A 40,720-nucleotide genomic window follows, 5' to 3' on the forward strand; every position below is an offset into this window, starting at 1 on the left:
CCCAGCGGCCCCAATGACCCGGCCCCCGCCCGGGACGGGCAGGGGCCGGAAACGGCTGTGTCGTGTCCGGGAAGGCCGGGTGTGCTGTCCGGGCGGCGTCCGCGTACTCTTCCGACAACTGTTGTTGTCCAGGGGGATGCGTCTACATTGTGGGCATGCGCCGGAACGACCTGTCCTCCCAGTTCAGCGAGGAAGACATCGACCGGATGTCGAGTCTCGCCGTCGACGATCTCGCTCACCGTCTCGCCGACGAGATATTCGACAGGCCCGTTCCGGACCCCGGGGACGGCTCACCGGCATCCGACGGCGAAGACCTGTCGGAGGCGACAGCCGCCGGCTCTCTCGCCCGTCTGCGCATACTCATGCATCTCAACCGCGCGGTGGAGCGCCAGGCCCGTACCGAGGCCGAACAGGCCGCACGCGCGGGCGCCGGCTATCCGCAGCTCGGTGACGCCTGGTACATCTCCCGCCAAGGAGCCCGCCGGCGATGGCCGGGGCTCGTCTTCACCGCCACGCCACCCGCCCGCCCCATACCCCCGCAAGAGAGCAGGAACGACCCCGTGAACAGCCTCAGCCACACCTACGACGTCCTGTTGGTGGAGGACGACCCAGCCGATGCCCTGCTGATCGAGGAGGCACTCCTGGAGCACGGGATGGCCCGTTCGATCAACCAGGCCGAGGACGGCGTGGCGGCGCTGGAATACCTGCGGGACACCGCGAACCCCCGGCCCGATCTCATCGTGCTGGATCTGAACATGCCGCGCATGAACGGGCGGGAGCTGCTCACCGTACTGAAGGACGACGCCGACCTGCTGACCATTCCGGTCGTGGTTCTGACCACCTCGGGCGCTCCGGACGATGTGCGCTCGGCCTATCTTCAGCACGCGAACGCGTATGTCATCAAGCCGCTCAATCTGGACGAGTTCATCCAGGCCGTACGGAGCATTGACGCGTTCTTCCTCGAAACGGCCGTCAAGCCGCCGCGGCGCTGACCGCTGGTCCGAGCGGCGGCGGCCGGCGCCGCGGCCGCTCGGACCGCCGCGCGCTTGGGCCGGGTGGCGGTGATTCCTGGCGCTTCGGACGACCGGCGCCGATTCTGCCCGGTAGGAAAGCACCGTCGTGTTTACGATGACCGTATGAGACGGCCGCCGCGCAGCGCGACCCTGCCACCTGAGGCGGGCGGGCATCTCGCCCACGCGGACGGCGCCCGTGCGACCGCCGGGACCACTCCCGTGCCGTCCGTCCCGCCGACCGCGTCGGCCCCGAGCGAACCGCGACTCCCGCGCATATAGGCGCGCCCGCCACCGGCTCCTTCACCGGGCCGATGGCCGCCGCCGGTATGCCGCACCTCTCTCGTACAGGAGTCGCTTCACCATGACCGCACACCGTCTCGCCGCCCGCCGGTCCACCGTCGCCGCGACCGTGGCCGGCGCCGCGCTGCTTCTCGCCGCCTGCGGCGGCAACGGCACGGGACCCGCCACGCACTCCGGCCACGGCGCGAGCACCTCAGCCTCCGCACCGGCTGCGGCTTCGGCCCACAACTCCGCCGACGCCTCCTTCGCGCGAGGCATGATCCCGCATCACCGGCAGGCGCTGCGAATGGCCGGTCTCGCCGCCGGACGCGCCTCCTCGACGGAGGTCAGGTCGCTCGCGACCAAGATCACACAGGCTCAGGACTCCGAGATCAAGGCGATGTCCGGCTGGCTGAGGACATGGGGCGAACCGGTCCCGGCCGACGGCGGGAGCGGCCATTCCGGGCACTCGATGCCCGGAATGATGAGTGACGACGACATGGCCGCGCTGGAGAAGGTGTCCGGCGCGGCCTTCGACACCGCGTTCCTGGATCTGATGGTGAAGCACCACGAAGGCGCCGTGGCGATGGCCAGGACCGAGACCGCGCGGGGCGCCAACGAGGACGCCAAGCGGACGGCCGACGGCATCATCGCCTCCCAGACCACCGAGATCACTCGTATGAACACGCTCCGCCGCGAGTAGGCCGGGGCCGGCCGGCGACCGGTGCGACAGCACGCCTTCCGGAATACCCCCTAGGGGTATAGTGTTCTCATGATTCCCGCCAGGGAACAACAGACCACGCTCCACGGAGGCAGCCATGGACCACCAGGCGGAACACCCGGCTGAGCGGCTCGATCACATACAGCCCGGACACATACAGCCCGGACACGCACACGCGGCCCACGGCCGGCCCGGCGGAGACCGCGGCTGGCGCACCGCCGTCCAGGCCACCCTGCACTGCCTCACCGGCTGCGCCGTCGGCGAGATCCTCGGGATGGTCATCGGCACCGCGGCCGGCCTGACCAACGGCGCCACCATCGCGCTCTCCGTCGTCCTGGCGTTCGTCTTCGGTTACGCCTTCACGATGCGAGGCGTCCTCGGCGCCGGCCTGCCCGTGCGCCGGGCACTGAAGGTCGCGCTGGCCGCCGACACCGTCTCCATCACGGTCATGGAAATCATCGACAACACCGTCATGGTGACCGTCCCCGGCGCCCTGCACGCGGGCCTGGCCAGTGCCCTCTTCTGGGGTTCGCTGGCCTTCTCGCTCGCGGTCGCCTTCGTCCTCACCGTCCCGGTCAACCGGTGGCTGATCTCGCGCGGCAGAGGCCACGCCGTTGTCCACGCGTACCACTGACGCACCGCCGTCGGAGACCCGGCGAAGATCTCAGGAGGGTACGGCGCGGCGGCCGGACCCGTCGCCGGTCAGACGACAACAGGGATGACCAGTTCGGGACGGTCCCACATCACGGCGGGCGGATGCGCCATCTCGGTGCCGGTCCGCCTGGCGCCCACGCTGCGATAGAAACCCTCGGCGGGCGGATGCGAGACGACCCGGACGCTGTCGAGTCCGGCGCCGCGCGCCTGGCTCCTCATGTGCTCGATGAGCCGGCGGCCGATACCGAGACCCTGCGCGTGGTCGGCGACGAACATCAGGTCGAGCTCCGCCGGGACGAGGACGAGAGCGTAGAAGCCGAGCAGCCGTCCTTCGGCGTCGGCCGCCAGGAAGACCTGATGGGTCTCGATGTAGTCGGGACCCACCCGATATCCGGCGATCATGGACGCGTACGGGCCTTCGTAGGCGCTGGAGCGCTGTATCAGCCTGGTGAGCCGCCTGGCGTCACGAGCGGTCGCCCGCCTGATCAATACGGCCTCGCCACGCACCCCGCCACCCGCGTCCGTAACGTGCGAAGTCATACCGGGAGTATTACGCACGCGATGCGGCGTTCACTCCACCGGGCCGCCTTGACCTGGATAGACAACTCTGTCTACTCTGTGGCGGTTCAGTGAACAGACTGGTCTACTCAATATATTGTCGGCGCGCCGTCCCGGCCGCCAGATCCTCAGCCTTTGAAGGAAACCATGACGAATCTCTCGGTCATCGCGGCGCCCGCGCCATCGACGGAACGGGCCGCCGGCACGCGGCGGATTCCGCCGAACATCGCGCTGTATGTGCTGGCCTCGATCGTGGTGTCGTTTCTCGCCGCCTCCAGCGCGCCGACACCGCTGTACGCGGTCTATCAGGCCGAGTGGGGCTTCACCCCGATCACGACCACGGTCGTTTTCGGCGTGTACGCCCTGGCGGTGCTCGCCGGTCTTCTGACGCTCGGCAAGCTGTCCGACTATGTCGGAAGGCGCCCGGTACTGCTCGCCGCGCTCGCCGTGCAGGCCGCCTCGATGGCCGTGTTCGCCACCGCCGACGGCGTTCCCGCGCTCATGGTGGCGCGGATCGCACAGGGGCTGTCGACCGGCGCGGCCCTCGGCGCGATCGGCGCGGGAATGATGGACATCAACCGGCCCAAGGGCACCATCGCCAACGCCGTCGCGCCGGGAGTCGGCACGGCGACCGGCGCGCTGGTGTCCGGGCTGGTGGTCCAGTATCTGCCGGCGCCCACGCATCTGATCTATCTGGCCCTGCTGGTGGTCTTCGCCCTTCAGGCCGTCGCCGTCTCCCGGATGACGGAGACGGTGACCCGTAAGCCGGGCGCGCTCGCCACCTTGAAGCCGGAGATCAAGCTGCCTCGCGCCGCACGCCGCCCGGTGCTCGTGGCCGCGCCGGTGCTTTTCGCCGTCTGGTCGCTGGCCGGTCTGTACGGATCGCTCGGCCCGGCGCTGGTACGCGGGCTGATCGACTCCTCGTCCGTGGTGTTCGGCGGACTGAGCCTGTTCATACTCGCCGGCGTCGCGGCGCTCTCGGTTCTGGCGATGCGGGGTGCGGCGGCGCGGACGGTCATGCTCACCGGCATCGTCGCGCTGATAGCCGGGGTGGCGGTCACGCTCGTCTCGATCAACGCGGGCTCGCCGGTCGGCTTCTTCGTCGGCACGGCGATCGCCGGCGTCGGATTCGGCAGCGGATTCCAGGGCGGCATCCGTACCGTCATGCCTCTTGTCACCGCCCATGAGGGCGCCGGCGTGCTCTCGCTGCTGTACGTCGTGTCGTATCTGGGGATGGGCGCGCCGGCGGTGATAGCGGGCTTCCTGGTCGTCCACGCCGGCGGGCTCTTCACGACCGCGCGAGAGTACGGCGTCGCCGTGATGGTCCTCGCCGGACTGGCTCTCCTCGGGCTGCGCCGCCGGAGCTCCGTCCGGCCCGCGACCGTATAGTAGACAGACCGGTTCAGGAAGGTGAGAGAGATGACCGCCAGCAAGAGCACGGCAAAGCCTTCGGCACGGGAGCGACTGCTCGCCGCCGCGAACGAACTGTTCTACGCGGAGGGCGTGCAGACGGTCGGTATCGACCGCGTCATCGAGCAGGCGGGGGTGGCGAAGGCGTCGCTGTACAACACCTTCGGCGGCAAGGAACAACTGATCGGCGCCTACCTCGAATCCCGTCACAACCGTATGACCGGCCGGATCACGCGCGCGGTCGGACGGCAGGACACGCCGCGTGAGCGACTGCTCGCCGTCTTCGACGCGCAGAGCGAACTGTTCGCCGAGCCCGGCTTCCATGGATGCGCCTTCGTCAGCGCCAGCGCGGAAACCCGGCCGGGCAGCCTGGTCGAACAGGTCACCGACACCTACCGGGGCTGGATCCGCGATCTGCTCACGGATCTGGCCGAGCAGGCCGGCGCCGCCGATCCCGGGACCCTGGCCCGGCAGCTTCATCTGCTCTACGACGGCGCCACGCTGTCCGCCCGTATGGACCGTGACCCCTCGTCGGCGGCCATCGCCCGCGAGGCGGCGTCGGCACTGGTGGACGCGGCCACCCGGCGCCGGGACGGGCACGGCCGTGCGGACGGTCTCGGCGGAGAATCCCCACTCGCCGACCAGCACACGTGACCCGGTGCTGTCGCACCCGCGGTCGAGGTTGACGTCAACGGCCTCCGGCATCGCACCGGCCCGCGTTCCCACCCGTCAGCGGATGCGGTGAGTCACGGAGCGTTCTAGTCTGAGGTTTCCGCGCCCAAAGGGAGATTCCGATGGTGGCGCAGAAGCACGGGCGAGACTACGAGTACATCGTCAGCGGCGGCGGAACAGCCGGATGTGTGCTGGCGGCGCGGCTTTCGGAGGATCCCGGGGCGCGTGTGCTGCTGGTGGAGGCCGGGCCGGCGGAACCGCCGGAAGCGGCGGCCGTTCCACGCACATGGACGAGTCTGCTGGGAGGCCTCGCCGACTGGGCCGACGCGTTCTTCGACGAGACCACCAAGCGGTCCACTCTCCTCTCACGCGGAAAAGGGCTGGGCGGCTCGACCAACATCAACGGCATGGTGTTCGTCCGCGGGCACCGCAGCGGCTATGACGTCTGGCCCGACGAAGGCGCCCCCGGATGGGGATTCGACGCTCTCCTTCCGTTCTTCAAACGGTCCGAGAGCGCGGTCAGCCGGGACCCCGCGGCGAGAGGGACGAACGGACCTCTCACCGTGGGAGCCGCCACCAACCGCAATCCCGTCACCGCCGCGCTGCTCGACGCGGCGTACGAAGTCGGCCTTTCCCGGGCCGCCGATCCCAGCAGCGGTCTCGAAGAGGGTCTCGGTCTGCACGACTTGGCCATCGCGCGGGGGCGGCGGATCACGGCCGCCGACGCGTATCTGACGCCCGGTGTCCGGGCGCGGGAGAACCTCACCATCGTGACGGACACCCTGGTGAACCGGGTGCTCCTCGAAGACGGCCGGTGCGTCGGGATCGAGTACGGAGCCGAAGGCCGGCCTCACGGCGCCCGTACCGCGCTCTGTACAAGGGAAGTCGTCCTCACGGCGGGCACGGTGGGCACCGCCCAACTGCTCCTACGCTCCGGTATCGGCCCCAAGTCCCACCTCCGGGACGTCGGTGTCGAGCCCGTTCTCGACCTCCCGGGCGTCGGCGCCAATCTGCACGACCACGCGTTCACCGGTATCGCCTACGCGGCCGCGCAGCCGGTTCCGCCCGGGGAGAACAATCACGGCGAAGGATGCGGAGTCATCCGCGCTCCCGGCGACCCTCAGCGCCCGACTCTGCAATTCATGCTGGTCAGCAACGCGCGTTACATCCCGCCCTACTTCGGGCCCGAGAACGGCTACACGATCGCCTTCTCCGTGATGAACCCGAAGAGCCGGGGGACGGTCAGGCTCGCGGACCCGGCACCGAACTCCGCCCCGCTTGTCGAGCCGCGCTATTTCAGCGATCCGTACGACCTCGACAGGATGCTCACCGCCTTGCGGATCGCACGGAAGATCGGCGCGGCACGGGCACTGGACCCGTGGCGGCTACGGGAAGTCCACCCCGGCCCCGAGATGACCGACGACGGTGATCTCCGCGACTACATCAGGGACAGTTACTGCCCGTACTGGCACACCGTCGGCACCTGCCGTATCGGCACGGACGCCATGGCCGTCGTCAATCCTCAGCTCCGCGTCCACGGAACGACCGGTCTCCGGGTCGCCGACGCGTCCGTCATGCCGTCGGTCCCGGCAGCCAACACCATGCCGGCCGTCTACGCCATCGCGGAACGGGCCGCTTCCCTCATGGCCGCCGCGTAGGACTGAGTGGCTGTGAGCCGGGCCTATTCGACGAAGTCGGCCGCCGGCACCGGCTCCAAGCGAATCGCATCCGCCTCGGCCAGATGTGACCGAGCGGGCGAACCAGGCCGGCACAACAGTGGGAACAGCCCTGTGATCTCCTGCCGCTCCAGCAAGAGACCCCACCATCGTTCGATGTCCTCGGGTAGATCGTCCGAGATCCATGTCCGCCGATCCGTGGGGCTCGGGCCGCCCAGGAGGCAAACCGTCAGGCAATGTAAAGGTCACGGCCTGACGGCAGCCCCTGCCACTGACACTCCGAGGCGGGAAGCAAGATCCACTTTCGCAACAGACCTTAGTCACTGGACGAATGAGTCCAGGACCCGGCACAGCGCCCGGTCGAAGACGGCATCCAGGTCGATCGGGCCGGAATCCTCCAGGAAGGCTGCGGCAAGCCGCGGATAGCGCCCCGAGGAGATCTCGCGGCCCAGATAGGCGATCCGGACGGCATGTTCCTGCTCTGCGGACCACGGCAGCGAACGCGTGCGCTCCGCGGTCTGGAGTTCATTGGCGACATAGGTGGTGACTACCCCGTTCACCAACGCGACGAGTTCCATCTTCTCGCCGTACCGCAGATCCAGCGGATCCAGGCAGGCAAGGCTGTATTCGAGGAACCGCATGGCATTCGGGCTGAATCCGTAGGCCGACGACATCAGCCGCGACGTCCAGGGATGGTGGCGCATCATCGCCCGCGCCCGGTGTGCCAGAGCGATCATATCGGCACGCCAGTCACCGGACGGGTGCTCCGGCAGTGCGTACTCCCCGGCAACCGCGTCCATCATCAGTTCGTACAGATCCTCCTTGCGCGGCACGTAGTTGTACAGGGACATGGTGCCGCAGCCGAGTTCGCCCGCCACATGCCGCATAGAGACCGACTCCAAGCCGCCCGCGTCGGCCAGGCGGACGGCGGCCGCTGCGATGTCCGCTCGGCTGAATGCCGGTCTGGGCCCTCGGCCCGCCCGCTCGGGGCGGGCCCAGATCACTTCGGGTTCAGCAGGTCGCCCCGCCATTGATCATCACCTCGCCCACCATATTAGTTACGTACACCGTACGTAGTGCGTTACCGTGACTCCATGACAACTACGTACGCTGTACTTAGTAAAGGCCTGGAGAAGCGATTCCGCGACGTCCATGCGCTACGCGGGCTCGACCTCGCCGTCGCCGAAGGAACGATCTGCGGGCTGCTAGGACCGAACGGTGCGGGCAAGACCACCGCCGTTCGGGTGCTGACGACCCTCACCGCACCGGATGCGGGCACCGCCCGCGTCGCAGGGCATGACATCGTCCGGGCACCGGCCGCGGTACGCCGGTCGATCGGAGTCACCGGCCAGTCCGCCTCGGTCGACGAGGAACTGACAGGCCGGCAGAACCTGCGCCTCTTCGCGCGGCTGCTCCGCCTCAGGGGCACCGCCGGCCGGGCCCGCGCCGACGAACTCCTCGCGCGGTTCGAACTCACCGGGGCGGCAGACCGTGCGGCACGGAGCTACTCCGGCGGGATGCGGCGGCGTCTCGACCTGGCCGCAAGCATGCTGATCCGCCCCGCGGTGCTCTTCCTCGACGAGCCGACGGCCGGCCTCGACCCGCTCAGTCGCAGCCAGATCTGGCGCGCTGTTCGCGACTTTGCGGCGCAGGGCACCACCGTCGTGCTGACCACGCAGTATCTGGAGGAGGCGGACCAACTGGCCGACGAAGTCGTGCTGATCGACAACGGCCGTGCCGCCCATCGCGGCAGTCCGGGCGACCTCAAAGCACTCATCGGTTCGTATGCCGAGGCGGTGCTCGCGCAGCCAGCTCCGGGCGAGATGGGCGAACTGGACCTCCTGACCGCGGCGCGCGTGCTCGGCCGGCTGACCGGCAGCTCCCCGGAGATCGACCGGGAGCGACGCACCGTGGGAGCCGCCACCACGGATACCAGCCTCACCCTGCCCGCGGTCGTCCGGGAGCTGGACTCGGCGGGCGTGCCACTGGCCGATGCGAGTCTGCGTCCGCCGACACTCGATGAGGTTTTCCTCCGGCTGACCCAGGGCGGCGGGAGCCCGGCCGGTACGGCCACCTTTCCACACGAAGAGGAGCATGCGGCATGAGCACGTTCGCCTACGACAGCACCGCCGTGCTGGGCCGGCATCTGCAGCGGATCAGACATGCACCAGGGGTCCTGATCATCACGCAGTTGATGCCGGTCAACATGCTGCTGTTCTTCGGCTACGTCTTCGGCACCATGGTCGCGATGCCAGGCCAGCAGTACCGTGCCTTTCTTGTCCCGGGACTCCTCGCCGCGACGGCCGCGGGCGGCATCATGACGGGCATGTTCCAGGCGGCCCAGGACGCGCAGCGGGGTGTGATGGACAGGTTCCGGACCTTACCGATCAGCAGAATCGCTGTGCCACTCGGCCAGACGGCGGCGGACCTGGTCACCACCGCAGCCGGCACCGTGCCGTTCCTGCTGGTGGGCCTCGCGGTGGGCTGGCGCATCGAAAGCGGCGTACTGAACGCACTAGCCGCCCTGGGCCTGCTCCTCCTCTTCCGCTTTGCCTGCACCTGGCTGGGCGTCTATCTGGGACTGCTGATCCGCGACGAGGAGATGGCGGGCCAGTTCGGCGTGGCCAGCTTCGTCCTGCCACTGCTCTCCGCCGCATATATCCCCACGGAAGGCCTGCCCAGATGGCTGCGGGTCCTGGCCGAGTGGAATCCGATCAGTGCGGTCGCCACTGCTGTCCGCACCCTGTTCGGCAATGCGGCTCCGGCCGTGGACGCCGCCTGGCCGGTCGCGCATCCGGTCTCCGGTTCTCTCCTGTGGTCGCTGACACTGCTCGCCGTTTTCGTACCGTTGGCCGTCCAACGGTACGCGGATAATGGAGGGTGATCATTCCCCGTCAGGCCTGGACCGAGTCAGTACGAGATGGGAACGAGGCAAGAGCGGCACAGCGCGGGTTTCGTGCCGCTGGTCGTTTTGGTGCCGCTGTCGTCTCCGGTGCCGATGCCGAGAACGAGGAAGAACAGGAGAGCGCCGACCGGGGGCTCTTCTTCATCCAGCCGGGCCGTCCGGACGGCGGCGTGGCGGGCGGCCGACGGACGCCACCGCCCATCGCGGAGGCGTCGGAGGCCGCTGCGGAGGCGGTGGTTGGGTGTTCGAGGTCACGCGATCCCCCGTACTCCGGCCTCTCTCCGCCCGTCTTCTCCGGCCCCGCCGGAGGCCATACCCACCCTGCCCCCGGTAAACGACGCCGCTTCCTGATGGCGAACGCCGCCGGGATTGCCTGCTGCCAGCCACAAAGCGGCAGGAACCGGCCGATGCCGCACAGCGGGCGACTCGTGCTGCTAGGAAGAGCACGACCCGTCCGGAAATCAGGGGAAGGGTCGTGCGGCGCGCGCGAGCCGCGCTGCGCCGCCGGACGAACGAGTGGGGGGACCATCCATGCATCACCTCGCGGCCGGTGCGTACGCGACCAACCAGCAGTTCGAAGCCAACCAGTGGGTGGCCGACGGGGCCGCCCCGCTCGGCTACTCCTTCCTGGCCGGCGGCGCCGGCGGCGCGCCCAACATCGTCCAACTGGCGAACCCGGGGCTGCGCGTGTCGCACAACGGACTGTTCGCCATCGAGGAGGCCGACCTGACCCGGCGTCAGCCCAAGCACTTCTTCTCCACCGCGGAGGCGATCGCCGGGTGGAACAAGATCCTGGCCTCGCAGGGCTCCTACTACCAGCTCTTCCTCGACCCGCCCGGCACCGTCACCTTCACCCTGCCCGGCGCGGCCGCCCCGACCACACTGACCCGTGTGCGGGCGGCGAACCTGCAGTTGGGCTGCGGCCAGGCCGGCAACCGAATGACGACTACGGAGAACTGCAACGGGACCGTGAGGGAGGTCATCGGGTCAGTGCGGCAGCCCCGGCCGCGGCTCGGCGCCAAGGTCTTTCTGGGCAGCAACGCGACCCAGCAGGATGAGTTCGCGCTGCACATCACCAACCACCTGGTGCACGCCGTGCCGGTGGGCGACCTGCCGACGGCTCCGCCCGCGACCTGGGAGGCCGCCCAGGACCTCATCGCCCGCCTCTTCGGCGGGGACACCCGTCAGCTCGCCGCCGGACTGCCCACGCGCGCCGCGGGCTTCGCGGCCGGCCTGCAGACCCTCGGAGTGAACGAGTTCGCCCAACCCACCGCGGTCGGCCAGGGCTTGTACAGTGCTTCGCTGGGCGCCTCCCATCGCGTCGGGGCCGTATTCGCGGTGCACGACTACCACAACGACCGCGACGTCACCGACCCTGTCAACGTCAACCGCGCACTGTGGGGCTTCCACTGGGGCGGCGTCGTCGCGATGGACGGCACGGACTACCTGACACTGGAGAACTACGCCCGCAACGCGGAGAACGCCGGAGGCGACGGCGACGGTCTGTTCTACTTCCAGATGTACGGTGCCGCGGCCCTGGACACCTGGCACGGTCAGTGGACACCTCCACAGCCCCGCGGCAAGGGATTCGCCAACGCGCTGTCGGTCGTGGTGGAGCCCGACGGCCAAGCGGGCCTGACCTACTACGTCGCCAACAGCAAGGACACCTACGCGGCGGTCGGCGCCGCCACCACCGTCCTCCAGCTCCAGCGGGCCCTGCTGAATGGGCTGAACTACGCCAACGTCCACCTGTACGCGACCTCACTGACCGGCGAGTACGCGGACAAGACCCGGCGCGGACACTGGCGCGACGCCGTCGCCAACGTCCTCGCCGCGCCGCCGGCCTTCATCGACCCCACCACCACCTCGCTGGCCCAGCACGTCGCCAACGCCCTGCAACAGGTGAAGTGACGGCAGCCGGACCGGCGCCCGGCCGCAGCGACGGCCCGGCACCGGTCCGGCCACGCGCTCCCGCCACCGGGCACTGTTCACAGTCGCCGAGCACCCAGCCACCGGGCCGGGCACCGGCGGCGGGAACGACGCGCGGAGCGGCGGGCCTTGTGACCGGTCGGCATTGTCTCGTCGTTCGCGTTGAGGTCGCGGGGCCTTGTCCCTGTCGGCCCATCACGCAGAGGCCGCTCCGACGCAGAACTCATTGCCCTCCGGATCCGCCATCACCACATGATGCCCGTCGAACGTGTCGAGGATGGTCCCGCCCGCCCGCACCAGGCGCTCGGACTCTGCCGTGATCCGTGCCCATCGCACTTCAGGACTGCCGTGCCCCGGCACTCGAACGTCGATGTGGAGCCGGTTCTTCGCCGTCTTGGGCTCGGGAACCCTGAGGACGCACAAGCGGGGGCCGACGCCGTCGGGATCGCAGAGCCACGCGCCGTCGTCCACGGATTCGTCCTCCGGTAGATCGAAGTGCTCGAACCACTCCGCGCGTGTCGTGAAGGGAGCCGGCGGTGGCTCGTCGACATAGCCGAGGGCCGTCTTCCAGAAAACGGCAAGGAGCTGTGCGTCCGCACCATCAAGCGTCAGGTCGATTCTGGCTGCCATGGAGGGACCGTACTGCGCGCCTCTGACAGTCGGGGCATGGCCGAAGGAGCGGGGCTCCGTGCGAGGCACGAGCCGTTCACGCCGATCTCCGGATCCGGAAGCCGCCTCAGGGCTGTCCCGTAATCCCCGGCGGGCGCGCGACGACAGCCACGGCGCCTCGCCGCGTTGTCGGAACGCCCGGATACATCCAGTATGCGAGCGTCCCCTCAACGATCGTGCGGGAGGTACGCGGCTCGCACGTCTCGGCCGCCAACCAGCACTCGTCACCTTGAGTAATGGCCGCGCAGAAATACGGGCCTCCTTTCCAGGCTGACTCCCTCAGACCTGGAATATCTCTCTGCCGGTTTCGATTGAGAGGTGCCCGCCGGGTTCGGGAAGCGGTCCGGCCAAAGGATGGAACCGTGCTCCGGGCCGACTTTCACCGACCCGACCTGGCCCAGGTGACAGCGCTCATTGCGGTGGCGGATTTCCTTCCAAGTGGGCACCGGCCGTGTTTGCGCCGATATCCATCGCCATACCGTCTGCCACGTGTAGTGAGCACACCAACCCCGCAACGCCATATTCAATCGACGCAGCAGGTCATCCAACGGCTAGTTTACTTCGGCCTCTCGGCACAGCGTCTTGACTCGCCTCACGACCTGGACAACCTTCTTCACGGACTGCCCCCCTGTCAAGGCCCTCCGCATCTCGGGAGAACCGCGGTCTTGGGTGAGCCGATAGGTTCTGAGCCGCGCCAGATTGGTGCTGGCTTCAATGACCCAGGCCGCGTGTTGGCTTCAATGGCCCAGACCGCGTGTGGTTATATCGCGACAGCCAAGGTGATGACGATGGCAACTGGCCAGCACACCCACCATCATCGGCTATCTGGCGGCACGTGCGCAAAGTCGTATCGGCGCTGCGAACCCGTCTCGCGAACAGACCCTTATGGGGGAGACGTGGTAGCAGGCTAATCGGGCGACAGCCCTCAGCGACGGCGCACTCACCTGGTCCTCACCTTCCAATTCAACCCCTGACCCTCAGATGCGCATCAGTGGCAGGAGACCAATCACGATCATTCGAGCAGGTCAGACCTTTAATGCCGCCGCGTGATGGCAGACATCTACTCCACAGGGAATACGTTTCATGACAGATGGCAACGAAAATGGGCGTGCGGGACGATCACGCGGGAACTTGAATAGGCGACGCCTTCTTCAAGGGACAGCGGGCACCTTCGGTGCCGCTCTGGCATCCGCCGGCATCTATAAGGTGATCGACACCATTGCAAAACCACCGGACCGCCCCACTGCCGCCGACAGCCCGCCCATCCAGGAACAATATATCCTGCAGAACGAGCAGGTGGTCATGGTCAATGGCTCGGGTGTGAAGAGCAGCAAAGGCACGATTGCGGTCCGAGTGCCGGCCATGCACGATCATGTCGTTACCGCAAGGCTGAATGTGTCGGCGAACGCTAAGGAGTTGCAGGAGGCGCAGCACCATCTCGAATCCGTCCTCCTGGATCTGGAACGCCAATTTCCACCCACTCCCACAGGAGTGGCCACCACGGTGGCCTGGGGACTTCCCTACTTCCACCAGTACATTCCAACCCTGGGCAAGGCGTCGGGCTTCTTCAAGGCGGGAACACCTTACCCAGCGTATCTGCCGGTCGATTTGGTGACCTCCAAGACGGAGGGCCGTACCGTATATGCGCTGCAGGAGGCCATGACGTTCCCCAGCGACGAGCCTCCGCCCGGCTTCGGGCCGGTCCGCCTGGAACAGAACGACGTGGCCGTGCTACTCCGCAGTGACTCGCTCGCCAATATCCTGGCAGCCTCCGACGCCCTCTTCGGGCCTGGAAGCAACCGGGCGGGCAGCCTGTTCAAGGTGACGAGTATCCGCCAGGGATTCTCCGGGGGCGGTTTCTACGGGCAACAGGGCCTGCCGAGCAAGCTGGCGCTGGCAGCCGATATCCCCGGTGCGCAGTCGATTCCCCGACAGGCGCAGGGCTTCCTCGGCTTCGCCACCACCCTGGATTCGAATATGGGACCCGGCACCATCGCCAATCTGGAGACCCTGCCTGGGCTCACCGATCAGTGGCCCAACGGTTACTTCAAACAGGGGACCACCATGCATCTCTCGCACCTGTTCCAAGATCTGGTGACCTGGTACGAACAGAACTTCCCTCAGTACGGGGATCGCGTCCAGGCGATGCTCCATCCCGGACTCTCGCCCGCGCCCGCGTCGGGCACACTTGCCCTCCAACCGGCAGGGCAAAGTGAGGCCGAAGTGGCGGAAGGGGTCAAGCGGTACCACGCCTACGGCCACACCGGGAGCATGTCGAAGGTGGACAGCACCACATCGCCGATGACCAGCAACTACGGGAAGGCCTACGCCACGGGGACGACCATCCCCGTGCGCGGCGATTTCGACACGCTGGACAATCCATTCCACTACACGTCCGATCCGACGGCGGACCACTACAGCGAGAAGCCGGCGGCCGGGTTGCACTTCGTTCAGTTCCAGCCGACGATCGCACTCTTCAATCTCGTTCGGCTCTCGATGGACGGCCACTATCCCGGTATGACACTCCCTGTCGAGCCGCGCAGTCCTCACGCCGGCATCAACTCGGTCCTGAACACGACCCACCGGCAGAACTATCTGGTTCCACCACGCCGCCATCGCTCCTTCCCGCTCGCCGAGTTCCTTGCCTGACACGAGCCGCGCACCGCGCCCTCAGGGCTGTCGCGAGGTTGGCCTCGTCGTTTCGGTTGGGCTGAGGCGGCGTCGCTGATCGCCAACTGTTTGGTGGCCGCAGTGATTTCGGTGTTTGGGCGTGGCGGAGTCCCGGCGCGGTGGTCGGGTTCTCCGGGTGCTTTCGGGTCGTGGGCGGGACGTGGGTTTGCTGGCCGGCTGGCGGGTCGGGGCAGTGCGGCGAGGTGGTGGAAGGCCGTGGCCAGGTCGTGTCTCCAGGGCCAGGTCGCCGATATTCGCGGGTGGAGGCGTCGGCCGCCGCAGGTGAGGCGGGCTGTGACGTGCGGGAGTACGCGGCGGTCAGCCCGGTGGCATCAGCGAGATCAGCCAGTAACCGTGCCCCGGCATGACCGACCACCGCCGAACCATCCGCACTGACCTGGATCTTGGGACCTAGCCCGATGGTCCGCAGCTAGAAGGTGCCCTCCGCCTGGACCAACGGAACCCCTCAGCAAGGTTCATCGTCCCAGGTCAGGAAGGCACTTTCGCGTTTCCGCCCCAACAGCCGCCGTAGCCAAGCGAAACGGCGAGGTTAGTCCGCCATCGATCACTCGCCCAGAAGCCTCGCGTGACACGGAAGCTCGGCCGCGCCAATCTTCTCTGATCACCCCCCTTTCGATTGCAGCCCGCTCTCACCCGAACGGATGTACGCCTCCCTACGGAACAAGCCCTTGTCCCGCAGGCCGTGCCGGGTGGCGAAGTTGGATCGATACTGAATCGAGCGGCGGACCGCCGCGGAGCGTCTTCCACCGCGCCCCAAGGAGCTGATGATGCGTCAGGAAAGTTGGCGTCCGGTCAGCATCAGTACCGCCGAAAGCCGCTTCGGACCGCCGTGGGACGCCAAGGTCACAGCCCAGCCACAGATGGCGTGACCTGCGAAAACCATGGTCAGAGACAGAGCTGCCAGCCTACCGGGGAGAAACCCATGAAGATGCTGATCAATGTGCCGGAGACCGTGGTCGCGGATGCTCTGCGAGGGCTGGCCGCGGCGCATCCCGAACTCTCCGTCGATGTCGACAACCGGGTCGTGGTGCGGGGAGACGCGCCGGTCGCCGGAAAGGTCGGGCTGGTCTCCGGAGGCGGATCCGGGCACGAGCCGTTGCACGCCGGCTTCGTCGGGCCCGGAATGCTCTCCGCCGCCTGCCCCGGCGAGGTGTTCACCTCCCCCGTGCCCGACCAGATGGTGCGGGCCGCCGCCGCGGTCGACAGCGGCGCCGGAGTGGTGTTCGTCATCAAGAACTACACCGGCGACGTCCTGAACTTCGACATGGCCGCCGAGCTGGCCGAGGACGAAGGAATTCAGGTCGCGAAAGTGCTGGTCAACGATGACGTGGCGGTGACGGACAGCCTTTACACAGCCGGGCGGCGCGGTACGGGCGCGACGCTGTTCGTCGAGAAGCTGGCAGGCGCGGCGGCCGAGGAGGGCGCGCCGCTGGAGCGGGTCGAGGCGATCGGGAGGCAGGTGAATGAGAGCTCCCGCAGTTTCGGCGTCGCTCTCAACGCCGTCACGACCCCGGCCAAGGGCAGCCCGACGTTCGATCTGCCCGAGGGTGAGCTGGAGCTGGGCATCGGAATCCATGGCGAGCCGGGGCGCGAGCGGCGGGCGATGATGACCTCGCGCGAGATCGCCGACTTCGCCGTGAACGCCGTTCTGGAGGATCTGCGGCCGTCGGGACCGGTACTCGCGCTGGTGAACGGCATGGGCGGCACTCCGCTGCTGGAGCTCTACGGCTTCAACGCCGAGGTGCAGCGAGTGCTGAGGGAGCGCGGTGTGCCGGTGGCCCGCACGCTCGTCGGCAACTACGTGACCTCGCTGGACATGGCGGGCTGCTCGGTGACCCTGTGCCAGGTCGACGAGGAGTTGCTGCGGCTGTGGGACGCGCCGGTGGAGACCGCCGCGCTCCGCTGGGGCCGCTGAGCGCTGTCCGGCCCGCTGTCCCATCCATGACGCCAGCTCCGAGGGCAGGTTCCGCATCCGCCCTCGGAGCGGCCGAGTCTGTCGCGGTGCGTGCGATCGCAAGGCGGAGGAGCATTCTCGTACCGGACGTATTTAAATAACGTCGACAGCGCAGCGAGTGTGCGTACCGGGCGTCACGGACCAGGGGGACTTCGAGAGCACGCCCCGGGGCCGCTGGGTTGGCAGGTTTGGCAGGGACGGCAGGGAACGACCCAGGTCGCGAGGAGATCACGTGCCCGATCAGGAACCCGAAAAGATGCTTGACGCCGGCTTCTTCCGCCGCTGGCTGACGACCGCCGCCGCCGCGGTGGAGCGTGAGGCGGACCGGCTCACCGCGCTGGATTCGGCCATCGGCGACGCCGACCACGGCAGCAATATGCTGCGCGGCTTCCGCGCTGTCACGGTCGTACTGGAGACGGAGTCGCCGGCCGGTCCCGGAGCCGTACTGGTCCTGGCCGGACGGCAGCTCATCTCGACGGTGGGCGGCGCGTCCGGGCCGTTGTACGGCACGCTGCTGCGGCGTGCCGGCAAGGCACTCGGCGACTCGGCCGAGGTCACGCCCGCGGAGCTGACGGAGGCACTGCGCACAGGAGTGGCGGCGGTGGCGCAACTGGGCGGGGCGAAGGCCGGCGACAAGACGATGCTGGACGCGCTGGAGCCGGCGGTCGAGGCGCTCGGTACGTCCTTCGCGGCCGCGGCGGAGGCCGCCGACCGTGGCGCGCTGGCGACCGTACCGCTTCAGGCGCGCAAGGGCAGGGCCAGCTACCTCGGTGAACGGAGCATCGGGCACCAGGACCCGGGCGCCACGTCCTCCGCTCTGCTGATCGCCGCGCTCGCCGAGACCGCAGGGACCGCGGAGGCGACGGAATGAGCCTGGAGAATCCCGTCGGCATCGTGCTGGTGTCGCACAGCGCCGCGGTGGCCGAGGCCGTCGTGGAGCTGGCCCTGGGACTGGCCGGCGGCGGCGCGACGGCCCCGGTGGCGGCGGCCGGTGGCACGCCGGACGGCGGGCTGGGCACCAGTTCCGAGCTGGTCGCCGCGGCGGCCGCGCGAGTGGACCGGGGCGCGGGCGTCGCGATTCTGGTGGATCTCGGCAGTGCCGTGCTGACGGTGAAGGCGCTCCTCGCCGACGGTGACGAACTGCCCGCCGGGACAAGGCTGATCGACGCCCCGTTCGTGGAAGGCGCGGTGGCCGCCACGGTCACCGCCGGCGCGGGCGGAGACCTGGACGCGGTGGAGGCCGCGGCGGTGGAGGCGTACCAGTACCGCAAGGTCTGAGTCCGACGTGCGCGGCCGGTGGCCCGAGCCGTCGGACCGGCGGCCCGGCCGCGCATGGCCGGAAACGGCACCTCGTGGTGGCGATCCGGCACCGTCACCCAGGGATACTGAGCTGTCACAGAAGGTGGGCGCCGACGGCGCCCGGCAGCGAGGGCCCGGAGGGGCGAGCATGGTGAACTCGGCAGGACCGAAGACCGGCACACCGGACGGGACCGGTCCATTACGCCCACCTGGACGCCGGACGCGCCACGCCGTGGTCATCGGCGGAAGCATCGCGGGCCTGCTGGCGGCCCGGGCGCTCGGCGCTCACGCGGACCGGGTGACCATCGTCGAACGTGACCGCTTTCCCGACGGACCTGAGCCACGTCCGGGAGTCCCGCAGAGCCGCCACACCCATGTCCTGCTGGAGGGCGGGCAGCGGGCGCTGGAAGCGCTGCTTCCCGGCATCCTCACCGAGCTGCACGAGCACGGCGCGCCCCGGCTGGGCATGCCCAACGACCTCGTGCAGTGGCAGGCCAGCCGCTTCTACCGGCGCACCAGCCCCACCGTCCATATCCTCACCGGCTCCCGGCCCGTGCTGGAGTGGCTGGTACGGCGGCGGGTGCTGGCCGAACCGGGGATCACCGCGATCGAGGGCAGCGAGGTCGTGGGGCTGCTCGGCGACTCGGCGCGGGTCCGGGGCGTACTGCTGCGCGAGCGCGGCGCGAGGACCCGCCACGACACGCGGCCCCTGGACGCCGATCTGGTCGTGGACGCCTCGGGCCGCGGCTCTCGCGCCGCCGGCTGGCTGGCCGGGATCGGCGCGGAACCACCCCGGGAGGAGACGCTCGACACCGGTCTCGCCTACGCGACCCGTCTCTATCGCGCCGCGGAGGACGCCGAGGGCCCGGACTGCCTCGGCTACTACTTCGTCGCGGGCCGCGACCACATCTACGGCGGTGTCGCTCTTCCCATCGAGGGCGGCCGTCATCTGGTCACGCTCTCCGGGCTGCGCGGCAGTGAACCGCCCTCGGACGAGGCCGCCTTCACCGATTTCGCGGCCCGGCTCCCCCACCCGGTACTGCACGAGTGGCTGCTGAGGGCGGAGCCCGAGTCACCCGTCCACGCGTTCCGCGCGACGGCCAACGTCCGCCGCCGGTACGACCGTCCGGGCCGTCGCCCGTCGGGCTTCCTCGCCACCGGTGACGCGCTGTGCGCGTTCAATCCGGTGTACGGGCAGGGCATGGCGGTCGCCGCGCTCAGCGCGCTCGCGCTGCGCGACGCTCTCGCCGGCCGGCGCCGTACGCCGACGACCAGGCGCCTGCAAGGGACGCTGCTCAAGGCGTCGCAGCAGGCCTGGGACATCGCCTCCGGGGCCGACAGAGAGCTGCCTGGTGCCACCGGTGACGCGGTCAGGACACGTGCGGTGGACCGGCCCGCGGCCTGGTATCTCGCTCGCGTACAGGATCGCGCCCCAGGCAATCCGGTCGTCGGCGCGGCGTTCCGCGCCGCGTTCTCGCTCACCGCTCCGGTCAGTGTGCTCTTCACACCGAGCGTCGTGCGTGCGGTGCTGTTCGGTCCCGTTCGGCCGACACCGTCCGAACCGCCGATGCGTCCGGAGCACACCGCCGGCTGAGGCCGTGGCGCGTCGCGGTCCCGCGTTGCTGATCGTCCGTTCCGGACTCAGGCTCGCTCTATGGGACGCCGACCGCCCGGTGTACGGGCGTCACCGGTGGTCGACGGAGTGAGGAGGGCGCATGACGTCGGACAGGGAGCCGCGCGGAGTGGGCGCCGACGGCCCGGGGCTGCGCTGTCTGGTCACCGGGGCCACGGGATACATCGGCGGCCGGCTGGTGCCGGGACTGCTGGACGCGGGTCATACGGTGCGTTGCCTCGCCCGGAGCCCGGAGAAACTGCGCGACCATCCCTGGGTCGGCCGTACCGAGGTCGTACGCGGGGATGTCACCGACGCCGGGTCGCTCGGAGCGGCCATGGAAGACATCGACGTGGCGTACTACCTGGTGCACGCACTGGGCACCGGGCGCGACTTCGCGGCCACGGACCGCCGGGCGGCCCACGTCTTCGCCGAGCGGGCGAAGGCCGCCGGCGTACGGCGGATCGTCTATCTCGGCGGTCTCACCCCGGCCCGGGTACCGGAGCGGGAACTCTCGCCGCATCTGCGCTCGCGCGCCGAGGTGGGCCGTATCCTCCTCGGCTCGGGAGTACCGACCGCGGTGCTGCGCGCCGCGGTCATCATCGGTTCCGGCTCCGCCTCCTTCGAGATGCTGCGCTATCTGACGGAGCGGCTGCCGGTGATGGTGACACCGAGCTGGGTGCGTACCTCCATCCAGCCCATCGCGGTGCGGGATGTGCTGCGTTGTCTCGTCGGCTGCGCGCGGCTGCCCGCCGAGGTGAGCCGGGCCTTCGACATCGGCGGTCCCGAGGTGCTGACATACCGCGACATGATGCGGCGGTACGCGGCGGTGGCCGGGCTGCCCCGGCGGCTCATCCTTCCGGTGCCCGTCCTGACACCGCGCCTGTCCAGCCACTGGATCGGTCTGGTGACACCGGTCCCGCGCTCCATCGCCCGACCGCTGGCCGAGTCCCTGCGCCATGAGGTCATCTGCCATGAACGGGACATCGCCCGGTATGTGCCCGACCCGCCGGGCGGTCTGCTCAGCTTCGACCGCGCCGTCGAGCTGGCGCTCCGGCGCATCCAGGACGCGAAGGTGACCACCCGCTGGTCGTCCGCCTCGCTGCCCGGAGCGCCGAGCGATCCGCTGCCCACCGATCCGGACTGGGCCGGCGGCAGCCTCTACACCGACCGCCGGGAGATGACCGTGGACGCCTCGCCCGAGGCGCTCTGGCGCGTCATCGAGGGCATCGGCGGAGAAAACGGCTGGTACTCCTTCCCGCTGGCCTGGGCGGTACGCGGCTGGCTCGACCGGATGGCCGGCGGAGTCGGGCTGCGCAGAGGCAGACGGGACAAGCAGCGGCTGCGGGTCGGTGACTCGCTCGACTTCTGGCGAGTGGAGGAGCTGGAACCCGGGAGGCTGCTGCGGCTGCGCGCCGAGATGCGGCTGCCGGGGCTGGCCTGGCTGGAGCTGCGCGCGGACCGGGACGACAAGGACCGGACGGTGCTCCGGCAGCGCGCGCTGTTCCATCCGCACGGGCTGCTGGGCCATGCCTACTGGTGGAGCGTCTCGCCCTTCCACGCGGTGGTGTTCGGTGGGATGGCGCGCAATATCGCCCAGGCGGCGGGAGCCGTCGGACCGGAGCCGGACAGGAACTGACCGTAGTGCCGTTGAGCGACGGTGCGTACCGGTGGCGCGGGCAGGCCCTCGCGGTACGGGCCGGTGGACGGTCCGCGCTTCGAGGGCCTGCTCCGCGATGGCTCGGTGCCATGCCGGTCCGGACCGGTCAGCCGTGGGTGGACGCCGTGTCGGTCGTTTCTTCCGCGGTGACGTCCAGCGGCCGCGTCTGCGGGTCGTTGGTCTCCAGGTCCTTCGTCTCCGGGTCCTTGGTCGCCGGCGTCTTTGTCTCCGTGGTCTCCGTCTCCGGAGCGCGCGGCGCGGGGACGGAGGCGGAGGCAGTGGCCGGAGACCGGCGCGTGAGGCGCCTGACCAGTGGTTCCGTCCAGCGGGCGGCCGGCGGGCCGAGGATCACCAGGATGAGGACATAGGCGGTGGCCAGTGGGCCGATACGTGGCTCCACTCCGACCGCCAGTCCGGCGATCACGATGGAGAACTCGCCGCGCGCCACCAGCGTGCCGCCGGTGCGCCAGCGGCCCGCGGTCCTGACTCCGGCCCGCCGCGCCGCGTACCAGCCGGTGCCGATCTTTGTCACGGTGGTGACCAGCGCCAGGATGAGTGCCGGGACCAGCACCGGCGGAATGGCGGCCGGATCGGTGTTCAGACCGAAGAAGACGAAGAACACGGCGGCGAACAGGTCCCGCAGCGGAGCCAGCAGATTGTGCGCGCCCTCGGCGACCTCACCGGAGAGCGCGATACCGACCAGGAACGCCCCGACGGCCGCGGAGACCTGCAGTTCCTGGGCGACTCCCGCGACCAGGACGGTGAGTCCGAGGACGACCAGGAGCAGCATCTCCGGGTTGTCGGAGGAGACCGCGCGGCTTATGAGCCGGCCGTGGCGCAGAGCCAGATAGAGGACCGCGCCGACCGTACCGAGCGAGATCAGCAGCGTGAGGCTGCCACCGGCCAGGCTGAGCCCGGCGAGCAGCGCCGTGAGCAGCGGCAGATAGACGGCCATGGCGAGGTCTTCGATGACCAGGACGCCGAGAATGACGGGTGTTTCGCGATTTCCCAGCCGTCCGAGATCACCGAGGACCTTGGCTATGACACCGGAGGAGGAGATCCAGGTCACACCGGCCAGCGCGACCGCCGCGACCGGGCCCCAGCCCAGGATCAGCGCGGCGGCGGCACCCGGCACGGCGTTCAGTACGAAGTCGACGATGCCGGAGGGGTACTGGGTCTTGAGGTTGGAGACGAGTTCGGAGGCGCTGTACTCCAGTCCCAGCAGGAGCAGCAGCAGGATGACGCCGATCTCCGCGCCGGTGGCGATGAACTCCTCACTGGCGTTGAGCGGAAGCAGACCGCCGTGGCCGAAGGCGAGCCCGGCGAGCAGATAGAGCGGTATGGAGGAGAAACCCACTCGTCCGGCGAGCCGGCCGAGTATGCCGAGGCCCAGAATGACGGACCCCAGTTCGATGAGCAGTGTGGTGGTCTCGTGCACGGGCGCTTATCCTCCGGCGATCAGTTCGGCGACGGCGTCCACGCCTTCCCGGGTGCCGACGACGACGAGGGTGTCCCCCAGGGCGAAGCGGAAGTCCGGAGTGGGCGAAGGGAAGGCGTCGGTGCGGCGCAGGACGGCGACTATGGACGCGCCGGTACGGGTCCGCGCCTGGGTGGCGCCAAGCGTCCGGCCCACATAGGGCGACCGCTTGGTGACCGGGATGTGCTCGGTGAGCAGGTCGATCTCAAGGTGCTGAGGAAGATGGGCGACGGAGTCCGGCGTCAGGAGCTTGCTGAGCGCGTTGGCCTCGTACGGTGCGAGGGCCGTGGCGTCCTTGCAGGAGTCGTCGTCCTCGGGGTCGTGGAAGGCGAGAATGCGCCGCCCGTCCTGGTGCACGACGACCGACAGATGCTTTCCCGTCTCGGTGGTCAGGTCGTAGCGGGTACCGACCCCGGGCAGGGCGGTTTTGCTGACGTGGGCTGTGGGCTCCATGGGAAACGCTCCATGCGGGCGTACTGAGAAGTCTGCGGGCACCGGGCCCCTGGCAGGCGCCGGGACGTTGTCCGACCCGGCGCCGGACATGAATTCTCCATCATTCGCGCCGGAAACCCTCAGTCCGGTCGTGCGGCGGGAGTCCGCGGTCCCTGGTTTGGGCAGAGAGTTCAGGTGGCGGCCGTTCGAACAGTCCGTACACGCGTACACCGCACATGGGCGGCGCGGACGGACACACCGGGCGCGGGCGCCTCACAGAACAACACGGGCACCTGACAGAACAGCGAGCACAGAACGAAAGCACACAGAACAAAGGGCACAGAACAAAGAGCACAGGGCACCACCGAGACAAGCGGAACGAGGCGAGGCATGAACCCGAGCAACGGCTGGGAGTTCACGGACGACCGAGGGCATCTGACTGTGGTGCGCCGCCACCCGGCACGGGTGGTGGCCTATGTGCAGGCCGGCGCGACGCTGTGGGACCACGGTCTGCATCCCCTGGGGATCTTCGGTTCCCACCATGACGGCGACACCCCGGACCCGGCGAAGGCCGGCGAGTTACCTCTCGCGGAACTGCGCTCCTTCGGCGCGGGCAGCGCGCTCGACCTGGACGGTCTGTTCGCGGCGGAACCAGATCTGGTGGTCGCCGTCAGCTACGGCGGCGGGCAGGTGTACGGCATCGACCCGGAGGCGGCCAAGCGTCTGGAGGAACGGCTGCCGCTGGTCGTCCTCGATGTGGGCAAGGACCGCTCGCTCGACGGCATCAGAGACCGGTTCACGGCGCTGGCCCGCACACTGCGGACAGCGTTCGAGCCCGCGGTGGCGGACCTTGAGCGTGCGGAGGACCGGCTGCGCGCGGCGACGGCGCGGCCCGCCCGGTCCCGGGTGCTGGCGCTGTCGGCCGCCGGACCGGAGACGGCGTATCTGGCCAGGCCGGAGACCTGGCCGGATCTGCGGGCGCTCGCCGAACTGGGAACCGGGCTGATCGACCCGGTAGGAGGTTCCGGAGCGAACTGGCGTACGGCCGACTGGTCCGAGGCCGCCGCACTGGAACCGGATGTCGTGCTCGCCGATGTGCGTGCGAACGCGGCGCCGCGTGAGCGGCTCCGGGACAACGCGCACTGGCGCGCGATCGAGGAGCGGGCGCTGATCGTGCCGTGGAATCCGGAGGCGCCGTGCAGCCACCGCGCACACGCCCGGTTCCTGAGCACGGTGGCGGACGCCGTGGGCCCGGCGTAGGCGGCGCGCGGGCGCGCTGTCGGCAGCGTGCCGGCGGCGGCAGGCGTGTCGCGTATGACACACGACAGAGACCAGCACGCCTCCGCCGCGCACCGGGCACCGCCGGTACGGACCATCGAGGTGATCGCCGTCATACGGATCACCTCGCACATGGCACAGATCACCTTCGGCGGGCCCGGTCTCGCGGCAGGCCCGGTGGGCGCGGTCGGCCTCGCCCGGCGCCGTGCTCGGGATGTTCGGACCGTCGGCGTACTTCGCCACGCCCGTACCGGTCGGCCCGACCGACTGGATGCTGTCGGCCGGGGCTCGCCCTGACAGCCGCGCGGACGCCAACTTGGCTTTGAGGAGCGGCACTTGGCCGTGCGCATCGATCCGCGCACGGTTCTCCAAGGCCCGTTCGAAGTCGGCGGCGGCCTCCTGGTAGCGGCCTTGTCGTTCGTATGTCTCAACTCCAGGCGAACCCCGGCCACCGGCTCAGCAGGCGAGGACCGCCTGCACGGTCTTGCCCTCGCCGGGTCCGCCGAGTACGGAGAACTGACGCGAGAGCTCACGCACCATCGCGATCCCCCTGCCGCTCTCGGCCATCATGTCGGCCGGCCGCAGCTTCGGCCGTACGGGGCTGCTGTCCTGGACCTCGACGGTGACCCGCCCATGATTCACGCTCAGTTGAAGCCGGCAGCTACTCCGGCCGTGGCGGGTGGCGTTGGTGACCAGTTCGGAGACCACCAGCGTCGCGTCGTCCACCTGATGCGCCGAGATCTGTTCGCCGCAGCCGTGGTTGAGGTAAGCGGCTGTCAGATGCCGCGCCCAGCGTGCGGATGCCTCCGACTGCGCCAGGATGTACGTGGCGCGTGCGGCACGCCGTCGGGCATGCCCGTGCGCACGCATGGCGATCACTCCCTTCGTCAGGGACCGGCGGCTGCTCGAACGGCCTCAGAGGCCCTCGCGATGCGTTCGATCCGTACTTCTGCTGGTTCCCGGGTTGTGTGATCGACAATCGTGGATGTCCCGAGCGGACTTCCATGTCCATGACGAGACGGCCGTTCTCCCGTAGCGATTGACACAGCTCCTCGATAGCAGCGTTACGCGCTGGTTGGTAGCATCCCTGTATGAGCACGCGAACACGCATCCTGGAGGTGGCCGCCGACCTGCTGGCGAAATCACCGAACGGCGATATCTCCACGCGCGCGGTCTGTGACGCCGCCCAGGTCGGCGCGCCGGTGCTCTACCGGCAGTTCGGCGACAAGGAGGGACTGCTCTCCGCCGTCGTCGACCACGGCTTCGACGCCTATCTGGCGACCAAGCAAACGCACGAGCCGGGAGCGGATCCGATCGAGGATCTGCGCGAAGGCTGGGACAGTCATGTCGAGTTCGCGCTGAAGAATCCGAATCTGTACCGGCTGATGAACTCTCCCTCGATGCGGAAGCCGCCCGCTTCGGCCCTGGAGTCCCATCGGATCCTGCGCCGCGATCTGGAACGGGCCGCCGCTCAGGGAAAGCTGCGGATCTCCCCGGAAGTCGCCGCCCAGATGGTCATGTCGGCCAATGTCGGCGTGGCGCTGATGCTTGTCTCCCGTCCCGCCACCTTCACCGACCCCGACCTGTCCCGCAGGGTGCGCGACTCGGTACATGCCGCCGTCTTCACTCCCGAGGCGATGTACGGCGGGACGGACGGCGGCGTTGAGGCGTCGGCGCTCTCCACCGGTCCCGGCGCCGGGACTCCGGTGGCGGCGGCGCGCCTCGGAGCGCTGCTGCGCCGGTCGCTGCCGCCCGGGCTGAGTACGGCGGAGGCGGCGCTGATGACCGAGTGGCTGGAGCGGGTGTCGGACGGGCCTCGGGACGCGGGCCCGCCGTAACGGCTCCCGTGATTCGTTTGTCACGCCTGGGTGTGCGGGACGAGGAGGTCTTCGAGTCCGATGCGGCCGAGGAATTCGGCGCGGACGCGGTCGGCCACATCACTGACCTCTTCCGAGCCGTCGCCCGCCGGGTCGACATGGACACGGAAGGGCCGCTGTCCATGCGGTGTGTCGACGATCCGGACGATGGCGTCGGCCACCTGACTGACATCGGCGTCGGCCGGAGCCAGCGCGGCGAGGCGCTGGGACACCTGGTCCATCAGTCCCGCGTAGCGCTCGTCGTACATCTTCACGGTGCTCTCGTCGGCAGGATGTCCTCCGGTCGCGAAGTGGTTGGTCCCCGAGGTGAAGGAACCGGGCACGACGATGGAGGTCTCGATATTGAAGCGCGCCAGCTCGGCCGCGTAGCTGACGGCGAAGGCGTCCATGGCGGCCTTGGCCGCGAAGTAAGGGGCGAGATAGGGCGGGGTGCCCCCCTTGGTGCTGGTGGAACCGACCCAGAGAACCAGCCCGTCACGCTGGGCGCGGAGCCGCGGCAGGGCCGCGCGGTTGACCCGCTGAGTGCCGAGGACATTGGTGTCATAGACAGCGGCGATCTCTTCGGGTGTGAACGCCTCGCTCGGTCCGGTCACCATGTGGCCGGCGTTGTGTATCAGTACGTCGAGAGTCGGCCGCTCGCCGAGTACGGTCGCGATCGCCGCGTCGGCCGACTCCTGTGACAGCACGTCGAGTTCCACCGTGCGCAGGTCCACGCCGTGTTCGGCCGCGTAGCCCGCGGCCTCGGTGACGCGGGACGCGTTGCGGCCGGTGGTGTCGCGCATGCCCGCGTAGACGGTGTGGCCCGCTCGGGCGAGGGCCCGGGCCGCGAGCGCCCCGAAGCCGGATCCCGCACCGGTGATGACGATGGTCTTGCCCATGGTGGAACTCCTTCGAAAGGAAACTGCGAACGGGACGGTACGGAGGGAGGGGGGTTTCCGGTGGTCAGACGATGCCGCCGTTGGCGCGCAGGACCTGGCCGTTGACCCAGCGCGCGGGGCCGGCCAGGAAGGCGACGACCTCGGCGATGTCCTCCGGCGTACCGAGGCGCTCCAGAGGCGGCTGGGCCGCCATCCGCGCGATGGTCTCCTCGTCCTTGCCGTCCAGGAACAGCGCGGTCGCGGTCGGGCCCGGGGCCACCGCGTTCACCGTGATGTCCCGGCCGCGCAGTTCGCGGGCCAGGATCAGGGTCATCGCCTCGACCGCGCCCTTGGTCGCGGCGTAGGCGGTGTAGCCGGGAAGGGCCAGCGCGAGCACGGAGGAGGAGAAGTTGATGATCGCGCCGCCCTTGCGCAGCCGACGGGCCGCCTGCTGGTCGACGACGAACGTGCCGCGGATGTTGGTGCGGTGCATACGGTCGAGGGCGTCCAGGTCGACATCGACCAGCGGGGCGAGAGTCATGGTGCCCGCGGCGTGGACGAGCACGTCGACTCCGCCGTAGGTCTCCGTGGCGGTGTCGAAGAGTGCGGCGACGGCCGTCTCGTCGGCCACGTCGGCCCGGACGGAGATGGCCCGGCCGCCCGCGGCGGTGATGGCCTCGACCGTCGCGTCGGCCTCGGCCTTGTTTCCCGCGTAGTTGATGACGACCGCGAAGCCGTCCGCGGCCAGACGCTCGGCGCTCTGCCGGCCGATGCCCCGCGAGCCGCCCGTGACGATGGCCACCCGGTGCGCGGCGGTCGTGTTCTGCGTGGTGCTCTCAGTCATGACGATGCTCCGTTCTGGTCGGGTCGCGCTCACCGCGACCCGTTGGAGCAACGCTAACACCAAACGGTTAGCGTCGCTACCCCTCACTCGTAACGTCGCTACCCTGCCCCCACATCCGCCATCAGGTCCTGAAACGAGACCTACCCGAGAAACGGTACAAACAACAACAATAGCCACTTCACGCCGGTTATTTGTTGTTCACAACCGAACGAACTCCGGCGGGCTCGTGCACAACTCTTGACGTGTACGAAACACGGGAGAAGCATCTCCCCTACCGAGAGAGCGCTCTCCAGCTTCTTTCCGCTGTGCCTGCCCGTTGTCTGACGACTCAGGAGACACGCCCATGCACGCTCCACCACTCGCCTCGCCGGTGTTCCGGAGATCCTCACCCGCGCGCAGACGAGGACTGGCCGCTTCCGTCGCCGCCACGCTGATCGCCTCCCTGTTGCTTCTCATACCGAGCACCACCGCACAGGCCGCGCCGACCCTCCTTTCCCAGGGCAAGCCGGTGACCGCCTCCAGCCAGGAGAACGGCGGTACTCCCGCCACCGGCGCCGTCGACGGCGACAACGGCACCCGCTGGTCGAGCGCCGCGGCCGATCCACAGTGGATCCAGGTCGACCTGGGCTCCACGGTCGCGGTCAGCCAGGTCGTCCTGCGCTGGGAGACCGCGTACGCCAAGGCGTACCGGATCGAGTTCTCCACCAACGGCACGAGCTGGACGACGGCGTACTCCACCACGACGGGCCCCGGCGGCACGGAGACGCTCAATGTCTCGGGCAACGCGCGCTACGTACGGGTGTACGGCACCACCCGCGCCACTCAGTACGGCTACTCCCTCTGGGAGTTCCAGGTGTACGGCGGCACGTCGGGCGGCACCGGCGACCCGATCGAGGGCGGCGGCGACCTCGGTCCCAACGTCCTGGTCTTCGACCCGTCGACCCCGAATATCCAGGGCAAGCTCGACCAGATCTTCCAGCAGCAGGAGTCGGCGCAGTTCGGCACCGGCCGCTACCAGCTTCTGTTCAAGCCCGGCACCTACAACAACATCAACGCGAACCTCGGTTTCTACACCTCGATCTCGGGTCTCGGTCTCTCGCCCGACGACACCACCTTCAACGGTGACGTGACCGTGGACGCCGGCTGGTTCAACGGCAACGCCACCCAGAACTTCTGGCGCTCCGCCGAGAACCTCGCGCTCAACCCGGTCAGCGGTACCGACCGGTGGGCCGTCGCGCAGGCGGCTCCGTTCCGTCGTATGCACGTCAAGGGCGGGCTCAACCTGGCGCCCAACGGTTACGGCTGGGCCAGTGGCGGCTACATCGCCGACAGCAAGATCGACGGCACCGTGGGACCGTACTCTCAGCAGCAGTGGTACACCCGCGACAGCTCCGTCGGCGGCTGGACCAACGGTGTCTGGAACATGACGTTCTCCGGCGTGGAGGGTGCGCCCGCGCAGGGCTTCCCGAACCCGCCGTACACCACGCTGAACAACACGCCCGTCTCGCGGGAGAAGCCGTTCCTGTACCTGGACGGCAACGCCTACAAGGTGTTCGTCCCCGCCAAGCGCACCAACGCCCGCGGCACCACCTGGGGCAATGGCGCGCCGCAGGGCCAGTCCCTGCCGCTCGACCAGTTCTACGTGGTCAAGCCGGGAGCGACGGCGGCGACGATCAACGCGGCACTCGCCCAGGGCCTCAACCTTCTCTTCACCCCGGGCATTTACCACGTCGACCAGCCGATCAATGTGACGCGTGCGAACACCGTCGTCCTGGGGCTCGGACTCGCCACGATCATCCCGGACAACGGAGTGACGGCCATGAAGGTGGCCGATGTGGACGGAGTGAAGCTCGCCGGCTTCCTGATCGACGCCGGTCCTGTGAACTCTCCGACGCTGCTGGAGGTCGGCCCGCAGGGAGCGGCAGCGGACCACTCCGCCAACCCGACCACCGTCCAGGACGTCTTCGTCAGGATCGGCGGCGCGGGCCCCGGCAAGGCCACCACCAGCATGGTGATCAACAGCGATGACACGATCATCGACCACACCTGGGTGTGGCGTGCCGACCATGGCGCGGGAGTCGGCTGGGAGACCAACCGGGCCGACTACGGCATCCGGGTCAACGGTGACGATGTGCTGGCCACCGGTCTCTTCGTCGAACACTTCAACAAGTACGACGTCGTCTGGGCCGGCGAGAACGGCAAGACGATCTTCTTCCAGAACGAGAAGGCCTACGACGCACCGAATCAGGCGGCGATCCAGAACGGCAATATCAAGGGCTACGCCGCCTACAAGGTCGAGGATTCGGTCAACAATCACGAGGGATGGGGTCTGGGCAGTTACTGCAACTACACCTCGGACCCGAACATCCAGCAGGACCACGGGTTCCAGGCACCGGTCAAACCCGGTGTCAAGTTCCACGACCTGCTAGTCGTCTCCCTCGGCGGCATGGGCCAGTACAACCATGTCATCAACAACACCGGATCGCCCACCTCGGGCACCTCGACGGTCCCGTCGACGGTGACCTCGTTCCCGTAAAACCGGTGAACGAGTGATCCGGAAGCCGGTCGACGGATAGTCCGGCCAGTACACGCAGGGCCCGGCCTCGAATCGAGGCCGGGCCCTGCCGCGTCGTTACGGCCGCGGACGGCGAACCGTCAGACGCACGGCTCGTCAGGCGGACGGGCCGTCAGATCCACGAGGCGTCAGCCGGGCCGGACGCCGCCGCGCGCGCACCTCCGGCCACTGTTCCCTCGGAAGGCGCAATATTCATACGATCAGTCTGGAAGTCTTCCGGCGGTGACCCGGCAGCCGCCTCCGGGCCCTGACCCGCTCGTTCACGGCTCAGCGCCCGGGAGCCGCCGCTTCCCGGACCACGGTTTCGGCCCGGCGTTCGAATGGCGACGCCTCCGGCGCCCGAACAGACTTGACGACATGTCGGCCAGGCAAAGCGCGGGGCTCCTTCTGTACCGGGTCATGGACACCGGTGCCGAAGTGCTGCTCGGACACATGGGCGGCCCGTACTGGTCGGGCCGCGACACCGCCGCCTGGTCGATTCCCAAGGGAGAGCACGGCCCCGAGGAGCAGCCCGAGGCCGCGGCCCGCCGGGAGTTCCAGGAGGAGCTGGGCGTGCCGCCGCCCGAGGGACCCTGGACACCGCTCGGCGCGTCCCGGCAGCGGGGAGGCAAGACGGTCACAGTCTGGGCCGTCGAGGGAGATCTCGACCCCGCACGGGCCGTCCTCGGCACTTTCACCATGGAGTGGCCGAGGGGCTCGGGTGTCCTGCGCGAGTTCCCGGAGCTGGACCGGGTCGCCTGGTTCCCACTGGAGGACGCGGTGGAGCCGCTGGTGACGGGGCAGCGGGTGTTCCTCGACAGGCTGGGCCGGTGCATACGCGAGGACCGCCGTCAGCCTCCGTCCGCCCGCTAGGGCCTCGCCGTCCAGGAAAGGCATCTCCCCGTGCAACCTCGCACCCATACTCTTGTCGCCGTCGGCACGGCGCTGCTCGTCGCCTCGGTACTCCCCACGATCGTGCTTCCCGAACTGGCCGCGCACTCTCCCTCACCACCCGATCCCGCGAAGGCGTCCCCGATGGCGTCCGGCGCCGTGCCGCCTCCCGGCTCGCTGCCCTCCCGGCCGGGAGCGGCTGGTCCGGGAGCCGGAGAGGGCGAGCTGGATCCGCCCACCCCGGACGGAGTCCCGGGCCCGCCCGCTCCGGACGGCGTGCCGGGACCCCCGTCCCGGGACGGCGTACCGGGTCCGCCGTCCTCACAAGGAGCACCAGGTCCGTCCGCCCCGAACGGAGTTCCGGGCCCACCCGCCGCGAACGGGCCGGCCCGCGGGCTTCCCCGCGGAGAGGGCGTGGTCACCGCGGCGGAGCTGCTGGCCAGGGTCAGCCAGTGCAACCAGATCTCGGACGGCCTGTACCGCCTCGACGAGAGCAGTCCGGCGACGGTTCCCGTCTGCGACGCGAACGGCGCCGTGTTCTGGAAGGCCGACATGGACATCGACTGCGACGGCCAGGTCACCACGCAGTGCGGGCCCTCGACCGATCGCTCGTTCCAGTTCCAGACGGCCTATATGCAGGCCGACGGCAAACCGCTGAAGTCGGAGGAGCTGCCGTATGTCGTCGTGCCGAATCCGAGTCCGATCTGGGACCACACGTCGTCGGGCATCCGGGGCGGCACACTCGCGGCCGTCATCCACGGCGACAACGTGCAGTACGGCGTCGTCGGCGACACGGGCCCGGCCGAGATCATCGGCGAGGCCTCGTACGCGACGGCCCGTGCTCTGGGTATCCCGGGCGACCCCAACCGGGGCGGTACCAGCTCCGGAGTGACGTACATCCTCTTCAAGGACTCCGGGATCTCGCCCATCGAGGACCAGAGCGCGGCCGTGCAGCTCGGCAGCGAACTGGCGCGGAAGTTCGTCGACGAGAACTAAGGGCTGTCCCGTGATCCCTGGTGGATCGGCGCGCGGCGTCGGATGCGGTGTGTCGCAAGGCGAAGGAGCGCTCGCACACGGGATGTATGCGGGCGTTCCGACAACGCGGCGAGGCGCCGTGGCTGTCGTCGCGCGCCCGCCGGGGATGACGGGACAGCCCTCGGGGTCGTCCGGCGGACGCGCGTGAAAGATCCGCCGGACCTGACCCGGGCGGTTCGCGGCGGGCCCGGGACCAGAGCCCGCCGCGAACCGCTTGCCGCTCAGACGATGCCTTCGGAGATCTCCGACTGCTCGCGGGCGTTCCCGTACGCCTTGGGCGTGCTGTACGAGCCACGGGCGACGTACCACCACACCGTCGCCAGAACCAGCACGACGGCCAGAGCGATCACCGCGTAGTTCATCGAGTCGACGGTCACCGGGTTCGACTGCGGCAGACAGAAGAGCACGGTGACGAGCGCCACCCACACAACGGCGATCCAGCCGATCGGCTTGCTCCAGCGGCCCAGGGTCCAGGGACCGGACTCGAAGCGGTTTCCGGCGCGCAGCTTCAGATAGATCGGGATGGCGTACGCGGGTGTGATGCCGATGACGTTGATGGCCGTCACCGCGCCGTAGGCCGTCGCGGAGTACAGCGACGGCACGGCGAGCAGGCACGCGACAATGACCGACAGCCAGACCGCCGGCACCGGGGTCTGGGTACGGCTGCTGACGCGCCGCCACAGCGCGGAGCCCGGCAGGGCGTTGTCGCGGCTGAAGGCGAAGACCATCCGGCTGGCGGCGGCGACCTCCGCGTTGCCGCAGAAGAGCTGTGCCACGATCACCAGGAGCAGCAGCGCCGTGGCACCGCTCGTACCGAGAGCGTCGATCAGGATCTGCGCGGGCGGTACGCCGGTGGCGCTGTTCCGCGTACCCGCGTAGTCCTGGATCGCGAAGGTGAGACCGGCCAGCAGGACGAAGCCGGCCAGCCAGGAGACCCAGATGGCCCGCACGATGCCGCGCGCCGCCGAGACCGAGGCGTTGGAGGTCTCCTCCGACAGATGCGCCGAGGCGTCGTAGCCGCAGAAGGTGTACTGCGCCAGCAGCAGCCCGATGGCGGCGACATAGATCGGGTTGTCCCAACCGGTGTCATTGACGAACTCGGTGAAGACGAACGACGGTGACTGGTGACGGTCGGGCACGATCGCCAGGGCGCCGACAATGACGGCGACACCGGCCAGATGCCACCACACACTGATCGAGTTGAGCACACTGACCAGCCGTACGCCGAACAGGTTCAGCACGGCGTGCAGCAGCAGGATGCACATGAATATGACCATGGTCCAGCCCGGAGTGGGCTCGAAGCCCCACTGCAGATTGAGAAAGGCGCCGGTGAACAGCGCTGCGCCGTAGTCGATACCGGCGATCGCGCCCAGCAGTCCGAGCAGGTTCAGCCAGCCGGTGTACCAGCCCCACTTGCGGCCGCCCAGCCGGTCGGCCATGTAGTAGAGGGCACCGGACGTGGGATAGGCGCTGGTGACCTCGGCGAGCGCCATACCGACGCAGAGCACGAACAGACCGACGCCCACCCAGCCCCAGAGCATCACCGAGGGGCCGCCGGCGCCCATGCCGAAGCCGTAGAGCGTCATACAGCCGGACAGGATGGAGATGACGGAGAAGCTGATGGCGAAGTTGCCGAAGCCTCCCATGCGGCGCGCGAGGACCGGCTGATAGCCCAGTTCGCGCAGGCGCTGCTCCTCATCCTTCCGCGGTGTGGCATCGGCTTTCGACCAAGCCGGTGGGGACAGGGACATGGGGGTACCTCCGGTCGGAATCATTGCGGAGCCTGGTGGTGCGTGCTGTGCGGCGGACCCCGGCTCAGCCGGACGGCCCGTGCCGCGGATCACGGGCCGCGCCGAGGCAGCGGCTGCGGGCGCGGAGGAACACTTCCTCCGCCTGTGCGGAGTCACCGGGGCTACGGGTGCGGTACGCCCATGGCAGTGAGGCGTAGAACGGTCCCAGCGCCTCGAACACCCGGGCCGCCTGGTCGAATTGGAGCGCGCCCCACAGAGCGTGCGCGAGATGGTTGAGATCGAGCAGCGACGCCGCGGCCAGAGAGGCCTGGTCGAACCACAGCTCCAGGGCCCGCAGGGCGTCCCTGGTGGCGTCCTCGGTGACCCAGTGGAGGTCGAGGGCCTTCTCGTGACCGTTCTCCCGGCGGTAGCGCTCCACCCTGACAAACAGCGGCAGGACATGCAGCGCCGAACCCTCTGGCGCCGAAGAGGCGGCCCACTGAACGAAGTTGACCGCTTCGGAGAGGGATCCATCGGCCCGCCGCGCGTACACGAACTGGAGCATGCGGTGGTACGCCTCGCGGTTGTACGGATCGCGCTTGTCCGCCTCGGCCAGCAGGGCCCACGGTCCGGGAAACAGCATCGGGCCGGGCGGCGCCAGCCGGTGCTCCTCCAGCCGCTGGCGGCCGTCGAGTTGGGACAGTGCCAGCAGGCACACCCAGGGCACCGGATCCGCCGGAGCGTGCCGCGCGGCGTTTCCACAGGCCTCCCACGCGCCCTGCCACAGCTCCTGGGTGCGTGGATGGCCCTCGCGGTGGGACCGCAGGGCGCGCTCCACCAGGACACGGGTGTGCATCACGGTCGCCGCGACACTGCGCGGCTCTTCGGCCCGCCATGTCTGTACGGCGTCGGAACCGGCGGCCACGGCGGCGAGCACCTGGGTCCGCTGGGTCCACTGTGCCCAGTCGGGCGTCTCCGCGAGGAGGTTGCGCATCGAGACCCAGCGGCCCGTGCGCAGATCCTGGACCGCGGCGCGCAGTTCGTTGTCGTGGCCCGCCGGATGGTAAATGGGACGGAAATGATCGCTCGCCATCAGCTCGGCTCCCTCGGCGAGAGCCGGACGGGAGAAGCTAGCACCGGGCCGCCGCCTCCGTCCCGGCTCCGGCCTGAACCGCGCCTCGCCGTACCGGCCGCCGTAAGGAGGCCACCGCCCGGGCACGGCCGGCAGGAGAGTGATCCGCGGTCTTGCGCTGCACGGCTCCGGACGGCGCCGCTTCCACGACACGCCCCGGGCCGAAGCGCCGCCCGGGTGAAAAGGTGGTCGTCATAGATCCTCTAGCACGGTGGGGGGTGAAGCGATCCGGCTTTCCTCACACATGACACGGAACTGCCGTGCCCGCAGCCAAAGGCGAACCGTTCGGGGTCGCCCTGCCACTGCTCGGCGATCAGTGTAGGGGCCGGAGTGCCGTCGCTCGAACACTTTGCTGATCTTTCGCAACTCTCCGTTGATCAAAGAAGGTTGCACATCTCGGGACCGGGCTGTCCGGACGATTTCCGGCGGGCCGGGACGGGCGCTCACAGCCGGTCCTGAGAACCCTTGACGCCCGCTCTGACCTGCACCACGCTTTCGCACAGCGATCACGACCCCTGCGACCGAAGAACGGGACATGCCGCCAGCCCACCACTCGCCCGCCACCCTCACCGGCCCGGCCGCCCGGCCGGTGCTCGCCATCGATCAGGGCACCTCGTCCACCAAGGCACTGGTCATCTGCCCCGAACGCGGTGTGATCGGCGCGGGATCGGCTCCGGCACCGCCCCGGTACGGCTCCGGCGGACTGGTCGAGGTCGATCCGGCCGTGCTGCTCTCCTCCGTCCTCGAAGCGGGACGCCAGGCCCTCGCAGACGCGGCCGAACCAGTCGCGGCCGTCGGCCTGGCCAACCAGGGCGAGACGGTCCTCGCCTGGGATCCGGACACGGGCGCGCCACTCACCGACGCGATCGTGTGGCAGGACCGGCGCGCCGAGTCGCTGTGCGCCGAACTCGCCGCGCACGACGAGCGGTTGACCCAACTGACCGGACTGCCTCTCGATCCGTACTTCGCCGCGCCCAAGATGGCCTGGATCCGGCGCCGGCTGACCCGCGAGGGCGCCGTCACCACCAGCGACTCCTGGCTGATCCACCAGTTGACGGGCGCGTTCGTCACGGACGCCGCCACCGCGGGACGTACCCAGCTTCTCGACCTCGACCACGTCGACTGGTCACCGGCGGCCCTGGAGATCTTCGGACTGTCCGGCGAGGCGCTGCCCCGTATCGTCGACGCCGCCGGGCCGGTCGGTACCACCACCGCCTTCGGCGACGAGATCCCGCTGACCGGGCTGCTCGTCGACCAGCAGGCCGCGCTGCTCGCCCAGGACGTGACCGAACCGGGCACGGCCAAGTGCACCTACGGCACCGGCGCGTTCCTGCTCGCCCAGACCGGCGAGCGGCCACGCCGAGGGACATCGGGACTGGTGAGCTGTGTCGCCTGGCGGCTCGGCGGCCGCACCAGCTACTGCCTCGACGGACAGGTCTACACAGCGGCCTCCGCCGTACGCTGGCTGACCGATCTCGGAGTGATCTCCGGCGCCGCCGACCTCGACCCGGTCGGCTCCTCCGTACCGGACAGCGGCGGCGTCACCTTCGTGCCGGCTCTCGCCGGGCTCGCGGCTCCGTGGTGGCGCGGCGATCTGCGCGGCTCGGTGACCGGCCTCGGCCTGAACACCGGAGCCGGGCATCTGGTGCGCGCGCTGTGCGAAGGCATCGCCGCCCAGGTCGTCGAGCTGGCCGACGCGGTGGCCACCGACCTCGGTCAGCCGCTGACAAGCCTCCGCGTGGACGGCGGTCTGACCCGGTCGGCGCTGCTGATGCAGACCCAGGCCGATCTGCTGCAACGGCCCGTGGAGGTCTCGGCGTTGCCCGATGTCACGGCCCTCGGCGTGGGCGCTCTCGCGCGTCTCGGACTCGCTCCGGAGCTGCGGCTTCGGCAGGTGATACCCGAGTGGAAACCCGCCGCGGTCTATGAACCGCGGATCGGCGCGGACGAGGCGGCCGCCCGCCTGGGCGTCTTCCGCTCGGCCGTGGCCGCGCTGCTCGACCGCACTCCCCCGCCCGCCGCACCTCGCTGACCTGGAGCACCATGACTGTCACGACCGCGGGAGCGCTGCCGGACGAGGTGTACGACATCGTGGTCGTCGGCGCCGGAGTGGTCGGCACCGCCATCGCCCGGGAGCTGACGCGATACCGATCGCGTATCGCGCTCGTGGAAGCCTCCGACGATGTCGGCGACGGTACGTCGAAGGCCAACACGGCGATTCTGCACACCGGTTTCGACGCGGTGCCCGGTTCGCTGGAGTCCCGGCTGGTGCGGGAGGGACAGCGGCGGCTGGCCGCCTACGCCGAGGAGAGCGGGATCCCCGTCGAGCCGCTCGGTGCCCTGCTGGTCGCCTGGGACGACGAGCAACTGGCCGCGCTGCCGAGGCTGGTGGAGAAGGCGGAGCGCAACGGCTACCGCGAGACACGGATCATGGGCGCGGACGAGCTGTACTCCCACGAGCCGCGTCTCGGTCCCGGCGCGCTCGGCGCGCTCGAAGTCCCCGGCGAGAGCGTCATCTGCCCATGGACGACGACGCTCGCGTACGCCACCCAGGCCGTCCTGGGCGGAGCCGATCTGCATCTCAACTGCCGGGTGGAGAAGGTCGCGAGCGGACCGCCGCATCAACTCGCCACCACACGCGGCCCGTTGCGTACGCACACACTGATCAACGCCGCCGGTCTCCATGCCGACGAGATCGACCGGCTGCTCGGCCACACCGACTTCACCGTGACTCCGCGACGAGGCCAGCTCATGGTCTTCGACAAACAGGCACGCGGCCTTGTCCGGCACATCCTGCTGCCGGTGCCGACCGCACTCGGCAAAGGCGTACTGGTGGCGCCGACGGTGTACGGCAATGTGATGCTCGGCCCGACCGCGGAGGACCTCGACGACAAGACGGCCACCGGATCGTCCGCGGAAGGCCTCAGCTATCTGCGGGACAAGGGCCGGCACATCATGCCGGAGCTGCTCGACGAGGAGGTCACCGCGGTCTACGCCGGACTGCGCGCCGCCACCGAGGAGGACGACTACCGGATCCGCTGCCACGCGGAACAGCGATATGTGACCGTCGGCGGCATCCGCTCCACCGGACTGACCGCGTCGATGGCGATCGCCGCCCATGTCGTGGAACTGCTGGCCGCCACCGGCCAGGAGCTGGGAGCACCTCGCGAGCTCGAACCCGTACGGATGCCGAATCTCGGCGAGGCGTTTCCCCGCCCGTACGAACGCGCCGACCTGATCGCCGCCGACCCGGAGTACGGAAGAATCGTCTGCCACTGCGAACGGGTCACCCGCGGCGAGATCCGCGACGCGCTCGCCGGCCCTCTCCCGCCCCGCTCGGCCGAGGGACTACGGCGGCGCACCCGCGCCCGCGGCGGCCGGTGCCAGGGCTTCTACTGCGGCGCCGCCGTACACGCCCTGTTCGCTCCCGCCACTCCCGGCGGCGAACCGTTCCCGCGGCCGGAGGTCGGACCATGAACGCCACAACGAACACGGACGGCCGGCGGGCACGTACCGTCGATGTCCTGGTGATCGGCGCGGGCCCGGCAGGACTGGCCGCGGCGGCCCGGCTCGCCGCGGCGGGCGCCGGTACGGTCGAGGTCGTCGACCGCGAGGAGCAGGCCGGAGGCATCCCGCGCCACTGCTACCACAGCGGATTCGGACTGCGTGAGCTGCGGCGCCCGATGAGCGGACCCGCGTACGCCCGCCACTGGTGCGACCTGGCGGCCGGAGCCGGCGCCGTCGTGCGCACCGGTGTCTCCGTCACCGGCTGGGCGGGACAGCGCGACACCAGGCCGCGGCCGCGGCGGGCCACCGCCCGGGACGGGCGGCCCCAAGGGCCGCCGGGCCCGCTCGCGCTGGACACCACGAGCCCGGACGGACTGGAACGGATCACCGCCGGAGCGGTCGTCCTCGCCACCGGCGCGCGTGAACGCCCGCGCAGCGCACGGCTGGTGCCCGGCACCAGACCGGCCGGAGTGTTCACCACCGGCGAGCTGCAGCAGGCCGTCCATCTGCACCACCAGCGGATCGGCCGGCGAGCGGTCGTCGTAGGCGCCGAACCCGTCAGCTACTCCGCCGCGCGCACCCTGCGAAGCGCGGGCGTGGAGGTCGCGGCGATGATCACCGACGAGCCGCGCCACCAGTCCTCCCTGGCGTCCGGGCTGGGCGCCCGGCTGCGGCACCAGGTCCCGCTGCTCACCGGGACGACCGTGACCGAACTGCTCGGCCGGGGCCGGCTCACCGGTCTCACGCTCCGGCACGCCGACGGCAGGACCACGACCGTCGCCTGTGACACGGTCGTGTTCACCGGCGACTGGATCCCCGACCAGGAGCTGGCCGCGCTGGGCGGTATCGCGCTGGACCGCGGCACCCGGGGCCCGGCGGTCGACACCGCGTTCCGTACGGCCGCCTCCGGGATCTTCGCGGTCGGCAATCTGATCCACGCGGTCGAACCCGCCGGCACCGCCGCCCGGGAGGGCCGGCTCGTCGCCGGGCCGGTGCTGCGGTATCTGGCGGACGGGGAGTGGCCGGGCGGGCAGGTGCCGGTGGCGGTCGAGGCGCCGCTGCGCTGGGTCGCGCCGAACCGGATCGACCCGCGCGGCCCACGGCCTCCGCTGGGCCGGTTCACCCTGCGTACGGCCCGTGCGGCCGGGCGGCTGTCGGTCCTGGTGGTCAGCCAGGACGGCCAGGTGCTGCACCGGGAGCGGCTGCGACGAGGCGCGGTGCCGAACCGGCCGGTGTACGCCTCCGCCGACTGGATCGACAAGGCGGATCCGGCCGGAGGGCCGGTGCTGATCACGGCGGGCTGAGCGGCGCGGGGTCGCGGCGGCGCGGGGTCAAGGCGGACGTGAGGCGGCCGGGCAAGGGGCGGCCCCACCGGCCCACCCCCCCTGCCGGTGGGGCCGGGGA

The 40,720-nt window shown here is 69.6% G+C and carries 35 protein-coding genes; 25 read left to right on the forward strand and 10 right to left on the reverse strand.

Annotation, left to right across the window (positions count from 1 at the left end):
• The first annotated feature begins 155 nt into the window (after nt 1–155).
• From PV679_RS32235 to PV679_RS32250, 4 genes are all read left to right on the forward strand, one after another.
• Nucleotides 156–992 (forward strand): response regulator, encoded by an 837-nt coding sequence (locus PV679_RS32235; RefSeq protein WP_319684347.1) that lies wholly within the window; start codon nt 156–158, stop codon nt 990–992.
• Nucleotides 993–1,136: 144 nt separating this feature from the next.
• Nucleotides 1,137–1,292 carry a hypothetical protein gene (locus tag PV679_RS32240; RefSeq protein WP_319684349.1) on the forward strand — a complete coding sequence of 52 codons (156 nt, stop codon included), beginning with the start codon at nt 1,137–1,139 and terminating at the stop codon, nt 1,290–1,292.
• 82 nt (nt 1,293–1,374) lie between these two features.
• A complete protein-coding gene (locus tag PV679_RS32245; protein ID WP_319684350.1) occupies nt 1,375–1,995 on the forward strand; it encodes a DUF305 domain-containing protein in 621 nt (206 codons plus the stop codon).
• Between the two features lie 115 nt (nt 1,996–2,110).
• A complete protein-coding gene (locus PV679_RS32250) occupies nt 2,111–2,647 on the forward strand; it encodes a DUF4396 domain-containing protein (protein WP_319684352.1) in 537 nt (178 codons plus the stop codon).
• A 68-nt stretch (nt 2,648–2,715) separates the two neighbouring features.
• Here the strand turns inward: PV679_RS32250 and PV679_RS32255 are convergent, their stop codons facing one another.
• The gene (locus PV679_RS32255) at nt 2,716–3,207 is read right to left on the reverse strand and encodes a GNAT family N-acetyltransferase (protein WP_319684353.1); all 492 of its coding nucleotides are present in this window, start codon (nt 3,205–3,207) and stop codon (nt 2,716–2,718) included.
• A gap of 165 nt (nt 3,208–3,372) precedes the next feature.
• On the opposite strand from PV679_RS32255, the gene PV679_RS32260 reads away from it, so the two are divergent.
• The 3 genes from PV679_RS32260 to PV679_RS32270 all read left to right on the forward strand — a co-directional run bounded on the left by PV679_RS32260 (nt 3,373) and on the right by PV679_RS32270 (nt 6,965).
• Complete coding sequence (locus tag PV679_RS32260) at nt 3,373–4,614, forward strand: MFS transporter (protein WP_319684355.1); 1,242 nt, start codon at nt 3,373–3,375, stop codon at nt 4,612–4,614.
• A gap of 30 nt (nt 4,615–4,644) precedes the next feature.
• A complete protein-coding gene (locus tag PV679_RS32265; protein WP_319684356.1) occupies nt 4,645–5,289 on the forward strand; it encodes a TetR/AcrR family transcriptional regulator in 645 nt (214 codons plus the stop codon).
• A 140-nt stretch (nt 5,290–5,429) separates the two neighbouring features.
• Complete coding sequence (locus PV679_RS32270) at nt 5,430–6,965, forward strand: GMC family oxidoreductase (RefSeq protein WP_319684357.1); 1,536 nt, start codon at nt 5,430–5,432, stop codon at nt 6,963–6,965.
• Nucleotides 6,966–7,303: 338 nt separating this feature from the next.
• On the opposite strand, the gene PV679_RS32275 is transcribed toward PV679_RS32270, so the two are convergent.
• Nucleotides 7,304–8,014, reverse strand: coding sequence for a TetR/AcrR family transcriptional regulator (locus tag PV679_RS32275; RefSeq protein ID WP_319684359.1), 711 nt, complete (start codon nt 8,012–8,014; stop codon nt 7,304–7,306).
• 63 nt (nt 8,015–8,077) lie between these two features.
• Between PV679_RS32275 and PV679_RS32280 the strand changes: the two genes are divergently transcribed.
• The 3 genes from PV679_RS32280 to PV679_RS32290 all read left to right on the forward strand — a co-directional run bounded on the left by PV679_RS32280 (nt 8,078) and on the right by PV679_RS32290 (nt 11,799).
• Nucleotides 8,078–9,088, forward strand: a complete 1,011-nt coding sequence (locus tag PV679_RS32280) for an ATP-binding cassette domain-containing protein (RefSeq protein ID WP_319684360.1) — start codon at nt 8,078–8,080, stop codon at nt 9,086–9,088.
• Nucleotides 9,085–9,867, forward strand: coding sequence for an ABC transporter permease (locus PV679_RS32285; protein WP_319684362.1), 783 nt, complete (start codon nt 9,085–9,087; stop codon nt 9,865–9,867). The genes PV679_RS32280 and PV679_RS32285 overlap by 4 nt, the downstream gene beginning before the upstream one ends.
• A 552-nt stretch (nt 9,868–10,419) precedes the next feature.
• Nucleotides 10,420–11,799: a hypothetical protein gene (locus PV679_RS32290; protein WP_319684364.1), complete on the forward strand. Its 1,380-nt coding sequence runs from the start codon at nt 10,420–10,422 to the stop codon at nt 11,797–11,799.
• A gap of 213 nt (nt 11,800–12,012) precedes the next feature.
• Here PV679_RS32290 and PV679_RS32295 read toward each other — a convergent pair whose 3' ends face one another.
• Nucleotides 12,013–12,447 carry a VOC family protein gene (locus PV679_RS32295; RefSeq protein WP_319684365.1) on the reverse strand — a complete coding sequence of 145 codons (435 nt, stop codon included), beginning with the start codon at nt 12,445–12,447 and terminating at the stop codon, nt 12,013–12,015.
• Between the two features lie 1,245 nt (nt 12,448–13,692).
• Here PV679_RS32295 and PV679_RS32300 point away from each other — a divergent pair.
• The 6 genes from PV679_RS32300 (at nt 13,693) to PV679_RS32325 (ending at nt 21,681) form a co-directional block, all read left to right on the forward strand.
• Nucleotides 13,693–15,135: a hypothetical protein gene (locus PV679_RS32300; protein ID WP_319684367.1), complete on the forward strand. Its 1,443-nt coding sequence runs from the start codon at nt 13,693–13,695 to the stop codon at nt 15,133–15,135.
• 964 nt (nt 15,136–16,099) lie between these two features.
• Complete coding sequence (gene dhaK / locus PV679_RS32305) at nt 16,100–17,092, forward strand: dihydroxyacetone kinase subunit DhaK (protein WP_319684369.1); 993 nt, start codon at nt 16,100–16,102, stop codon at nt 17,090–17,092.
• A 295-nt stretch (nt 17,093–17,387) separates the two neighbouring features.
• Nucleotides 17,388–18,002, forward strand: coding sequence for a dihydroxyacetone kinase subunit DhaL (gene dhaL / locus PV679_RS32310; protein ID WP_319684397.1), 615 nt, complete (start codon nt 17,388–17,390; stop codon nt 18,000–18,002).
• A complete protein-coding gene (locus PV679_RS32315; protein ID WP_319684370.1) occupies nt 17,999–18,409 on the forward strand; it encodes a PTS fructose transporter subunit IIA in 411 nt (136 codons plus the stop codon). The genes dhaL and PV679_RS32315 overlap by 4 nt, the downstream gene beginning before the upstream one ends.
• Before the next feature lie 259 nt (nt 18,410–18,668).
• A complete protein-coding gene (locus PV679_RS32320; protein WP_319684399.1) occupies nt 18,669–20,024 on the forward strand; it encodes an NAD(P)/FAD-dependent oxidoreductase in 1,356 nt (451 codons plus the stop codon).
• Between the two features lie 121 nt (nt 20,025–20,145).
• A complete protein-coding gene (locus PV679_RS32325; protein ID WP_319684372.1) occupies nt 20,146–21,681 on the forward strand; it encodes an SDR family oxidoreductase in 1,536 nt (511 codons plus the stop codon).
• Nucleotides 21,682–21,808: 127 nt separating this feature from the next.
• On the opposite strand, the gene PV679_RS32330 is transcribed toward PV679_RS32325, so the two are convergent.
• Both PV679_RS32330 and PV679_RS32335 read right to left on the reverse strand, forming a co-directional pair.
• Nucleotides 21,809–23,140 (reverse strand): cation:proton antiporter, encoded by a 1,332-nt coding sequence (locus tag PV679_RS32330; protein ID WP_319684374.1) that lies wholly within the window; start codon nt 23,138–23,140, stop codon nt 21,809–21,811.
• Nucleotides 23,141–23,146: 6 nt separating this feature from the next.
• Nucleotides 23,147–23,632: a cation:proton antiporter regulatory subunit gene (locus PV679_RS32335; RefSeq protein ID WP_319684375.1), complete on the reverse strand. Its 486-nt coding sequence runs from the start codon at nt 23,630–23,632 to the stop codon at nt 23,147–23,149.
• A gap of 369 nt (nt 23,633–24,001) precedes the next feature.
• On the opposite strand from PV679_RS32335, the gene PV679_RS32340 reads away from it, so the two are divergent.
• Both PV679_RS32340 and PV679_RS32345 read left to right on the forward strand, forming a co-directional pair.
• The gene (locus PV679_RS32340; protein WP_319684377.1) at nt 24,002–24,871 is read left to right on the forward strand and encodes an ABC transporter substrate-binding protein; all 870 of its coding nucleotides are present in this window, start codon (nt 24,002–24,004) and stop codon (nt 24,869–24,871) included.
• Between the two features lie 54 nt (nt 24,872–24,925).
• A complete protein-coding gene (locus tag PV679_RS32345; protein WP_319684379.1) occupies nt 24,926–25,186 on the forward strand; it encodes a hypothetical protein in 261 nt (86 codons plus the stop codon).
• A gap of 159 nt (nt 25,187–25,345) precedes the next feature.
• Here the strand turns inward: PV679_RS32345 and PV679_RS32350 are convergent, their stop codons facing one another.
• A complete protein-coding gene (locus PV679_RS32350) occupies nt 25,346–25,759 on the reverse strand; it encodes an ATP-binding protein (protein ID WP_319684380.1) in 414 nt (137 codons plus the stop codon).
• A gap of 221 nt (nt 25,760–25,980) precedes the next feature.
• Between PV679_RS32350 and PV679_RS32355 the strand changes: the two genes are divergently transcribed.
• Nucleotides 25,981–26,727, forward strand: a complete 747-nt coding sequence (locus tag PV679_RS32355; RefSeq protein ID WP_319684381.1) for a TetR/AcrR family transcriptional regulator — start codon at nt 25,981–25,983, stop codon at nt 26,725–26,727.
• Nucleotides 26,728–26,747: 20 nt separating this feature from the next.
• Here the strand turns inward: PV679_RS32355 and PV679_RS32360 are convergent, their stop codons facing one another.
• On the reverse strand, nt 26,748–27,644 hold the full coding sequence (locus PV679_RS32360; protein WP_319684383.1) for an SDR family NAD(P)-dependent oxidoreductase: 897 nt from the start codon (nt 27,642–27,644) through the stop codon (nt 26,748–26,750).
• A 64-nt stretch (nt 27,645–27,708) separates the two neighbouring features.
• The gene (locus PV679_RS32365; RefSeq protein WP_319684384.1) at nt 27,709–28,467 is read right to left on the reverse strand and encodes an SDR family oxidoreductase; all 759 of its coding nucleotides are present in this window, start codon (nt 28,465–28,467) and stop codon (nt 27,709–27,711) included.
• Between the two features lie 343 nt (nt 28,468–28,810).
• Here PV679_RS32365 and PV679_RS32370 point away from each other — a divergent pair, with 343 nt between their 5' ends.
• The 3 genes from PV679_RS32370 to PV679_RS32380 all read left to right on the forward strand — a co-directional run bounded on the left by PV679_RS32370 (nt 28,811) and on the right by PV679_RS32380 (nt 32,908).
• Complete coding sequence (locus tag PV679_RS32370; protein ID WP_319684385.1) at nt 28,811–31,003, forward strand: discoidin domain-containing protein; 2,193 nt, start codon at nt 28,811–28,813, stop codon at nt 31,001–31,003.
• 396 nt (nt 31,004–31,399) lie between these two features.
• On the forward strand, nt 31,400–31,894 hold the full coding sequence (locus PV679_RS32375; protein WP_319684387.1) for an NUDIX domain-containing protein: 495 nt from the start codon (nt 31,400–31,402) through the stop codon (nt 31,892–31,894).
• 30 nt (nt 31,895–31,924) lie between these two features.
• Nucleotides 31,925–32,908, forward strand: a complete 984-nt coding sequence (locus PV679_RS32380; RefSeq protein ID WP_319684388.1) for a glycoside hydrolase family 75 protein — start codon at nt 31,925–31,927, stop codon at nt 32,906–32,908.
• A gap of 260 nt (nt 32,909–33,168) precedes the next feature.
• On the opposite strand, the gene PV679_RS32385 is transcribed toward PV679_RS32380, so the two are convergent.
• Together PV679_RS32385 and PV679_RS32390 are read right to left on the reverse strand one after the other, a co-directional pair.
• Entirely contained in the window at nt 33,169–34,698 is a 1,530-nt protein-coding gene (locus PV679_RS32385) for an amino acid permease (RefSeq protein WP_319684389.1), read from the reverse strand.
• A 64-nt stretch (nt 34,699–34,762) separates the two neighbouring features.
• The gene (locus PV679_RS32390) at nt 34,763–35,770 is read right to left on the reverse strand and encodes a hypothetical protein (protein WP_319684391.1); all 1,008 of its coding nucleotides are present in this window, start codon (nt 35,768–35,770) and stop codon (nt 34,763–34,765) included.
• A 574-nt stretch (nt 35,771–36,344) separates the two neighbouring features.
• Here PV679_RS32390 and PV679_RS32395 point away from each other — a divergent pair.
• Genes PV679_RS32395 through PV679_RS32405 form a run of 3 tightly spaced genes read left to right on the forward strand, consistent with a single transcriptional unit; the run spans nt 36,345 to nt 40,620 of the window.
• Complete coding sequence (locus PV679_RS32395) at nt 36,345–37,841, forward strand: FGGY family carbohydrate kinase (RefSeq protein ID WP_319684392.1); 1,497 nt, start codon at nt 36,345–36,347, stop codon at nt 37,839–37,841.
• An 11-nt stretch (nt 37,842–37,852) separates the two neighbouring features.
• Nucleotides 37,853–39,286: an FAD-dependent oxidoreductase gene (locus tag PV679_RS32400; RefSeq protein ID WP_319684394.1), complete on the forward strand. Its 1,434-nt coding sequence runs from the start codon at nt 37,853–37,855 to the stop codon at nt 39,284–39,286.
• Nucleotides 39,283–40,620, forward strand: coding sequence for an FAD/NAD(P)-binding oxidoreductase (locus tag PV679_RS32405; protein ID WP_319684396.1), 1,338 nt, complete (start codon nt 39,283–39,285; stop codon nt 40,618–40,620). The genes PV679_RS32400 and PV679_RS32405 overlap by 4 nt, the downstream gene beginning before the upstream one ends.
• Nucleotides 40,621–40,720: the final 100 nt, after the last annotated feature.

Source organism: Streptomyces sp. AK02-01A (genome assembly GCF_033795305.1).
Taxonomy (GTDB): Bacteria; Actinomycetota; Actinomycetes; order Streptomycetales; family Streptomycetaceae; genus Streptomyces.

Excerpts from the sequence above, each read along its gene's own strand:
- PV679_RS32275 (WP_319684359.1), bottom strand. The coding sequence starts at position 8,014 with ATGGCGGGGCGACCTGCTGAACCCGAAGTGATCTGGGCCCGCCCCGAG.
- PV679_RS32350 (WP_319684380.1), bottom strand. The coding sequence starts at position 25,759 with ATGCGTGCGCACGGGCATGCCCGACGGCGTGCCGCACGCGCCACGTAC.
- PV679_RS32395 (WP_319684392.1), top strand. The coding sequence starts at position 36,345 with ATGCCGCCAGCCCACCACTCGCCCGCCACCCTCACCGGCCCGGCCGCC.
- PV679_RS32285 (WP_319684362.1), top strand. The coding sequence starts at position 9,085 with ATGAGCACGTTCGCCTACGACAGCACCGCCGTGCTGGGCCGGCATCTG.
- PV679_RS32325 (WP_319684372.1), top strand. The coding sequence starts at position 20,146 with ATGACGTCGGACAGGGAGCCGCGCGGAGTGGGCGCCGACGGCCCGGGG.
- PV679_RS32315 (WP_319684370.1), top strand. The coding sequence starts at position 17,999 with ATGAGCCTGGAGAATCCCGTCGGCATCGTGCTGGTGTCGCACAGCGCC.
- PV679_RS32360 (WP_319684383.1), bottom strand. The coding sequence starts at position 27,644 with ATGGGCAAGACCATCGTCATCACCGGTGCGGGATCCGGCTTCGGGGCG.
- PV679_RS32365 (WP_319684384.1), bottom strand. The coding sequence starts at position 28,467 with ATGACTGAGAGCACCACGCAGAACACGACCGCCGCGCACCGGGTGGCC.
- PV679_RS32260 (WP_319684355.1), top strand. The coding sequence starts at position 3,373 with ATGACGAATCTCTCGGTCATCGCGGCGCCCGCGCCATCGACGGAACGG.
- dhaK (WP_319684369.1), top strand. The coding sequence starts at position 16,100 with ATGAAGATGCTGATCAATGTGCCGGAGACCGTGGTCGCGGATGCTCTG.
- PV679_RS32355 (WP_319684381.1), top strand. The coding sequence starts at position 25,981 with ATGAGCACGCGAACACGCATCCTGGAGGTGGCCGCCGACCTGCTGGCG.
- PV679_RS32295 (WP_319684365.1), bottom strand. The coding sequence starts at position 12,447 with ATGGCAGCCAGAATCGACCTGACGCTTGATGGTGCGGACGCACAGCTC.
- PV679_RS32335 (WP_319684375.1), bottom strand. The coding sequence starts at position 23,632 with ATGGAGCCCACAGCCCACGTCAGCAAAACCGCCCTGCCCGGGGTCGGT.
- PV679_RS32240 (WP_319684349.1), top strand. The coding sequence starts at position 1,137 with ATGAGACGGCCGCCGCGCAGCGCGACCCTGCCACCTGAGGCGGGCGGG.
- PV679_RS32245 (WP_319684350.1), top strand. The coding sequence starts at position 1,375 with ATGACCGCACACCGTCTCGCCGCCCGCCGGTCCACCGTCGCCGCGACC.
- PV679_RS32290 (WP_319684364.1), top strand. The coding sequence starts at position 10,420 with ATGCATCACCTCGCGGCCGGTGCGTACGCGACCAACCAGCAGTTCGAA.
- dhaL (WP_319684397.1), top strand. The coding sequence starts at position 17,388 with ATGCTTGACGCCGGCTTCTTCCGCCGCTGGCTGACGACCGCCGCCGCC.
- PV679_RS32375 (WP_319684387.1), top strand. The coding sequence starts at position 31,400 with ATGTCGGCCAGGCAAAGCGCGGGGCTCCTTCTGTACCGGGTCATGGAC.
- PV679_RS32255 (WP_319684353.1), bottom strand. The coding sequence starts at position 3,207 with ATGACTTCGCACGTTACGGACGCGGGTGGCGGGGTGCGTGGCGAGGCC.
- PV679_RS32265 (WP_319684356.1), top strand. The coding sequence starts at position 4,645 with ATGACCGCCAGCAAGAGCACGGCAAAGCCTTCGGCACGGGAGCGACTG.
- PV679_RS32280 (WP_319684360.1), top strand. The coding sequence starts at position 8,078 with ATGACAACTACGTACGCTGTACTTAGTAAAGGCCTGGAGAAGCGATTC.
- PV679_RS32405 (WP_319684396.1), top strand. The coding sequence starts at position 39,283 with ATGAACGCCACAACGAACACGGACGGCCGGCGGGCACGTACCGTCGAT.
- PV679_RS32235 (WP_319684347.1), top strand. The coding sequence starts at position 156 with ATGCGCCGGAACGACCTGTCCTCCCAGTTCAGCGAGGAAGACATCGAC.
- PV679_RS32340 (WP_319684377.1), top strand. The coding sequence starts at position 24,002 with ATGAACCCGAGCAACGGCTGGGAGTTCACGGACGACCGAGGGCATCTG.
- PV679_RS32370 (WP_319684385.1), top strand. The coding sequence starts at position 28,811 with ATGCACGCTCCACCACTCGCCTCGCCGGTGTTCCGGAGATCCTCACCC.
- PV679_RS32345 (WP_319684379.1), top strand. The coding sequence starts at position 24,926 with ATGACACACGACAGAGACCAGCACGCCTCCGCCGCGCACCGGGCACCG.
- PV679_RS32250 (WP_319684352.1), top strand. The coding sequence starts at position 2,111 with ATGGACCACCAGGCGGAACACCCGGCTGAGCGGCTCGATCACATACAG.
- PV679_RS32270 (WP_319684357.1), top strand. The coding sequence starts at position 5,430 with ATGGTGGCGCAGAAGCACGGGCGAGACTACGAGTACATCGTCAGCGGC.
- PV679_RS32400 (WP_319684394.1), top strand. The coding sequence starts at position 37,853 with ATGACTGTCACGACCGCGGGAGCGCTGCCGGACGAGGTGTACGACATC.
- PV679_RS32390 (WP_319684391.1), bottom strand. The coding sequence starts at position 35,770 with ATGGCGAGCGATCATTTCCGTCCCATTTACCATCCGGCGGGCCACGAC.
- PV679_RS32385 (WP_319684389.1), bottom strand. The coding sequence starts at position 34,698 with ATGTCCCTGTCCCCACCGGCTTGGTCGAAAGCCGATGCCACACCGCGG.